The 57,671-nt window shown below is 66.9% G+C and carries 48 protein-coding genes (1 of these 48 running past the window's edge); 42 read left to right on the top strand and 6 right to left on the bottom strand.

Annotated elements, in window-relative coordinates:
* The 14 genes from NLI84_RS13340 to NLI84_RS13275 form a co-directional block, all read left to right on the top strand.
* Positions 1–2,146 carry the 3' portion of a DUF2169 family type VI secretion system accessory protein gene (locus NLI84_RS13340; protein WP_255990972.1) on the top strand. Its footprint begins 515 nt before the window's first position, so 2,146 of the gene's 2,661 nt are visible here — the last part of the coding sequence; its start codon lies beyond the left edge, outside the window; its stop codon occupies positions 2,144–2,146.
* A complete protein-coding gene (locus NLI84_RS13335) occupies positions 2,143–3,210 on the top strand; it encodes a pentapeptide repeat-containing protein (protein ID WP_255990971.1) in 1,068 nt (355 codons plus the stop codon). The genes NLI84_RS13340 and NLI84_RS13335 overlap by 4 nt, the downstream gene beginning before the upstream one ends.
* Positions 3,207–3,752: a DUF3540 domain-containing protein gene (locus NLI84_RS13330; RefSeq protein WP_255990970.1), complete on the top strand. Its 546-nt coding sequence runs from the start codon at positions 3,207–3,209 to the stop codon at positions 3,750–3,752. Before NLI84_RS13335 ends, NLI84_RS13330 begins: the two co-directional genes overlap by 4 nt.
* Before the next feature lie 12 nt (positions 3,753–3,764).
* A complete protein-coding gene (locus NLI84_RS13325; RefSeq protein WP_255990968.1) occupies positions 3,765–4,163 on the top strand; it encodes a DUF4150 domain-containing protein in 399 nt (132 codons plus the stop codon).
* Positions 4,164–4,167: 4 nt separating this feature from the next.
* Complete coding sequence (locus NLI84_RS13320) at positions 4,168–4,632, top strand: hypothetical protein (RefSeq protein WP_255990967.1); 465 nt, start codon at positions 4,168–4,170, stop codon at positions 4,630–4,632.
* Between the two features lie 11 nt (positions 4,633–4,643).
* Positions 4,644–6,050, top strand: coding sequence for a type VI secretion system baseplate subunit TssK (tssK, locus tag NLI84_RS13315; protein WP_255990966.1), 1,407 nt, complete (start codon positions 4,644–4,646; stop codon positions 6,048–6,050).
* Entirely contained in the window at positions 6,043–6,828 is a 786-nt protein-coding gene (locus tag NLI84_RS13310) for a DotU family type IV/VI secretion system protein (protein ID WP_255990965.1), read from the top strand. The genes tssK and NLI84_RS13310 overlap by 8 nt, the downstream gene beginning before the upstream one ends.
* Entirely contained in the window at positions 6,825–10,730 is a 3,906-nt protein-coding gene (locus NLI84_RS13305; protein ID WP_255990964.1) for a type VI secretion protein IcmF/TssM N-terminal domain-containing protein, read from the top strand. The genes NLI84_RS13310 and NLI84_RS13305 overlap by 4 nt, the downstream gene beginning before the upstream one ends.
* Before the next feature lie 19 nt (positions 10,731–10,749).
* On the top strand, positions 10,750–11,109 hold the full coding sequence (locus tag NLI84_RS13300) for a hypothetical protein (RefSeq protein ID WP_255990961.1): 360 nt from the start codon (positions 10,750–10,752) through the stop codon (positions 11,107–11,109).
* Positions 11,110–11,129: 20 nt separating this feature from the next.
* Entirely contained in the window at positions 11,130–12,269 is a 1,140-nt protein-coding gene (gene tssA / locus NLI84_RS13295; protein ID WP_255990959.1) for a type VI secretion system protein TssA, read from the top strand.
* Between the two features lie 481 nt (positions 12,270–12,750).
* Positions 12,751–13,509 carry a hypothetical protein gene (locus NLI84_RS13290; protein WP_255990954.1) on the top strand — a complete coding sequence of 253 codons (759 nt, stop codon included), beginning with the start codon at positions 12,751–12,753 and terminating at the stop codon, positions 13,507–13,509.
* Between the two features lie 129 nt (positions 13,510–13,638).
* Complete coding sequence (locus NLI84_RS13285) at positions 13,639–14,175, top strand: hypothetical protein (protein ID WP_255990952.1); 537 nt, start codon at positions 13,639–13,641, stop codon at positions 14,173–14,175.
* A gap of 90 nt (positions 14,176–14,265) precedes the next feature.
* A complete protein-coding gene (locus NLI84_RS19160) occupies positions 14,266–16,182 on the top strand; it encodes a GNAT family N-acetyltransferase (RefSeq protein WP_255990950.1) in 1,917 nt (638 codons plus the stop codon).
* Between the two features lie 16 nt (positions 16,183–16,198).
* Positions 16,199–16,960 carry a hypothetical protein gene (locus NLI84_RS13275; protein ID WP_255990948.1) on the top strand — a complete coding sequence of 254 codons (762 nt, stop codon included), beginning with the start codon at positions 16,199–16,201 and terminating at the stop codon, positions 16,958–16,960.
* Positions 16,961–16,988: 28 nt separating this feature from the next.
* Here the strand turns inward: NLI84_RS13275 and NLI84_RS13270 are convergent, their stop codons facing one another.
* Positions 16,989–17,405 (bottom strand): hypothetical protein, encoded by a 417-nt coding sequence (locus NLI84_RS13270; protein WP_255990947.1) that lies wholly within the window; start codon positions 17,403–17,405, stop codon positions 16,989–16,991.
* A gap of 62 nt (positions 17,406–17,467) precedes the next feature.
* Here NLI84_RS13270 and NLI84_RS13265 point away from each other — a divergent pair, with 62 nt between their 5' ends.
* Entirely contained in the window at positions 17,468–18,601 is a 1,134-nt protein-coding gene (locus NLI84_RS13265; RefSeq protein WP_255990942.1) for a hypothetical protein, read from the top strand.
* Positions 18,602–18,680: 79 nt separating this feature from the next.
* Here the strand turns inward: NLI84_RS13265 and nfi are convergent, their stop codons facing one another.
* The 4 genes from nfi to NLI84_RS13245 all read right to left on the bottom strand — a co-directional run bounded on the left by nfi (position 18,681) and on the right by NLI84_RS13245 (position 20,925).
* Positions 18,681–19,403 carry a deoxyribonuclease V gene (gene nfi, locus NLI84_RS13260; protein WP_255990940.1) on the bottom strand — a complete coding sequence of 241 codons (723 nt, stop codon included), beginning with the start codon at positions 19,401–19,403 and terminating at the stop codon, positions 18,681–18,683.
* A gap of 66 nt (positions 19,404–19,469) precedes the next feature.
* Positions 19,470–19,811 (bottom strand): FKBP-type peptidyl-prolyl cis-trans isomerase, encoded by a 342-nt coding sequence (locus tag NLI84_RS13255; protein WP_255990939.1) that lies wholly within the window; start codon positions 19,809–19,811, stop codon positions 19,470–19,472.
* Positions 19,812–19,887: 76 nt separating this feature from the next.
* Positions 19,888–20,469 carry a hypothetical protein gene (locus NLI84_RS13250; protein WP_255990934.1) on the bottom strand — a complete coding sequence of 194 codons (582 nt, stop codon included), beginning with the start codon at positions 20,467–20,469 and terminating at the stop codon, positions 19,888–19,890.
* Positions 20,470–20,499: 30 nt separating this feature from the next.
* Positions 20,500–20,925 (bottom strand): site-specific integrase, encoded by a 426-nt coding sequence (locus NLI84_RS13245; RefSeq protein ID WP_255991008.1) that lies wholly within the window; start codon positions 20,923–20,925, stop codon positions 20,500–20,502.
* A 267-nt stretch (positions 20,926–21,192) separates the two neighbouring features.
* Between NLI84_RS13245 and NLI84_RS13240 the strand changes: the two genes are divergently transcribed.
* The 4 genes from NLI84_RS13240 (at position 21,193) to NLI84_RS13225 (ending at position 23,244) form a co-directional block, all read left to right on the top strand.
* Positions 21,193–21,624, top strand: a complete 432-nt coding sequence (locus tag NLI84_RS13240) for a hypothetical protein (RefSeq protein WP_255990933.1) — start codon at positions 21,193–21,195, stop codon at positions 21,622–21,624.
* A 153-nt stretch (positions 21,625–21,777) separates the two neighbouring features.
* A complete protein-coding gene (locus tag NLI84_RS13235) occupies positions 21,778–22,113 on the top strand; it encodes a HEAT repeat domain-containing protein (protein ID WP_255990932.1) in 336 nt (111 codons plus the stop codon).
* Between the two features lie 104 nt (positions 22,114–22,217).
* The gene (locus tag NLI84_RS13230) at positions 22,218–22,865 is read left to right on the top strand and encodes a DUF4272 domain-containing protein (RefSeq protein ID WP_255990930.1); all 648 of its coding nucleotides are present in this window, start codon (positions 22,218–22,220) and stop codon (positions 22,863–22,865) included.
* Between the two features lie 103 nt (positions 22,866–22,968).
* On the top strand, positions 22,969–23,244 hold the full coding sequence (locus tag NLI84_RS13225; RefSeq protein ID WP_255990929.1) for a hypothetical protein: 276 nt from the start codon (positions 22,969–22,971) through the stop codon (positions 23,242–23,244).
* Between the two features lie 505 nt (positions 23,245–23,749).
* On the opposite strand, the gene NLI84_RS13220 is transcribed toward NLI84_RS13225, so the two are convergent.
* Positions 23,750–24,265 carry an SPOR domain-containing protein gene (locus NLI84_RS13220; RefSeq protein WP_255990928.1) on the bottom strand — a complete coding sequence of 172 codons (516 nt, stop codon included), beginning with the start codon at positions 24,263–24,265 and terminating at the stop codon, positions 23,750–23,752.
* 365 nt (positions 24,266–24,630) lie between these two features.
* Here NLI84_RS13220 and NLI84_RS13215 point away from each other — a divergent pair, with 365 nt between their 5' ends.
* The 23 genes from NLI84_RS13215 to NLI84_RS13105 all read left to right on the top strand — a co-directional run.
* Entirely contained in the window at positions 24,631–25,224 is a 594-nt protein-coding gene (locus tag NLI84_RS13215) for a Pvc16 family protein (RefSeq protein ID WP_255990917.1), read from the top strand.
* Entirely contained in the window at positions 25,221–26,060 is an 840-nt protein-coding gene (locus NLI84_RS13210; RefSeq protein ID WP_255990914.1) for a hypothetical protein, read from the top strand. Before NLI84_RS13215 ends, NLI84_RS13210 begins: the two co-directional genes overlap by 4 nt.
* A 19-nt stretch (positions 26,061–26,079) precedes the next feature.
* Positions 26,080–26,790, top strand: a complete 711-nt coding sequence (locus NLI84_RS13205; protein ID WP_255990910.1) for a hypothetical protein — start codon at positions 26,080–26,082, stop codon at positions 26,788–26,790.
* A gap of 66 nt (positions 26,791–26,856) precedes the next feature.
* Positions 26,857–28,725 carry a phage tail sheath family protein gene (locus tag NLI84_RS13200; protein ID WP_255990902.1) on the top strand — a complete coding sequence of 623 codons (1,869 nt, stop codon included), beginning with the start codon at positions 26,857–26,859 and terminating at the stop codon, positions 28,723–28,725.
* Between the two features lie 12 nt (positions 28,726–28,737).
* On the top strand, positions 28,738–29,187 hold the full coding sequence (locus NLI84_RS13195; protein ID WP_255990901.1) for a phage tail protein: 450 nt from the start codon (positions 28,738–28,740) through the stop codon (positions 29,185–29,187).
* A gap of 229 nt (positions 29,188–29,416) precedes the next feature.
* Positions 29,417–29,806: a hypothetical protein gene (locus NLI84_RS13190; protein WP_255990900.1), complete on the top strand. Its 390-nt coding sequence runs from the start codon at positions 29,417–29,419 to the stop codon at positions 29,804–29,806.
* Positions 29,793–31,820, top strand: coding sequence for a phage tail sheath C-terminal domain-containing protein (locus NLI84_RS13185; RefSeq protein WP_255990898.1), 2,028 nt, complete (start codon positions 29,793–29,795; stop codon positions 31,818–31,820). Before NLI84_RS13190 ends, NLI84_RS13185 begins: the two co-directional genes overlap by 14 nt.
* A 4-nt stretch (positions 31,821–31,824) precedes the next feature.
* Positions 31,825–32,382: a phage tail protein gene (locus NLI84_RS13180; protein ID WP_255990896.1), complete on the top strand. Its 558-nt coding sequence runs from the start codon at positions 31,825–31,827 to the stop codon at positions 32,380–32,382.
* A 4-nt stretch (positions 32,383–32,386) separates the two neighbouring features.
* Positions 32,387–33,709 (top strand): CIS tube protein, encoded by a 1,323-nt coding sequence (locus NLI84_RS13175; RefSeq protein ID WP_255990894.1) that lies wholly within the window; start codon positions 32,387–32,389, stop codon positions 33,707–33,709.
* A 12-nt stretch (positions 33,710–33,721) separates the two neighbouring features.
* A complete protein-coding gene (locus NLI84_RS13170; protein ID WP_255990892.1) occupies positions 33,722–33,886 on the top strand; it encodes a hypothetical protein in 165 nt (54 codons plus the stop codon).
* A 15-nt stretch (positions 33,887–33,901) separates the two neighbouring features.
* Positions 33,902–34,981, top strand: a complete 1,080-nt coding sequence (locus tag NLI84_RS13165; RefSeq protein ID WP_255990891.1) for a phage late control D family protein — start codon at positions 33,902–33,904, stop codon at positions 34,979–34,981.
* Positions 34,978–35,646: a phage baseplate assembly protein V gene (locus NLI84_RS13160; RefSeq protein WP_255990889.1), complete on the top strand. Its 669-nt coding sequence runs from the start codon at positions 34,978–34,980 to the stop codon at positions 35,644–35,646. The genes NLI84_RS13165 and NLI84_RS13160 overlap by 4 nt, the downstream gene beginning before the upstream one ends.
* A complete protein-coding gene (locus NLI84_RS13155) occupies positions 35,640–37,520 on the top strand; it encodes a hypothetical protein (protein WP_255990888.1) in 1,881 nt (626 codons plus the stop codon). The genes NLI84_RS13160 and NLI84_RS13155 overlap by 7 nt, the downstream gene beginning before the upstream one ends.
* Positions 37,517–37,906: a GPW/gp25 family protein gene (locus NLI84_RS13150; protein ID WP_255990887.1), complete on the top strand. Its 390-nt coding sequence runs from the start codon at positions 37,517–37,519 to the stop codon at positions 37,904–37,906. Before NLI84_RS13155 ends, NLI84_RS13150 begins: the two co-directional genes overlap by 4 nt.
* Positions 37,907–37,917: 11 nt before the next feature.
* Positions 37,918–40,068, top strand: coding sequence for a putative baseplate assembly protein (locus tag NLI84_RS13145; protein ID WP_255990885.1), 2,151 nt, complete (start codon positions 37,918–37,920; stop codon positions 40,066–40,068).
* Between the two features lies 1 nt (position 40,069).
* The gene (locus tag NLI84_RS13140) at positions 40,070–42,280 is read left to right on the top strand and encodes a phage tail protein (RefSeq protein WP_255990884.1); all 2,211 of its coding nucleotides are present in this window, start codon (positions 40,070–40,072) and stop codon (positions 42,278–42,280) included.
* Positions 42,277–43,845 (top strand): hypothetical protein, encoded by a 1,569-nt coding sequence (locus tag NLI84_RS13135; RefSeq protein WP_255990876.1) that lies wholly within the window; start codon positions 42,277–42,279, stop codon positions 43,843–43,845. The genes NLI84_RS13140 and NLI84_RS13135 overlap by 4 nt, the downstream gene beginning before the upstream one ends.
* Positions 43,838–45,751: an ATP-binding protein gene (locus tag NLI84_RS13130; protein WP_255990875.1), complete on the top strand. Its 1,914-nt coding sequence runs from the start codon at positions 43,838–43,840 to the stop codon at positions 45,749–45,751. The genes NLI84_RS13135 and NLI84_RS13130 overlap by 8 nt, the downstream gene beginning before the upstream one ends.
* 34 nt (positions 45,752–45,785) lie before the next feature.
* A complete protein-coding gene (locus NLI84_RS13125; protein WP_255990874.1) occupies positions 45,786–47,195 on the top strand; it encodes a hypothetical protein in 1,410 nt (469 codons plus the stop codon).
* Between the two features lie 11 nt (positions 47,196–47,206).
* Entirely contained in the window at positions 47,207–48,472 is a 1,266-nt protein-coding gene (locus tag NLI84_RS13120; RefSeq protein ID WP_255990873.1) for a hypothetical protein, read from the top strand.
* A 10-nt stretch (positions 48,473–48,482) separates the two neighbouring features.
* Complete coding sequence (locus NLI84_RS13115; protein WP_255990872.1) at positions 48,483–52,397, top strand: hypothetical protein; 3,915 nt, start codon at positions 48,483–48,485, stop codon at positions 52,395–52,397.
* 10 nt (positions 52,398–52,407) lie between these two features.
* Entirely contained in the window at positions 52,408–56,526 is a 4,119-nt protein-coding gene (locus NLI84_RS13110; RefSeq protein ID WP_255990870.1) for an eCIS core domain-containing protein, read from the top strand.
* 14 nt (positions 56,527–56,540) lie between these two features.
* A partial coding sequence (locus NLI84_RS13105) for a hypothetical protein (RefSeq protein ID WP_255990869.1) occupies positions 56,541–57,671 on the top strand: 1,131 nt, incomplete at its 3' end.

Below are 57,671 nucleotides of genomic sequence, written 5' to 3'. Positions count from 1 at the left end.
GCCCCATGCGCCGGTGCGCGGTCACCTGCACCGGTTGGCGCCGCAGGGCTATGGTCCCATCGACCTGCGCTGGGCGCCGCGCAAGCACCATGTCGGCAGCTACAAGGCGCATTGGCTGGCGCACGAGGCACCGGGCCTCGCCGGCGACACCGGCCACGATTTCTTCCAGCGCGCGCCCGAGGACCAGCGCCTGTCGGGTTTCTTCGCCGGTGGCGAGACCTACCGCATCGAGGGCATGCACCCGGAACTGCCGCGGATCGAGGGCACACTGCCCACGCTGGCCGCGCGCGCCTTCGTGCAGCGGCAGGGCCAGCCCTTGTCGGCGCTGGAGGCGGTGCCGCTGTGCTGCGATACCGTGTGGTTCTTCCCCGGCGAGCGGCTGGGACTGATGGTGTGGCACGGCGAAACGGCGATCGACACCGCCGAAGGGCTGGACATCGCCACCGTCATCGTCGGTTACGAGGCCGCGCACGACGCGCGCTCGCTGGCGTATTACCGCGACGTGCTGGCGTTGCGGCTCGACCCGGAAACCGCGGCGCAGCACGCCTTCAACGAATCGCAGATCGCGGCGAGTTTCACACCGGCGCAGGCGACCGATCGTGCGGCGCGCAAGGCGCTGGCGCAGGCCAGCGAGCAGGCGCAGCGCCAGGCGCAGCTCGACGAGCTCGATGCCGAGTTCTGGCGCGAGGCCGGCATCGCGCCACCGACCGACCACCAGCCGCCGCGCGCCGAAGAGGCCGACTTCCCCACGCTGAGCGCCGAGCAGGTGGCCGAGAGCGATTTCGACCTGACTGAGATGGTGGCCAGCGCCAAGGCGCTCGTCGACGCCGCCAAAACCAAGGCCGAAGCACAGCAAGCCGAGCTGGCCGCCATGCCGCAGGTGCAGCCGCAAGCCAAGGAAATGCGGGTGCAGCAACAGGAAGCGTATGCACGCGCCAGCCTGCCGGCGTTCGATCTGCTGCCGCCGGACGCGGCGCAAGCGCAGGTCGACGCCGAGGCCGAGGCACTATCGGCCGCGCTCGACAATGCCATCGCCAACGGCGCGCCGATTTCGCCGGAACAACTGGCGCAAGCCCGCGCTGGCCTTGCCGAACGGGCCGCGCGCGAGCGTGCCGCCCGCCGCGCCGCGCCCAGGCCCGGCGTCGAGTCCTTGCCGCCTGAACTGGCGCGCTGGCTGGGCGAGTTGGCGCTGCAATGGCTGCGTGGCGGCGCTTCGCTTGCCGGGCGCGACCTGGCGGGCGCCGATCTGTCCGGACTCGATTTCTCCGGTGCCGACCTGCGCGAGGTGATGCTGGAGCACGCCAATCTAAGCGGCACGCGCCTGGCAGGCGCCAACCTCGCCGGCGCCGTGCTGAGCGCCACGCGGCTCGATAACGCCGATTTCACCGCGTGCCGGCTCGCCGGCGCCAATCTGTGCGGCAGCCGTGGCACGGCGACGGATTTTTCCGGCGCCGATCTCACCGGGGTGATGGCGCTGGAGGCCGCCTGGCCGCAGGCCAGACTGATCGGCTGCCAGCTCAAGGACTGGGTGGCCCCCGAGATCGTGCTCGATGGAGCGGACCTGTCAGGAGCTCGGCTGGAAACGGCGCTGCTGCTCGGCGCCCAGGCGTCCAGCAGTCGCTGGCTGGGCGCGCTGCTCGACAAGAGCGTGCTGCTCAATGCCGTGCTCGCCGACGCCGATTTCAGCGGCGCGCAACTGGTGCGGACCACCTTGCTCGACGCCAGCCTGCCTCGCAGCCGCTGGGATGGTGCGAGCTGGACCTCGTGTCCGCTGGGCGGCAAGGCCGACTGGCAAGGCGCTTCGCTGCGTGGCGCCTCGGCCTCGGCCAGTTCCTGGCGTGGCGCCGCCATGCAGGGCGCGGATCTGGGCGCGTCCCGCCTGATCGGCTGCGACTTCGGCGAGGCCGATCTGCGCGGTGCGGATCTCGCAGCCGGCGTCTTTGCGCGCTCGCTGTTCATGCAGGCGACGCTCGCCGGCGCCGACGCGCGTGGCGCCGATTTCTACCAGGCGCTGTTGCGGCAAAGCGATTGCCGTGGCGCCGATTTCACCGAGGCCAACCTGGTGCAAGCCGATTTCTCGAGCGCCGACATCGGCGATGCGATCTGGGCCAGGGTCAGGCTGGAACCGAACCGGAGTGTGGCATGAGCGATGAGCGCTGGGTGGACATCGACAAGGCGATAAGGCTGGGCCGGCCGCTGGCGAAGGCGAACCTCGCCGGCCTTGACGCGCGCGGCCGCTCGCTGGCGGGCCTCGTGTTGCAACAATGCGTGCTGGTCGGCGCGGAGCTTGCCGGGGCCGATCTGACCGGCACCACCTTTATCGAGTGCGATCTGACCGGCGTCGATTTCTCCCAAGGCAGGCTCTACACCACGCATTTCGTCCAGTGCATGCTGGCCGGATCGCGCTGGGCGGGCGGGCACTACGAGCTGCTGTCGCTGATTGAATCGGACCTGAGTGCCAGCGACTGGCGCGGGGCCACGCTGGCGCTGTCGTCGCTGGTGCGTTGCAAGCTGAGCGGCATGGACGGCTCGCGGCTCACCTTGCTGCGCTCGGCGGTGCTCGAAGGGGAAGCCGCCGGATTGCGGCTCGACGGCGCGCGGCTCGACCAGGGCGTGCTGCAGGATATCGACCTCGCCCATGTCTCGCTGGCCGGCATCAGCGCCGACGTCGCGGTGCTGCTCAACGCCAATCTGGCCGGCAAGTCGCTGGCCGGCGCCACGCTGACCCGCTGCACGCTGATGGGCGCCGACCTGACGGGCACCGATCTCACCGGCGCCACGCTGACCGGCTCCAATTTGCGCCAGGCAAGGCTATGCGGCACCCGGCTCGTCGACGCCAGTGCCGCCAACCTGCTGCTGCTCGGCGCCGAACTCGTCGACGCCGATTGCCGCGGCGCCGATCTCTCGGGCGCCATCTTCCAGGAGGCGCGCCTGACCGGTTGCCGGTTCGATGGCGCGCAACTGGCCAAGAGCGTGTGGACCGGCGCGCGCCTGGAGCGCGTGTCGCTCGCCGGCGCCGACTGCACCTTCGCCCGCTTCGAGCATGCACGTGGGCAATACCTCGACTGCACGCGCGCCCGGTTCGATCACGCTAGCCTGCACGACGCCGATTTCAGCCACTGCGACTGGAGCGGCGCACGCCGCCGCGGCACGCGGGGCACCGATTCTTTCCTGCTGGCCGCCCAGGCTGGCCTTTTGGAGGCCGCATGATGCAAATCCACGACCGCTCGACCACCACCGTCATCCCGGCGCTGGCCGATGCGCTGCTCGTCGTCGCCCTCGACGACGGCCGCTTCCTGCTCGATGACGGCCGCATCGCTTGCCAGGCGGCCTCCTGCCTGTTGACGCCGCAATCGGGGGACCGTGCCCTCGTTGCCGCCTGCGCCGGCGGCGAATGCTTTGTCGTGCACCTGTTGACGCGCTCGGGCGACGAGGCGGTGCTGTCGGTACCCGGCGCCCGGCAACTGGCGATCAACCAGCCAGCCATTGCCTTCAACGCCGCCGAGACGATCACGCTGCGCGCGCTGGGTGATATGTCGCTGGCCTCGGCCACCGGCACGCTGACGCTGAACGCCCGCAATCTCTTCACCACGGTGACCGACACCCTGGTCGAGCAGACCCGCCACTACGTCGGCCGTGCCGAGCAATACCTGCTCGATGCGCGCCAGCTACTGCGCCTGCACGGCAAGCAGGCGCTGATGACGGCGGAGAAGGACGTGAAGGTCGATGCCGACCGGATTTCGATGGGTTGAGGGAGGAGTTCCATGTTCGCCAACGTCAATCTCGGGGTGATGAATTTCGCGTTCCCCGACGTGTGCAAGGTGCCGACGCCGGCAGGGCCGATTCCGCTGCCGTTTCCCAATATCGCGATGTCGTTCAGCCATATCCCGTCGGTGTTCAACATCCTGTTCGGTGGCGGGCTCGCCGAGAACATGCTGACGCAGGGCACGGTCAGCAACGGCGACGAGCCAGGCGTTGCCACGGGATTGATCTCCAACGTGGTGATCGGGCCGGATCGCCAGGTGCTGGGCAGTTTCAAGGTGCTGGTGTCGGCGGTGTTCGCGATGCGGCTCACCTCGCTGTCGCTGCAGAACGGCATGCTGCCCAACACCGTGGGCGCTTCGCTCACGCCGGCGCAGTTCCGCGTGATCCTGTTGGGATGAGCTGATGAAACGCGTTTTCCTCCTTGCGCTGATCGCACTGCTGGCCGGTTGCACCACGGTGAAGAAATGGGTGTACGGCGATCCCTTGCCCGCCGAGGTGAAATCGGTACGCGTGGTGGCCGAGATCGGCGCCAATGGCGACAACGCGACGGCGCTCGATCTGGTGTTCGTCTACGACGTGAACGCGCTGGCGCTGCTGCCCAAGACCGGCCCCGAATGGTTTGCGCAAAAGCGCGCGCTGCAGGCGAGCCTGGCGACCGGCATCGACGTGGTGCCGCTGGAAGTGCCACCGGCCACGGTGATCGCGGCCGCGCCCATGCCCCGCCGCCACGGCAAGGCCATCGGCGTGTACGCCTTTCCCAATTACGTCGCCGCGGCGGGTCAAGCCGTCGGCAAGCTCACCCCGTTCAAGCGACCGACCGTGCGGCTGATGCCGGACACCGTCGAATACCGCGACGACGCCAACTGAAGGGACAGATCATGGAGCAATACACCACCCTGCCGGATCCGCTGCAATGGTCGGAAGGATTGATGCTGTCGCCGCAGCATCTGCAGCAGCACGATATCTACCTGCACGCACAGCTCACCCACCGCTTGATGAGCCTGACGCCGCATTTCTGGGGCGTGCGTCGGTTGGAGATCGATACCTTGCGCGTGGCGAGCGGTACGCTGCGCGTCACCGAGCTCGAATGTATCCTGCCCGATGGCCTCGCCGTGCTGTTCCCCGGCCACTACGGCCACGTCTCGCTGGAAGTGGATATCGCCAAGCCCTTGTCCGAGCGTGCCGGGTCGCAACGCGTGTGGCTGGTGGTGCCGGCCCGCGGTACCACGGCGGCGACGCTCGGCAGCGCGGTGCAGCGCTTCGATCCGGTCTCGGGCGAGCTTGCCGCTGACGAGAACACCGGCGACGGCCAGGTGCCGATCGAGCGGCTGCGCGCGCGCATCAGCCTCTATGTCGGCAACGATGTGCCGGCACGCTATACCGCCTGCCCGATCGCCGAGGTCGAGCGTGATGACAAGGGCCTGTTGCGGCTCACCCGCTACCACCCGCCGATGATGCGCATGGATGTTTCGGCCTTCCTCAAGGAGCAGGGGCTGTCATGGCAGCTGCGCCTTATGATGCAGGAGTTGTGGAGCAAGGCGCGCACGCTGGCGGGCGATCGCCAGGATGGCCAGCACGACGATCTGCCCAGCGAGCAGCATCGCGCGCTAGCGGCGGCGCGTCACCTGGCGCTGGGCCTGCCCTCGCTGGAAGTGGCGGTGTCGGCGGGCGACATCCATCCGGTGCTGCTCTATCGCGCGCTGATGCAGATGGTCGGTGCGGTGGCGTCGATCGGCGCCAATCCGATTCCGCCGATTCCGGATGCGTATCGCCACGACGACTGCGTGGCGCAGTTTGACATGGCGATGGGCTACATCCGCGACAAGCTGGCGCTTGTCGATACCGCCTACGATAGCCAGCCGTTCGCGCGGGTGGGCGATTCGGGCTTTGCACGCCGCCTGCCCGACGATGTGGGCGAGGTGCTGATCGAACTCAAGCCACGCGCCGGGCAGACGCTGTCCGAGATCGCGCACTGGCTGGGCGAATGCCGCATCGGCAGCGACGAGCTGATGCCGGTGCTGCAGACGCGCCGCCTGCCCGGTGCCACCGTGCGCGCGCTCAGCCCCACCGAAATCAACGCCCGCAAGCTCAAGCCCGGTAGCGCCTTCTTCATCGTGCAGAACGAGCAGCTGGAGATCAACGGCGATCTGGCCCATGCCTACCGGCCGGGCCGCTCGCTGCTGATCCAGGGCGTGGCCAACCTGCATATGCCGGCGGCCATCCTGCTGTATCGCAGCAAGATGTCGATTCCGGCGCAGCGCGTGGCGGAGCCGACTCATGGCTGATGTCGCGCGCGCCTCCCATTTCCTGCTCGGATGCTTCGCCGAATTCTACGAAGAGGTGGCGAGCATCAAGCTTGCCAACGAGCAGGGGAGGCTGCCCGCCTATCTCGCCATCGGCGAGGAGGCGCCGTCGATGCGCGGCGCCGATCTGGCCGCGCGCGTCAGCGCCCGGCTGATGGAGGTGCTGGGCCGCCAGACCCGCCGCGTGCGCGAGAACGGCTCGGATGCTGATGGCCGCGCCTATGCCATCGCCCAGTATGTGATGGCGGCGCTGGCCGACGAGATCTTCATCCTGGAGCTCGACTGGCCCGGGCGCGATCCCTGGCTGCACGTGATGCTGGAGTACCGGCTGTTTCACACCCACAACGCCGGGCGCCGTTTCTTCGAGCTGGCGAGCAAGCTGCTGCAGACGCGCGCCGGTGCGCGCAACCCGCTGCATATCGATCTGGCCGCCGTATTCCTCTTGGCGCTGCAGCTCGGGTTCAAGGGGCAGTATCGCGGCCGGCACTGGGATGCGGCGCTCAAGGCGTTGCGGCAGAAGCTGCACCGTTTCGTCGAGGGCCGCGCGCAAGAGCGCGACGACGGCCACCTGTTCTGGCAGGCCTACGAACACACCCGGCGTGGCGAGGACAAGCGTCTGGCGCCATTACGGCCTTGGCTGATCGCGCTGGCGATCGCCGCCGGCATTTATCTCGTCGCCTCGAAGGCGCTGTGGTTCTGGTCGCTGCAGCCCATCGAAGTGCTGTTGCAGCAAAAGAGTGAACAAGGGGCTGACAGGTGAGCACGCTTTTCATTGGCCTACTGGTAGCCGCCTTCGTCGTTGCGCTGATCGCCCTGTGGCTGATCTGGCGGGCACGCAAGCCCATGCCCATCTCCGCGGTGAATACGTCGGCAGGATCGTACAAAACGCTGAAAGAGCGCGGACTGGGCCTGCTGCAGACGCTCGACTACATCGGCACGCGGCGCGAATGGCGCTATCGCGAACCCTGGGTGCTGTTGCTGGGCGAGCAGGGTGCCGGCAAGTCCAGTCTGATCGCTTCGCTGTCGTCGCACCTGCGTCGCGATATCGGCGAGCGCGAACAGAAGCTGCGGGCCAAGAGCTGCGAATGGCATTTCCTGCACCACGGCGTGCTGATCGACGCCGACGGCAAGCTCGCCAACGCGCCCGCCGACAGCAAGGAGGGGCGCGACTGGAGCTCGGTGCTCACCGAGATTTGCGATCAGCGGCCCGAGCGCGCCATCGACAGCATCGTGGTGGTGGTCGCAGCGCCGGCGCTGGCGCGTAGCAGCGCTGAAGTCCGCGACGAGATGGCGGACCGGGTCTACCGCCAGCTCTACCAGGTGCAGGAGCGGTTCGAGTTCCTGCTGCCGGTCTATGTGGTGGTCAGCCAGTGCGACGGCATCGATGGCTACGCCGCCTACTGGCAGGCGCTGGGCGCGCGCGACGATGCGACATCGCGCGACCGCAAGCAGCTGATCGGCTGGTCGGCGCCCGCCGTCGCCGAGGGCGCCACGCCCAAGGAATGGGCCGAGGACGCGATGGACGTGATGTACGAGCGGCTGAAGACGCTGCAGCTCGACGCCGCCGCCGAGAACGACCAGATCGCCGATGCCGATCGTTTTTTCCTGTTTCCGCGCCACTTCCAGCAATTGCGCGAGCCACTGGGCCAGTGGCTGTCGGTGGTGTTCCGCGGCTCGGCCTGGCATCCGGGCTTCTATTTCCGCGGCGTGTACTTCACTGGCAGCAGCGAGGCGAACGGCCTGCCGTCGAGCACCGGCGCGCGTTGCACCAGCGTCGAATTCGTCGACGCGCTGATCGAGGACAAGGTACTGGCCGAGCCCATGCTGGCGCGGCCGGCGCGCACGGGGGTGTGGTCGCGCAACCGCGTGATCCGCAAGCTGCAGGTGGGGGGCATCGTCGGTTTTCTGCTGCTGTGCGTGGCACTGGTGTGGTCCACGGTGCGATTGCAGCACCAGGTGCAGACCCTCAAGCATTCGCTGGAAATCGTCGAGCGGGTGAGTAGCGATTGCGCCAGCGCCGAGCAGGTGTACGGGCTGATCCGGCAGATGACGCACATCGATACCGACCTCACCTATCTCGCCATTCCGGTGTCGTGGTTCGACGGCCATGCCACCAGCGAGAGCGCGCACTATATCGCCGAGGAAGGCTTCAACCAGGTGATCATGCCCAGCATCAGCTGCTACCTGGGCAAGCGGGCGCAACACCTGTTCGAGGACAGCCAGAAATCCATCCTCGGCAACGGCAACCTGGCGTATTTCGACGCACGCGAACGGCTGCAGAGCAACCTCAAGCGCCTGATCGAGCTGGAAACCAATCTGTCGCGTTTCGAATACATCGAAAAGGCGAGCACGCCGGCCGACAGCCCGCGCGTGATGAAGGAGTTCGCCGAGCTGGCGCGCTACGCGTACGGTAAGCCGCTGCCCGACGAGGTAAGCAGGGAAAACGGCGCGTTCTCGGACGCGCTGGCCGCGGTGCAGGGTAATCTGCACCCGAACCTGCCGCAGGCGATGCGCACCCAGCTCACCCGGCAGTACGGGTTGCAGGCGACGCAAGTCCAGCAAGCGCTGCAAAAATCGGTGCAGGCGGGGAACAAGCTGCTGGCGGCCTTGCAGGCGCAGCAGGAACCCATCTTGCAGAACACGCGCGATTTCACCCAATGGCTGACCTGGGTGCGCAGCGAATGGCTGCGGCCGGGCAAGGGTAGCGATCCGTGCTCGCGCATCCAGACGCAGCTACGCGCCGATTTCGTCGCGCTGGAGCAGCGCAACCACGATTACGCGCAGCTGTTCTCCTACCTTGCGCAGTTCGATGAAACCAGCTGCACCCGTCCCGCGCAAACCGTGCTGGCCAATCTGCAGCTGCCGCCCTACGGCCTGCTGTTCGCGCAGAAGGACGGTGGCCTGGAGCTGAACCAGGCGCTGGAGGACGAACTGCAGGGCCTTGCCACCCTCGTCAACCTCGATTACATGCAGGTGGCCAGCCCCCGGCGCTTCCAGTGCCTGTCGGCCAGCGTGGGCTGGCGGCCGGCCATGGTGAACACGGCCGCCAACTACGTGGCCGAATACCAGCGCTTCAAGGCCAAGCTGCCCAAGGACGACACGCTGCCGGACTACACGCGGCCGATGTATGACCGGCTGGCGCGCCGCGCGCTGCAGAACGTGCTCGACGACACGATGCGCCAGGCCCAGATGCCCGCCGACAACGGCACCGTGCTGACGCGGGTTTCCACCGACGCGCTGTCGCAGGCCGATGAGCAACTAGCGCGCGAGAGCGAGGATATGGCGCGGGTGGTCGACCCGCTGCTGGGCGTGCTGCGGCTCTACGATCAGCTGGGTTTCACCGCCAGCGGCGCGCAAGTGACGCAGTGCACCCGGGATTACGCAGCCGACAGCCTGGCACGCGTCGATGCGCTCGCGAGCCAGAGCCGGCTGTACGACCCCACCCAGGGCCCGCTCGATGGCCAGTTCTTCGCGCTGGGTTCCACCCCAGTGGTCAAGGACTATCTGGCGCGGCAGGTTTCGCGCGGCGGCGTGCTGGCAGGCTACGCCCAGCCTTTCGTGGAGCTGCTGCAGAACGCCGGCGTGATCGACGAATCGCAGCGCGCCAATCCGCAAACGGCCGAGTACTGGACCAATACCATCGGCGAGCTCAATCGCTACGTGCAGTTCAAGGAGCCCAGCGGCCAGGTCGCCAAGCTCGACGATCTCTTTCTCAAGCAGTTCGAGACGCTGAGCTACGAGAACTGCAGTAAGACCTTGGCCGACTACAAGGCGCCCGGCTACGGCAACGACCTGTTCTCGATCCGCCGCCAGGCGCTGGAGCAGAAGGTGGCGCTGCGCTGCAAGGATCAGCGCCAGGCAGCGGCGGCGGAAAGCTGGCGCGAGTTCGCCGATCGCTTCAATCGCGAACTGGCCGGGCGCTACCCGTTCGGCCCGCTCACCGCGCGTGATGCCTCGCTCGCGACGGTGAAGCGCTTCTTCGCCGATTACGACGCCGAGCGCGCCCGGCTGGAAAAGGTGCTCGACGACGTGCCGGTGGAGTACCTGCAATCGGCCGACGATTTCCTCGACGGGCTCGACGCGGCCAACGCCTTCTTCAAGAGCACGCTCACCGCCGGCGACATCAGCCTGCCGGTGCAGCTCGACCTGACCTTCCGCGCGCAGACGGCCGACGCCGCCGGCAGCGAGCAGCTCTTGAACTGGACGCTCACCAGCGGCGAGCGCCAGGCGGGCTTTCCCAACCGCAGCAGCACGCTGCCCTGGCCATGGGGCCAGGTGCTGGTGCTCGATCTGCAATGGGCCGATCGCTCGGTGTGGCGACCGTTCGCCGACGCGCGCCAGAGCGATCTGACGGTGGACGGCCAGGTGGCAAGCTTTGTCGCCACCGGTGAATGGGCGCTGTTGCGGCTGATCCGCAGCCACGGACCGCGCGGCGTACAGACGCGCGATCCGGCCGACCCGACCCGGCTGTTGCTGGAGTTCAACGTACCCACGGCCAATCCCGGCCAGCCCGACGGCCGTACCGAGCAGCGCCCCATGCGCGCCTATCTCGGCATGAAGCTCTCGGGCGTCGACCCCAAAACGAAAGCCGTGCAGCCGCTGACGCTGCCGGCGAGTTTCCCGCAACGCGCGCCGCTGCTCTGGCCGAGCGGCGGTTCATGACCAAGATCAGGAGCTGAATATGTCCACATCTGGAAGCGGGAGCGGCAAGTCGTTCGCGTTCAACCCCAATGCGCCGGCCTTTACACCCAAGACCCCGTCGCCGCCGCCGCCGCCGCCGCCGCCACCGCCACCGCCACCGCCACCGCCACCGCCGGCTCCGTTCCCCTATGTCCGGGAGTTCACGACCGTGGCGCAACAGCAGACTGGTCGCGGGCGCTCGTACTCGGTTGGTATGTATGACCCGGTCTCGGATATGCGTACCCAGCGCTTTCACAGCCATGTCGATGATTTTCGACCCGACAGCGGACGGTGGACAGCCAAGCCCGATGCCCCCGGTTCGCGCGGCGGCGTTGGCAAGATCACGTTCCCCAAAATTTGATCGGGACTAGGAGTGCGGTCATGACTACGAACCAGCAGCAAGAACGTATCGCCCAATATGCCCGTGACCAATGGGGCACGGATCTGGAGCAGATGCTCGCTCCCATCGCAGGAAGCACCCCTACGGGAGCCGCCTTGCGCAATGGGCCTGTCTACCGTCAGATCGAGGAAGCACGCCGCGCCGACGACGCCACGCTGCCGCAGGGCACCTGGGAGCACGAGCTCAAGCGTGCCGACTGGGATCGCGTGTCCACGCTGGCCGCGCAGGCCATTGCCGGCGAAAGCAAGGATCTGCAGCTCGCCGCCTGGCTGCTCGAAGCCGAGCTCAACCGCAACGGCTTTGCCGGCATCGCCTGCTGCCTCGCGCTGATCGATGGCCTGTGCCAGCGCTTCTGGGATGGCCTGTATCCGGCCGCGCCCGATGGCGATCTGGACTACCGCGCCAATGTGCTGCGCTGGCTGAACGATAAGCTCTTGCCCGCCCTGCGCCGCATTCCACTCACCGCCACCGGGCGCGACCGGGACTACACCTGGGCCGACTGGGACCAGGCGCGGCGCAACGAGCAACTCAAGGCCTCGGGCGGGCGCAATGCGCCTCCAGCGGAAGGGGCCGTCCAGGCGGAGGTATCAGCCGCGGTATCGGCCACCGGCAGCGATGCGTATGGCTGGCTCTTTTGTACGCTGAGCGATGCGCTTGCGGCCGCCGAAGCGCTGTCCGCCACGCTCGACGAGCGCTTCGGCGACGACGCACCCAGCCTGCGCACCTTCACCGGCCTTATGGAACAGATCCAGGGCGTGATCGCTGCCGAGTTGAAGAAGCGCGGTATCGATGCGGGCGCCTTGCGCTTTACCGAAGCGGCGCCCGAGCCACACCACCACGCTGAGACGCCGCGGATCGAGGAGGACGACTTCTACCCGCCGGTGGGCGGCGCACTGGGCCCGATTTCCGGGCGCAATGAGGCCTACGCACGCCTTGCCGAGGCGGCCGACTACTTGATGCATATCGAGCCGCACAGCCCCGTGCCCTATCTGATCCGCCGTGCGATCGAGTGGGGCAACCTCAACACGGTCGAGCTCTACCAGGAGGTGTTCCTGCGCCTCGGAGGGCAGCTGAGCGTGTTCGAGATGCTGGGGCTGGAAGTGCAGCAGCAGGGTAAGTGAGCGGCGTTACCCCGCCATGGCTTCGGAAAGCTCATCCAAGCGTTTGCGCATCGAACCGGTGCAGACAACGGAAAGCACCCTCAAGCGTCCGCGTAGCGCGCTCGCGCCGATGCTGCGCCCTCAGGCGCCAAGCGGCAGCACCGCGCCGCATCCCGGCCTGCAGCAATCCATGATGCAGGTTCATGGCGCGGAGAGCCCCAAAACACTGGTGCGAGATGAGGGGTTTCGCGCACAGGTCACGCACTGGGCGGAGCAGCAGCGCGCCGCCAGCACGACGGCAGCACCGACACAACCCGCTGAACTGCAGATAGACCTTCGCCGTTTCAGTGGAACCTCAAAAGACGTGAAAGCCGATGCAGTAAAGCAACTTGGCGGGCCGTACTCCGGTGGCAATCAGGGGGGCATGTTTCCGTCGACGCCCAGCCACACGCTTCGCCAGTTGCCGGATCATGTCGATGAAACCTATAGCCGACCACGGCAAATGCTCTCGCAACTGAGCGACATGATGTACCACTCGGCCACGCACGCTGGCAAAGCCGATACCCACTCGGCGATGGAGCCGGTCGAAATCCAGTTCGGCTATGGCATCAAGGACGGCCGGCTCGATCTGTTTGCCAGCGGCAACACCAAGGAAAGCCAGCAGTGGCTGTTGCAACAGCGCGGCAAGTCGCCGCACGAGCATATTGCCAAGGCGGCACTGGCCGAGAATGCCGATCTGGCCGCATCCGCAACCAAGCTGATGTTCCACAAGGAAAACCAGGCACGGCGTGCGCGGCAGATCGATGAGGCGGCGCCGCCGGAGGATAGGGCCGGCTTGCACGCGGGGCTGGGCACCGCCGATGTGATCCACGCCAAGTTCATGACCGGCGACTACACCGTGGTGACCAATACCGCTCCGGGCAAGGACCCGCGCCATGCCGAGCAGAACATCGGTGAGGCGCTGCATCAGGAGCAGTATCAGCACGGCGATATGGACGGCACCAAGATCCGCTGCGGATCGTGCGCCGCCTCGCTGGGCGCCAACCTGAGCAGCCCCGGGGGCACGCACTACAGCGGCAAGTTCTACACCAGCCAGGCTGCTCCAGAGCATTGGCAGACCTTGCATGGACAGATCGCCAGCGGCACGCACCAGGTGGTGACCAGTTTGCCCAGCCGGCCTCGCGCCAACAGCTATCCATCGTTGCCCGCGGTATCGCTGCCGGTGGCCACGACCAGCAGCGGCGAAGGCGGCACGCATTGAGCGGGGTACGAGATCGCAGACCCATACCCGCCTTCGGCCGGGGCGTTCAGACCGCCGCTGGTCAAAAGCGGGAAGCAGGAAAACGCGGTAGGCAGTGAATCGAAGTGTTTATTACTTAAGGAGCGCCGTATGGCCAGCAGTAGCAAGAAACGCAAGGACAACAGCAAGCCCCTGCCCAGCGTGGGCGCATTCCACGAACGCGAGCTGGTGCGCAACGACATCTATACCGCGCCCAAATCGGATTTCCCGCCTATCCAGCCCGGTGTGGGCGGCGACGGCCTGAGCAGCTATCCGCACCTGACCCACAAGAGCAAGGAGCGCGCGGAGCATCTGACCGACGTGCGCCTGGTGGGCACGGTGGATGCGCATGGCTCCCGGTTCAACATCCACGAACGTTTCCATCGGGACAACACGCCTGGCAGCCAGCCGATCCATGACCGCTTTCTCGCGACCACGGCCACCGGTGTCGTGCATACGGCGACCAGTGCGCTCGATAGCACCCAGCACCAGCCCAAGGGGGCGAAAACGCCATCGCGTGGCGATGAAGTCTTCGACAAGACCCGGCTCAAGACGCACCTGACGTTCAACGTATCGCCGACGGCGGCTACCAACCATCCGCCGCTCAGCCCGCGCACGCAGCGGCGCACGCTGGATGGCAATGGCTGACACCGCGTGCCGGCCGACCCGGGCAAGCCAGGAAGCTCGCCATGCAGCCAGCAGATGTCACCAGATCCAGCCCGGAACCAGGAGAATGCCGTGACCCTTGCCGAAACTGATGTGCGCGCCGATTCCGGCGAGACTGGTGAGCAATTTCTCGCCGAACAGTCCTCGTTGCATCCTGAGCTCGCCGACTGGCTGGTCACGCCGCTGCTGGCGCAGGCCTGGTCCGACGCCATCGTCGACTACTGGTTGATCGCGCAGGCGGCAGGGCGTGTCGATCCACGCCTGCCATTCGCAGTGTTCGATCTGGCGGGGGCGGGCAGCCCTTGGCTTGTGCCGTTGCTGGCACGCGTCCAGGCACGGCTGCAGATGCTGGGTCGGGGCGACTGGCAAGTCGTGGCGGCCGAGCCCGGATGCGTCAGCGCCAACCCGGCCGTGATCTTGGCGCTGGGCGTGTTCGGCCGGGAGGCAGCCGGCATCTACGGGGTGCATTACGGTCGCCTGATGTGCGGGCAGCACCGCTGGTGCGATGATGGCTGGCAGCTCGATTGGCACGACGGCAGCCCAGAATCCGACGCCGGGATGGTGCAATGCTATCTGCGGCAGCTCAATAGCGCGGCGTTCTCGATTCCGCACCAGGTGTTGCGCCGGATCGATGCGCTGGAACAGGTCGCACCAGCCGGTTATTTGCTGCTGGCGCTCGATCCGGGCGTGATTGCGCTCTGCGACATACGGCTTGGCGCGCTGGCGCCGCCTGCCCAGCCGGGGGCGGCGCCGGTCAATTTCGAGCTGCTGGCGCGTTACCAGCGGCAGCGCGGTGCGCGGGTGCACGATCGGCAGGACAAGGTGGGCGGCTGGACCCTGCACTTGGCCTGGCAAGGGGCCTGGGCGGAGGACGCCGTGATTGATGCATTGTTCGAGCGGCTGGGCGCCGTGTTGCCCACCGACGGCGCCGGCCTGGTCGAACTGGCCGAGCAGACCGCACCCAGCCTCGCGCTGTTGCGGCTGGGGGGGCACGATCCACGGCTGCTGGCGCGCATGTTGCCCCGTCTGATCGAAGCGCCCCCCGAGGGCGACGAGGCGCTGCGTGGCGCGTGGCGCGAGGCGCTGTGCCATGTAGGGCGGCAACTGGCCGGCTGGTGCCTCGAGGCCGGCTTTGCCGTCGAAATGGCCTATGTCGCAGCGCATTTCGGCGATTTCGCCCTGGCGCGCGCGCTGCTGCTGGCGGCGTTGGAGGCCGACCCTGACCACCCCGGCGCCCACTACTACCTGGCCGAGCTCGACGCGCTGACCGGCGCCATGCCGGATGCGCTGGCCCGGCTGCGGCACCTGCTGGCCATGCAGCCGGAACTCGCGGCGGCCCGCGAACTGCATGACAGGCTGGGCGAGACGCTGGCGCGCCGCGCCGCGCTGCCGTGGTGGGCGGCGGACGGCCTGCGCGATGCCGAGCTGAGCCTTGAGCCGCTCGGGGCCGAGCATGCCGTCGCGCTGCATTATCAGTACCGCGATCCGCAGATCGGCATGATGACGCGCCTGCCCGAGTTTGAGGCAGCGGCCGAATTTGTCGCTTGGCTGGCCGATCAAGCGGCCGATCCCGCACGCCAGGGCTACGCCATCGTGCTCGATCATGCCGGTGCGGTCGGTGTGATTTCCAGCCATTGGCGTGGCGATGCGGGCTACCTGCATTTCTGGCTGGGGCCGGATTGGCAGGGGCAGGGCCTGGCGCAGCGGGCCGTGCAACTGGTCCTGCGCAGCCTGCCAGCCGGCAAGGCGTTCTACACCTCGGCCTATCAGGACAACTACCGCTCGCTGCAGGTGCTGCAGCGCAGCGGCTTTGTGCCACTCGATTGCAGCGCCCAGGAACCGGACGAGGATCTGCGCTTCTACTGCTACCCCCATGGGGACGAACGGAGCCTGGCTTGCCTGCTCACCGGGCTAGATAGCCCGATCCAGCTCGATGACGCACAGATGCGTTCGAGCGAGATGGCAACCCGCACTTATGCAATGACGTAACGAGAGGAGATGGATCGTGGATAGCGAAAGCGGCAACAAGCGCGTTACCCGGCATCAGGAAAAGCTGAAAGTGCTGGAGGAGACCAATCGCGCCAAACTGCAAAGCACCAGTTTCAGCCACCAGGGCTTTGATACCACGTCGCTGATGCAAACGGCGCATCAGTCCAGCAAGCAAGGCAGCCTCGAGGATACGGTGCGCTGGCAGATGCACGGCCAGATCGCGTTGGGCGCGGTGCGTAGCGACCATGGTATTGGCAATGTCACGCCGAGCTTCACGCAGGATGCGCTCAATGCGCTGCGCAACAAGAAGGTGAGCGGCAACATCGTGCAGCAGGACTTGCGCATCAATCCGCAAAAAGGGGGTAGCTACGATGGCCACATGGTCACGGTATCGCGGGTGGTGAATCACGGCGATATCGCGGACGACAAGGAAATCGGCAACCCCAAGAGCCCCAACCCCTATAGCAGCGATGTCCAGTATGACCGGGCGCACCGGGCGCCTTTCAGCCTGACTGGCGCCGAGAGCAATACCTACAACACGGTCTGGGCGCCGCACTACCCCAATATCGCGGTCGATAGCCATATGGAGCGCAAGGCGCTCGACAAATTCAAGAAATATGGCGACAACAAGGTGTTCTACGTGGCGGCCGATTCCCACGATCGCTCGACCGTTGGCGTGGTGTACGACCGTGGCGATAATCCGGGAAAAAGCAAGAAAACGGGCTTGCAAAAAGAGCGCTTCAAGAGCGTGTTCGCCCAGTACGAACGCAAGTTCTAGGCGGCGGCGGTTACGCCCGGCAGCGTGTTCAGCGTCGCAACCGCACTGAAATGCTCGGCCCGTACACGGTGACATCGGTGAGCGGTGCTTCGCCCGGCTGGCCCAGCGGTTCGGTGCGCGGCAGCGGATCAGCTGCGCCCGGCTGGTTGTTGGGCGAAGTGGCGCCGCCGACCAGCTCGGCACGGGTCAGTTCGGATACCTGGTGGTAGAGGATGGTCTGGCTGCGCTGCGGTAGCGGCACGGTCTTGGCTGGTAGCGGCGGCTGGCGTGGCGAGCGCTCGGGCATGCCCCACTGCCGGTAGACCACGGCGCGGCGATCGTCCTCCAGCGGCTCGCTGCGTGCCAGCGCCGGCCGCCCGGCGCCATCGGGCCGGGTGACATGGACCTCATGGCTGCGATTGCGCAGGCCCAAGGGGTAGGGAAGGAAGAGGGAGCGTTGGCGCATAGCGCAGTATTTCTGTTCTGGCCTGCGAAGTGCAAGTCAGAAATCCGATTGGAGAAGCGAGGATGGATGCAAGCAAGAAAGCACCAGATGGCCCGAGAGGGGGTCGCGATGCGTCACCGATCGCGAAGCGTTTCAAGCGCATCGAGTTTGCCGGGCCCAACGTATCCCCGGTGACGCAGACCATTCCGGTCGTGGGCAAGGCATTGCGCGAGCAACTGGAGGAGGTGAGCGGCAAAACCCGCACCGGGACGCAACTGGCCACCATCTTTCCGGTCAAGTTCAGGAACGAAGGCACGCCGCAGGCGGAGATCTACCCGGTCAACGCGGTGTACCAGCTGAAAGAGCAGGTCCGCACCAACGACCAGCAGAAGTGGACCCAAGGCATGATGACCGGCTTCGGGCACGGCACCACGTGGGGGGAGATCCTGCCCACGACGCTGACGCCGGACTCCGCCACCAAGTACGGCCGTGCCATCAAGTCGGTCATGGGGGGGCCGGTCAAGACGTCCGATCTGGGTGACTACGTGGCGCCCGATACCCGAGAAGTCCATAAACGCAGTGGCGAAGTGGTCATCGAAAGGAATGCCCCGGGCAAGAAGCGTGAGTTGAACGAAGGGGCGGCCAAGAGCGAGGCTTTCCGTTTCATGTCGCCCGCGGTCACGTCTTTCGTCGAGGATCTCACCGGACGGCACGCCGCCAATACCCTCCACACCGGCTCCGCCGTGCGAGCAACATTCTTGCGGGCCAAGCTGGCACTGGGCAACGATGCATCCACCCGTACCGCCGACGACAATGCGATGCTGAGCGATTTCAAGGGCTATCTCAGCGGCCATCTGACCCAGTTGAAGAAGGACGGCGCCGCCAACCTCGCCGATATGGTCAGCGATGAGCACAAGCGCACGGGGGGGAGCGCCACTGCGGATAATTATCAGCAGACCACCGCCAACCTGCATCAAGAGCTGTTTCGCACCATCGACAATACCTTCGAGCGCAAGAAGGCCAAATTCGAGGCGAAGTGGCAGAAGTACACCGATGACAAGAAGATGGACCATGGTGCTGCCAGCGCCAGGATCGAGCAGAAGCTCGGGAAGTGGTGGGGCGAGCAGGCACGCACCAAAGCCGCAGTAGGTAATGCCGACCTGGATGCGTATCACGAGCACAAGTACGCGCGATATGGCATTGGACCGATAAAGTGAAGCGCAATGACCGCGTGCCCTTCAAGCTTCGCTTGAGGGGCGTGGAGATGGACGCAGGCCCCCCTTGGCACCCGGTTGATCACGTTGCAGCCTCGGGGCCTTCAGTTGCAGTGCCCGTCCGCTTGCATTCGCGCCGATACGCATTCACCGCGTCGTGCGCGGCCCGCGTGGTGATCGGCAGCCGGTAGCCTTGCAGCATCGATTGCACCAGCGTCAGCGCCTCCTGGTGCGTGATCAGGTGGCCTGCCGAGATCAGGATGGGCAGCGAGCGCGCCTTGCTCTTGAGCGCGGCGCCCAGCGTTTCGCCGGTTTTCGGGTCGAGGATGGGCGTGTGTTCGCCCGGTCGCTGCGGCGTTTGCCAGCGGCCATACAGATTGGACTTGGCCACGCCGACAGCAGGCAGATCCAATAGCACGCCCAGGTGCGCGGCGATGCCGAGCCGGCGTGGGTGGGTGATGCCCTGGCCGTCGACGAACAGCACGTCCGGCACCTGCCGCAGTTGCGCAAAGGCCTTGAGCAGCGCGGGGATCTCGCGGAACGACAAAAAGCCGGGCACATAGGGGAAGGCGGACTCGTGCACGGCGTACGCCGTTTCGAGCACGGTCAGCTCGGGGTAGCGGAACACCACCACGGCGGCGGAAAGCAGTGAGCCGTGCCATTCGGACGAGACATCGACTCCGGCCACATGGCGTACCGGGCCCGCCAGCGGCTGCAGCAACACCTGTTCGGCCAGGCGCCGTTGCAGCGCCGCGGCCTGTGCCAGCGGCATCACATAATCGTCTTCGAGCTGCGGCACATGCATGCGGGGCACTCCTGTGCGGGCCGGGTTCGCACCCTGGCCGGATGCGGTTGCAACCGGCGTGCCCGCTCAGTCGTCGCGCGTCAGCACGTCCAGCAGCTCGATCTCGAACACCAGGTTGGAGTGGGGCTTGATGTGGGCGCCGATCTGGCGCTCGCCGTAGGCAAGGTGGGCGGGAACGAACAGGCGGCGCTTGCCGCCCGCCTTCATGCCCAAGAGGCCGATATCCCAGCCCTTGATCACGCGGCCGGTGCCGATCACGCACTGGAACGGCTTGCCGCGGTGGTGCGAGGAATCGAACTCGGTGCCATCTTCCAGCGTACCGGTGTAGTGCGCGGTAATCAGCGCACCCTTGGCGATTTCTTTGCCCTCGCCAACGACGAGATCAGTGATTTGCAGCTCTTGACTCATGGCATTTCCCGTGCGGATAGGGTCGCGTCGGCGCTTTGCTAACAGCCGACAGGGGCGACAGTGTAGCCGAGGCGCTTCAGGCCCGGAATGACGAGGCACGTAGCTCGGCGAGCAGCCGTTCGATCTCGGCTTGTTTCTCGCCCAGCGCAGCCAGCCGCTCCGTCAATGCCGCCGAGACGGCGGCTGGACTGAGCAAGGCAGGATCCGCAGCGGCGGCCACCAGATCGACATCGCGTGCATGGGCAAGAAATTCGAGGATGGCGTTGACGAAGGCCGACTCGCGCGCCTCCATATCATCGGCGAGCTGGCGCAGCGCGACGAGCTCGTCGCTGCTGTGCAATGGCTTGATCTGCAGCAACGCGTCTTGCGCCAGGTGCAGTTCTTCGCAGATGCCCGATTCGTTGCAGGCGCGGCGCAGGAAATCGGTGTCGAGCAATCGCTGCAGCTCGGTGAAATAGGCGTTGCCATCGTGTTCCAGCCGACGCAGCCGATGCACGCCGGTTTCCAGCTGCAAGGTGATTTCGCGCAGCGACGAAGCCAGCGCGCGCATGGCGGTGCGGATGCCGCGCAGCGCCGTGTCGTGGTTGTCGCGCCCCGCTTGTACCCGCTTGAAGCAATAGGCGATCGCTTCCTTCCAAACATCGTCGATGAGGAACATGTGGCACTCCTTCTGCGGGTGATACGCCCTTCAGGCAAACAGGGCCGAACGCTGGCTGGATGGGGGCAGGCGCAGCGCTGCTGCGCGCCTTGACCAAGCCGGGTGCGAGCACCCGGCGAGCGATCCGTACAGATTGGCATGGCGAATGAACTCACGCTCGAAGAGGGCGGCCCGATGGCTGACCAGCGTTGGCGCGGCCATGGTGCCCAATGGCTGATCGAGCACTTGCCCATAGAGAAAAGCCAACGTGTTCAACGCCTGGGACTGCGTCGACGCTGACACCCGACGAGCCACTGCCAAGTGGTTCAAGAACACTTCGACTTCGGTGGTGCCCAGCGTGGCGGGATGCTGCTTGCCGTGGAAGTCGATGAACTGACGAATCGAGTATCGGTACGCCTGCTCAGTCTTGCGACTGAAATGCCTGCGTCGGCATACAGTGTAGACCTGATCGAGCAGACGAGGCTTAGTCGGAAGTACTCCCCATAACGTTACTCCTTAGCAACATGAAAAAAGCGAACAGTATGCACATGGTGCGTAAGGTACGTCATGCTCGTATGATTGACGCGCATATACGGACGGAGTTGGTATGAATTTAATATATATCAGGGACTTGTGCTGAATTTTAGGCGTCCGTATTATTGATAATGTACTGACGGAGCTGTCAGCCTATTAACTGTTAGGCACAATTAGCCAAGCACCTTTTCATCGGAATTGGAGTGACTCTTGAAGGCTGGGATTGCAATCACGCTTGAGTATCGACATGACCACATCGAAGATGCCGTATTGCGCTATTCGAGTCGAGAATGCAGCGTCTTTCTGGTGGTCGATGGACAAGAAGACGTCTGGTCTTTTGTCAAAATCACTTTCGATGGTGCTCTTTGCGCAAGAAGCGCCCGAACTGATTGCAGTCCCGCGATTGGCATCTATCCCCAGGAATCAGGAAAGAGTTTTATTGTTGAGCTCACAGATTCTTCGTGGCCGGTTGAGGCTAACAAAATGTATGTCTACCAAGATTCGCCTCTGAAGCCGCTCGGCAGGCACTTTGTGGTTTCCAATCACGATGTCTTCTACGAAATTCTTGCCGATTCATTTCAAGAGCAACTCATAGAGCCGGCGCATCCAGAGTACGGTCATGTCAAAAGCTATTTCCAATAGTTCATCAGTGCCTAACAACTCCGTCGAGAGGGACCGCCTGCAAGCTGTGCTTGCAGGTTCCCTTCGCGGCTTCGCCGCTACGGCGGCCCCTCACGTCAAACGTTGGGCCTCAAGAGACATACTGTGGGCGAACTAACCAATCTTAAATCCGCAATGGCAGCAAGAGATCCCGTAGCCCTTAATAGGCTGCTGCTCGATGATTCCCACGAGTTTCACGAAGACATAGTCTTCGCGCTCGGCCTGATTGGTGATCCCCGCTCAGTTGACGCCATAGCTCAAGCGGTGCTCGTTCCATTTGACCATTTGGTCGAATGGGGCAATCTGCATGAGTTTCAGCGCAAATGTGCCTATGCACTAGCCCGCATCGGTACTCCAGAAGCACGTACTGCGCATGAGTCGCTTGCTAAAAAGTCGGGCCCATTTCTAAAGGAATATGGAGAAGAGGGACTACAGCATTGGCCACTTAAGTTTGGAGGCGGGAAGAATTGAGGCCCAACCCTTCGGTCAACGTGACGGCCCAAAGCTGCGCTTTGGGTTCCCTCCATGCCTGCGGTATTCCGGCCGCACGTTACCTCCAACATTAAGTGTCTCACATGAGTCCAGAGTCGCGAAAAGCCTCCTCAGAATCGAAACTTCGAGCGCTCGGAATTCCGATCAACGAACACCTTCCGCTTATTGAAACGGAGGAAGAGACAAAGGTTCGCTCAAGAGATGAAGTTTTTCATAGGCTGCTCGCACTATGGGCGGTAGTAGGCAAGGCATTTCTTGGTTCAGGGTCGCACTTCGCCGGCTACATCGCCGAACAAGGCATGCAGGATTGGCTGTCCGGTCAAGAACGCGACTTTCTTTTTTCCAAAGAAGCTTCCGAGAGAGATCAGATTCATTTCTCTTGGCAACTTGAAGCCTTCTTCTTCATCGCTTGGGCGGCCGGGCTAGTTGAGGCAAGCGAGATACCGACAGAAGAGTCAAGCGTCCAGTCAATTCTTGGTCTTTTTCCTCAAGAGAATGAGGCTCCAGACATCCTAAGAGGCTCAATTTGTATTCGTTCGAAATCCGATATTCTTGATCGTGCAGACCTGATGTATAGGCTTCATTGGGCGGTAAGAAACGCGCATCTCACTGGGTCAGCAACACCAAAAGGCATCAACGGGGGTGTCGTCCAAGAGTGGCATCGTGCAGTCAATTGGATGACCTGCTACGGAGAAGAGAATGACTGGGATCAAGTTGGCACAGACACCTAACCCTTTCATCGAGAGGACGCTGCCCGGCAAGCCGGCCAGCGCCTCTCATATCAAACGTTAGGTAGCACGAATTCTGCCAGCGAGCGCATATGGGGAGAGTTTGATGAAGCGCGTTTTCTTTGGAGTGATTTGTTTCGTTGTGTTCGCCTTCGGTGGCTTGGTTGTAGGAGGAGCAATAGCTGGAGCTATTGCTGGTTCCAAGGTAAAGGCCGTGGGCTTGGCGGACGGTTTCGCAAAGGGCGAGCAAGTTGGTTATGCGGCAGGAGCAGAGTTCGGCCAGAAGTACGGAGGTATCGTGCTAATCGGTGCGCTTGTCCTGTCGGTTATTGGTACTGCCACAGGCTTCCTGCCGGGAACCAAGAGGAAGCCGTCGAAGTAGAGTGGCTAACGGCTCTTTCTCCAGCATGGCGTGTGACGCGCCGCTTAACCCCTCCATCGAGCGACCCCACAACAGCGGGGTGCGGTGGTGCGCTTCGGCAACACAGAGAGCGCCGTTGCGGTCCGCTCATTTCGAACGTTAGAGCCTGCAATACGACGCTAAGCCGACATTGATTAGCCGGACAAGAGCTTCTGCTTTGGCCGAGTTACCGAAGTAGCGCAACGGCCGATTTTGGAGCGAAATTGCCGTTCAAGTGACGGCAGTTTATGAAGTCGAGTTTCCGTTCTTGGCCGAAACGAGCTGGTCGCCAGATCACACGCCAGCCAGTCCGGTTCACGGTGGGCAATACGCCCGCCCGCCAGACCGGCGCTGGAGGCGCGCGCTGACCCAAGCCTTGGGTGGCACCGCGCTCCGGCTGATATCGGCCGACAGGATTTCGCGGCCCTGCAGTTGAGTGGTGCAGGGCAACCGCCCGGTTCATGCTCGGCTCTGGAGCGCGAGCGGATCAGGCTTTCTTGGCGGGGGCCGGCAGCATGATCACCGGTAGCGCGCCATCCAGGTTCAGCGTGCGTGCGATGGGTTGTCGCGCGGTGCGCGCGGCATCGACATCGCCGTACTTGCCGACGGCGACGACAAACCAGCGGGTGCCGTCTGTTTCCACCGATTCGAACAGCGCCACCGCCAGTCGGGCATCGCGCGCAGCGGCGGCCAGCGCCTGTGCTGGGTCGGCGGTACTGAATTGCCCCGCGAGCAGCGCGTAGTCGGCCTTGTCCGGCAGCGGTGCCGGCAGGTTCAGCGCCTGCGCATCCACTTCGGGGATGTCGCTCGCCGCCTTGGCGGCAGGAGCTGCGGCTTGGCCGCTTAACGGGGCGGCAGCCTTGGTCGCGCTGGGGGCCACACCCGGAATGCGGTTGGCCGCGCGTTCCACACCCGCCTTGATCGACGTCGGCGCCAGCGTTCCGGCGGCGAACATCAGCGCGCCAAACAGCAGCACGAGTACGACGAACAGCAACTTCTTCATGGCGAGTGTTTCGCAAGGATCGTGGCGAGAACCCGTTTATAGCACGGCGTCATGGCGCGGCGGAGGGCGGACATCGTGTGACACTGCTGATACGCGTTCAGTGCACGGTTTTGCATGTTTTCACCCTGGCCTGACTCCGCCTGGAACCAGGCGAGTGTCACATTGGCAGCACGAGTTGTCACAGGCGATACGACTCATGTCGCAAGCATTGTCACATCCGCCGTTGATCGCGCCTGGAAGCTTTGCATGACGCTTGCAAAATCCTTGTAAAACAAAAGGAAAAAGTCAGTTTTTGCAAGTTGGCACGAGGGTTGCTGTAAACCGCTGACGGTCAGCCTCAGGGCTGTCCATCACCGGGAGCGGACATGGGCGGATTTGCCAGCATATCGGCGGCGGGGCGCAGCATCCAGCGGCTGCTGCAGATTCGCTTTGCCGAGCAGCAACCACTGGCCACGGCCACCAGCGTGGCGATCGCGCGCACCGAGGATCTGGACAGCAACAACATCGGCAACCTGGTGCAACGGCCCGCGCTGACGCTGTTCCTGTATCGGGTGGACTTCAACAAGACCATGCGTGCCGCGTGGTCCGCCGTCGGCGCCGCCGATGGCCGCTCGCACCTGGCGCTGGATCTGCATTTCCTGCTGACTGCCTGGGCCGATGCCGCCGAGAACGAGCATCGCATCCTGGGCCGCGCCATGCAGGTGATCGAGGATACCCCTATCGTTTCCGGGCCCTTGCTGGCTGGCGCCGGCGACTGGTCGCCCACCGAGGCGTTGCACCTGTTGCTGGAGGAGGTCGATACCGAGTCGTTGATGCGCATCTTCGATTCGCTGCCCATCGATTACCGGCTGTCCGTGCCCTATATCGCCCGCGTGGTCTGCATCGATGGCGCGCCCGCCACGCGCGAACCCGATGTCGTCACCGCCACCATCGGCGCGAAGCCGGAGCTGGCGACATGAACGCGCCCGCCGGTTTCGTCGCCCAGACCCGGCGCCTTGCCGTCGGCATCGAGCTGATGGATGCGGCCAGCGCGCAGCCGGTGCTGATGCCCATCCACATTGGCCTGGACGAAGTGACGGCGCCGCGTCGACCGCCGCTACGCCGCCTGCCCAGCAATCGCTATGCGCTGCTCTACCGCGACGATCTAGCTAGCGCCCCGCAGCCCTTGGTGCTGCGGGTGTCGGCCACGCCGGATGGCCGTTACTCGCTGCCCTACGCGCACCGCGGTTTCGTGCCGCGGCGGCTGGCGCTGACACTGCCCACGCTCGCCAACGCCGAGGCGGCACCGCCGGCCGATCGCACATTGCGGCCCTGGTTGTTTCCGGCTGCGGCCTATCCGCTTTCCAACACCGCCACGGGCCTTAGGGCGCACGTATTCCGCAACGCGGCGGGTGATGTGCCGCGCCGCGCCGCGCGCTGGGTACGGGTAATCGCCAGCATTCCGGCGGCGCAGGCCGATCTGGACCTGGCCAACATCATTGCGCGCGGCGCGGGCGACGATCGCGGTGAGTTTCTGCTGCTGCTGCCGCCCGCCGCATCGCAGCCGGGCACGCAGCCCACGATGCAGGTGCGTATCACCGTGTTCGCGGGGGCCGAGGCCGATCCGCCCGATCCGGATCTGCCGGCGCGCGATCCGCTGTGGGATGTGCCGCTGGAAACGCCGGCAAGCTGGGCGGCGAGCGATGGGGTGCTGACGGGCGCGACGCTGCCGGTGGGTTATGCCGCGGTAGCCAGCCGCGTGGTGGCGTTGCGCCTGGGCCTGTTGGCCCGGGGCATTGCCGATTTCGAGTTCTAGCGGGCAGGGGAGCGACATCATGATAGGGCTGGCTGGGCGTTTTACCGATGCGGACGGGGTGACGCGCGACAAGAAGGGGTGCTGGGTGTTTCGCAACACCACCGGTATCACGATCGCCGACATGCAGATCTCGACCGACCTGCACACCGGCAACGTACCCGACATCCGCCGGCTGGTGGTTCAGCAATTAAATCCCCAGGGCCAGCCGACCACGCGGGTGGCCGACGCCTCGTTCAGCGACCAGACCACCGTTCATTTCGATTTCAACCCGCCGCTGGCCAAGGGCGCACCGTTCACCGTGGCGATCGAATTCGACGAGGATTTTGCCGCCAACCAGAAGATCGAGTTCCGGCCGACCATGGCCGGCGGCGGCGCCATCAATGGGGGCGCCACCGACCCGAAGGCCGCCAGCGGCCTTGCCGTCGCCGAGAGCGGCGAGGGGGGCGGGGCACTCGACGAGTCCGGCATCGATGCGGCCGGGCTCGATCGCGAGAAGGTGCTGCGCATCCTCTACATCATCGCCCGCATCCTCACCCTCATCCTGCGACCCCGTCCGCCAGCGCCCACACCGGCGCCCGTACCGGTTCCCAGCCCCAAACCGACGTCTACCGGCTCGACCGAGCTCGACGAGCTGTTACGTGAACTGCGCGAACTGGTGCCCGCGCAAATGCAGCCCAAGACCGATTCCCTGCTCGATGCACTGGGCGGCCTGCTGTTCCATCCGCGTTAGAGCCTAGGGCTCTTAAAGTCCCACCCGTGACGGCCGCAAGCCGTGTTGTGCGTAAAGGAGAAAGCGATGCCTGAATATCTTGCCCCCGGCGTCTACGTCGAAGAGGTCAGCTTCCGCGCCAAGTCGCTGGAAGGCGTGCCGACGTCCACCACCGGTTTCGCTGGCTACACCCGCTATGGGCCGGTGTACTACCCCGGCGCCCCCAAAGCGAGCGACCCCCGCCTCATTACCAGCTTTACCGAGTTCGAGCGCGTGTATGGCGGGCTGGAAGATGTCGCGCCCGGGGGGGACGAGCGCACCAACTACCTCGCGCATGCGGCGCGGGCCTTCTTCCAGAACGGTGGCCGGCGGCTCTATATCTCGCGCGTCTACGTGCAGAGCAATGACGGCATCGATGTCGGCGGTGAGTTCACCTACGACGGCTGTGCCAGCCGCGACGTGACGGTCCTGGCCGGCGTGGTCACCACCTGGCGCGCCCGCTGGCCGGGCCGTGCGGGCGAAGTGCATGTACGGACCGAGATCGCGCGCAGCAAGAACCTCGCCTTCGTCGACGGCGATGGTGACGTGCAGGTCAAACGTGCCAAGGCCGGCGCCGTGATCGAGATCGTGCTGGCGGGCGATCCCATCCCGGTGGGCAATGCGCCGCTGGTCGATACCGCGCTGCGCGTGGTGTCGGTCGATCTGGAGGGCAAGCAGACCTTTACCGATCGCGACGGCAACGTGGTCGATATTCCGGCGGGCGCCGCTGCGCAGCTCATCGAAGGCCGCGTCATCGTGGCGGTGGACGACGAGCGCCTCGATGTGGCCAACGAACTGGGCTTCTCGCCGCTGCAAAAACGCTACATCGGCAAGATCCTGCAAAAGGACGATCCCGAGGACGAGAACAGCACCGTCTGGCTGGAGTGGGATCCGGAGCAGGGCGGCATCGCCGTGCCCGGTTTCGTCGCGGCGCGCCTTGCTATCGCGCTGCAGGCCAATGCCACGCCGCGTCTCGATGGCGGCACCGAGGGTGACACCTTGGTGGCCAGCGATCTGGCTGGCGAGCCGGCCGATCCGGACAACGTCGAGGTCAAGGCGACCGGCCTTGAGGCGCTGGCCGAGATCGACGACATCGCCATCGTTGCGCTGCCCGATGCGATTGCACTCGGCACCGCGGACGACGTGGCCGCAGGCGCCGACGCGCTGATCGCCCACGCCACCAACTGCCGCTACCGCATCGCCGTGGTCGATGCGCCCGAAGGCTCGTCGCTGAACGAGGTGCGCGACTTCCGCGGCCGCTTCGACAGCAAGTACGCCGCGCTCTACCACCCGTGGATCGAGATCCTCGATCCGAACGAGCGGCCCAGCCAGGGCGCGCCGCAGCGCCGGCTGCTGTTGCCGCCGTCGGGCTTCGTCACCGGCATCTACGCGCGTAGCGACATCGAGCGTGGCGTGCACAAGGCGCCGGCTAACGAGGTGGTGCTGGGCCTGACGCGCTTCGAGGCCAACATCAACAAGCCACGCCAGGACGTGCTCAACCCCGAGGGCATCAACGCGCTGCGCTTCTTCGAGGGCCGCGGCAGCCGGGTATGGGGCGCGCGCACCATGAGCTCGGACCCGGAATGGAAATACGTCAACGTGCGCCGGCTCTTCATCTACCTGGAGCACAGCATCGACAAGGGCAGCCAGTGGGCGGTGTTCGAGCCCAACAACGAGCGGCTGTGGGCCAACGTGCGGCGCATGGTCGAGGACTTCCTCTACATCATGTGGCGCGATGGCGCGCTGCTTGGCGCCAAGCCCGAGGAGGCCTACTTCGTGCGCTGCGATCGCACCACGATGGCGCAGAACGACCTCGATAACGGTCGGTTGATCTGCCTTGTCGGCGTCGCGCCAGTGAAGCCCGCCGAGTTCGTCATCTTCCGCGTCGGCCAGTGGACCGCGGACGCGAAGCAATAGGAGACCTGAGTCATGGCTACGTTCCGCAACAACCCCTACGGCGCCTTCAACTACCTGGTCTCGCTCGGCGGCAGCGACGAGGCCAGCGTGGTCGGCGGCTTTTCCGATGTCAGCGGTCTTGGCTCCGAGATCAATTATTCGGAATACCGCAACGGCAACGAGCCGGTGAACACGGTGCGCAAGATCGCCAACACCTTTAAGAACGACGACGTGACCTTGAAGCGTGGCCTCTTGGGCTCGCTCGATTTGTTCGAGTGGTACAAGCGCGTGCGCGAGGGCGAGTACGAGCCGCGCACGGTGACGATTACGCTGCTCGACGAGGCGCGCCAGCCGGTGGCCACCTTCTCGCTACGCAATGCCCAGATCAAGAAGTGGACCGGCCCGACGCTGGCTGCCAAGGGCGGCGGCGAGGTGGCCATGGAAGAAATCCAGCTGGCGCACGAGGGCATCGAGTACGCCTAACGCGGTGGGCCGGCGGTGAGCGCAGGTGTTGCATGTTGCGCCGTTCCTGGCGGGATTGGGTTCCGACTCGACCCCGTCTGGAATGGGGCGCTGCCGGCCCGGCCCCACATTGTCTTAGGCGGCGGGATATCGCGCCGGCGGGTGCCTGGCATCTGCCTTGGCGCGTGGGCGGGGCGTGTCGCCCGGTGAGGGCGGGTGCCGCAGGTCTGCAACAGCAAGGGGTGATGAGGTGAAGCGCATTCTGAGCATCGACGGTGGCGGCATCCGCAGTTTGATCCCGGCGCTGGTGCTGGCCGAGATCGAAACCCATACCGGCAAGTCGGCCGCGCAAGCGTTCGATCTGATCGCCGGCACTTCCACCTGCGGCACTCTGGCGCCTGGATTCGCCATCGGCGATGGCAATTGCTGGTCGCGCAACATCGCCCCCGCGCTCGCCGACGGCGGCTACGTCAGGCTGCAAACCAGCCTCACCGAAGCGTCAGGCGATATGGACAACGCCAGCAACGGCAATATCCAGCCGCTGCGCGGCGAGGCGAAGAAACTGATCTGCACGCACGAGCCCGAGCTAGAGGCCGCGTGTGTGGCTGGTTTTCGGAGTAAGCACCATGCCAGCGCTTGACGCCGTCCTCGATCGCATTGCCCGTGGCGCCCCCGGGGTCTACACGCTGCCGGCCGAACCGGTGCGCCGGCTCACCGGCGAGCGGCTCGATGTATGCGCCTTCGTCGGCGTGGCGCCGCGCGGGCCATGCCGGGTGCCATTGACCGACGAATCTGCCGCGCACGCCGCAGACTGGACCATGTGCGATCCGGATCGGCCCCGCCTGCGCAGCGTGGCCGTGCCGGTCGAGCGCTTTGACGAGTACCGTGCGCTGTTCGGCGGCTTCGAAGGCCCGGGACTGTTGCCCTACGCGGTGGCGAGCTTCTTCGAGCAGGGCGGGGCGCGCGCCTACATCGTGCGCGTGGTGCACGACTATGCCGGCCCCGATGATGCGGGTGGCGTGGCCACCGGCGAGCTCGTCGGCCTTGCCGCGCCGCTCACGTTTGCCGCGCGCAACGAAGGCGGCTGGGGCAATGCGCTTGCGCTGGAACTCACGTTCCGCACGTCCCCCTTCCAGGCGACGGCGCTGAGCGACAGCACGCTGCGTCTGGCGAGCGGCAGCGATACCGTCGCCGGCACCTTGCTGCGCCTGCGATTGTCCGACGGCACCCGCCACCTGCGCTGGGTGAATGAAGTCGCCACCGTGGGTGATGCGCAGCAGCCGCGCCGCTACCGGGTCGCGACCTTGTCCGCGGCCTTGCCGGGCGCCGATGGCGATCCTTTCCTGCCGGCACATCTCGTGGGCATCGAGCGGGTGGAGGGCGAGCTTGCCATCACCGACGGTGCAGGCCGCAGCGAGCGCCTGGTGGCGCTCGGCCTGTCGGTCGCGCATCCGCGCTGGCTGGCCACCATCGTTGCCCAGCAATCGACGCTGGTCTGGCCCGGCTGGGATTGGGCTGGCGGCCAGATCATGCCGGCGGATACCACGCTGCCGCCGGGCACGAGCGAGGCGTTCAGCGGCGGAGAGGATAGATGGGCCGATCTGGTTCATGCCGATTTCTTCGATCCGGCGTGGGATCCGCTCGCCGACGAGGCACGCTTTGCCGGCCTCTACGCGCTGTACCGCATCGCCGATGTCACCCAGGTCTGCGTACCCGATCTTTACCAGCCGCGCGCCTTGCCGCCGGTCGATACCGTGTTCGAGGAATCGCTCGCCGGCCCCGAGTTCGCCGATTGCCTGGTGTTGCCCCCACCGCCCGAGCAGGATGACCTGACCGATGCGCTGGCGGGCCTCGTGCTCGATCCCGCCCTGCCGGGCGATCTGGCCCAGATCATCGTGCTGCAGCAGCAACTCGTCGAGTTTGCGATGACCACGCGCGAGCATATCGCCCTCATCGACGTGCCGCCGGGGCTGACGCCGCCGCAAATCCTGGTGTGGCGCAGCCATTTCGATACCGCCTACGCCGCCGCCTATCACCCGTGGCTGTCGGTGGCGCGCAGCGACGATGCGCGCGACGCGCTGGTGCGGGTGCCGCCCTCGGCCGCGGCCGCTGGCGTGATCGCCGCGCGCGAGCTGCGTTTCGGCGTGCAGGTAGGGCCGGCGAACGAGGTGGTCTTGCAAGCCGTCAAGGTCGATACCCGCGTCGTGCCGCAGGACCACGCCACGCTGCATCAGGCGCATATCAACGTATTTCTGCAGGAGCCGGCCGGGATCACGCTGGCGGCGGCGCGCACGCTTTCCACCGAGGCGGAGTGGCGTCAGCTGTCGGTGCGGCGGCTGATGCTGATGTTGCGCCGGGTACTCGACCGCCAGATGCAGTGGGCGGTGTTCGAACCCAATGGCGCCGCCTTGCGCGCCGAGCTGATCCACCTCGTCACCACCTTGCTGCGCCGGCTCTACCGGCTGGGGGCATTGCGCGGCGCGACCGAGGCGCAGGCCTTCTTCGTGCATTGCGACGATGTGCTCAACCCGCCTTATCGCGTCGACAACGGCGAGCTCCTGATGGAGATCGGCGTGTGCCCGGCCGAGCCGCTGGAATTCATCGTGCTGCGGCTCACGCGCGACGGCGACGGCACGCTGACCCTGGAGGATTGAGCAGATGGCCGACGATCTGCTGTTCATGCGCACCTACCGCTTCCGCGTGCGCTTCTCGCCCAGCCCCGAGGTGGCAGCTGGCGCCGTGCCTGCGCCGGACAGCGGCGGGCTTGAGCCCGCGCTCGATACGCCGCCCGAGGACACGGGTGGCGATGAAATCCGCGCCCCCGACGGCGCCTTCCAGGAAATCAGCGGGCTCGAAGTCAGCATGGATGTCGCCGACTACAACGAGGGCGGCCGCAACGACGGCGTGATCCGCCGCGCCGGGCGCGCGCGCTACAGCCCCATCACGATGAAGCGCGGCATGTTCCACCCCGACGGTGACGAGCTGCAGAAGGAGTTGTGGCAGTGGTTGCAGGCGGTGGTGTCCGGCCGGCGCCCCATTCCGCGCTTTGACGGCGTGATCGAGGTGCTGGCGGCCAACGGTGACGACGTGGTCGCCACCTGGAGCTTCGAGCGCGCGCTGCCGCTCAAGGTGCGCGGCCCCGAACTCAACGCCAAGACCGGCGAAATCGCGATCGAAGAGCTGCAGATCGCCCACGAAGGCCTGAGGCTGGAGTAGCGCCATGGAACTGAAGAAGGCCTTTCTCGTCGAGATTTCCACCGGTGAAAACGCCCGCGAAATGGGCGATCGCATCCCGGTGCAGTTCAACCCGACCTCGATGCGCATGGCGATCGCCAACCGCAGCGAAGGCGGCCAGCAGAGCGGGCGCCAGTCGCGCCAGTATGTCGGTACCGGCTCGACCACACTGACGCTGGAACTGGTGTTCGACAGTGCCGACGAAGGCGACAGCGACAACCCGGTGCCGGTGTTCGAGCGCACCCGCAAGATCGAATACTTCATCAAGCCCAAGGAAGGCGAGGAGTTGCCGCCGCGCGTGCGCTTCGAATGGGCGCAGTTGCAGATCGATGGCGTGGTCGAGAGCTTCAACCTCGATCTTGATCACTTCGCTGCCGACGGCACGCCACTGCGCGCCAAGGTCGGGCTGACCATCAAGGCGCAGGACCCCACCTACCAGTTCCGTCGCAGCGGCCCCGGTGCTACCGATACCGCCGGCGCACCGGCACCGGGCGCCGCCACCCCCGATCTGCCGGGCTTGGGTGGCTTGGGCGCGCTGAATGACGCGCTGGGCCGGCTCGCCAACAACCCGATCGCCAATGCATTGTCCGCCGCCAATGCGGCCATCTCGGACGTGAACGCCACCATCGCCCGCGCGCTCGATGGCGAGAGCCTGGCGCAGTTCGCGCAGCGGCAGGGGCTTGATCCCACCGCATGGCGCGCGCTGGCGGCCGGCGTCGCTGATCCGCTACGGCTGACCGCCGGCGCCGAGATTGGCCTTGCTGCCGTCGCCGGCCCCGGTCTTGCCGCGCAAGGCGTTGCCACGGCGGCCACCGATACCGTCGCGCGGCTGGGGCTTTCCGCCACCGGCAACGACGTGCGCGCCGTACTGGCGCAGGGTACGGCGCTGGCGCAGGCGGGCGGCGTCGGCGCCGGGCTGGAAACGCTGAAGACCGATGTCGCGGGGCAGGGCAACCGCTCGGCCCGGCAGGCGTTCGCCGGCACCGCGGTGCAGCTGCCGCCGCAGGGCAATGCCATCGCTGAGCTGGCTGCCAGCAGCGGCCAGCGCAACCAGGTGTTCAGCCAGCGCGCCGATCCGCGCGCGACCACGTTCGGTGCCAACGTACCGCTGCGTGACCGGGTGGGCGGGGCGGTTGAAACGCGCGCCAACCTTTTGACCGGTCAGGCTGCACAGCGCAGCGACAGCCTGCCGCCTGTTTCGACCAACCCCACCCAGCCCGCATGGCAGGCGTTGCCGCAGGGCGCGCCAGCCGGCAGTGGTGCGCATCGCCCCGGTCAGCCCGGCGATTGCGGCTGCGGCTGCCATTGAAAGGAGAGCGTCATGCCGGTCTACATCGATGAAGTCGATAGCCAGGTCTCGGTGCAGGGGGGCTCAGGCAACGCCAAGCCCGTGCAGTCGTGGCAACAGACGGAAGCCTGGCGCCGCGAGGCCGAATGCGCCGCCGAGGACGCTGCGCGCACGGCGGCCTGGGGCAGCGACGACTAGCGAGCGAAACCGATCATGCCCCTCGTCCTCTTCCAGGCCAACACGCCCACCTTCACCGTCGATGGCTCGCGCCAGGCGGCGCTGTCGCTCGATCTCAAGCGCCTCGAGATCGACGAGGACGGGCAGGGCATGAAGCGGCTGGTCGCGCGTTTCAATGCCTGGGGGCCGCAGGAGGGCGAGGACGGCGAGACGCTGCTCTATCTCGACGGTCGCGTCTTCGATTTCGGCAAGCGGCTGGAGGTGGCGCTGGGCCCCGAGGGCAGCGCCTGCACGGTGTTCGACGGCAAGATCAGCGCGATCGAAGCCTGCTACCGCGAAGGCGTGGAACCCGAGGCACTGATCTATGCCGAGGATGCGCTGGCCGTGCTGCGCTTCACCCATCGCAGCAAGACTTGGGAAAACGTCTCCGACGCCGATATCGCCCGCGCCATCGCCGGCGAGCATAGCCTCACCCCGGATGTCGATTGCGACGGCCCGACCTACGCCGTGGTGCAGCAGTTCAACCAGAGCGATCTGGCGTTCCTGCGCGAGCGTGCCCGGCTGGTGGCCGCCGACGTGTGGGTGGCGGACGGCAAGCTCGGTTTCAAGACGCGCGACAAGCGCGATGGCACCGAGGTCGAGCTGGTGAATGGCGCCGACATCCTGCAACTCGATATCCGCGCCGATCTCGCGCACCAGCGTGCCAGCGTGCATGTGACCGGTTACGACGTCACCGCGCGTGACGGGATCGACGAGGAAGCCTCCGACACCGCCGTGCGCGGCGAGTCCCCGCAAGGGCGGCTCGGTAGCGAGGCGCTGGCCGGGCTGGGCGACTACCCAAGCACCCGCACCCGCGAGGTACCGCTCGATGCCGAAGCGGCACGCGCCTGGAGCCGCGCCGAAATGCTACGCCGCGCGCGGCGTTTCGTGCACGTGCGCGGAGTGACCAACGGCACGCCGCAACTGGCGGTGGGCAGCAAGGTGAACCTGCAACGCGTGGCGCCGCCGTTTGCCGGTGCCGGTTACTACGTGACGCGGGTGCGTCACAGCTACGACCTCGTCGACGGCCATCGCACGCTGTTCGAGGCCGAACGCGCCACGCTGGAGGCCGCATGATCGATTTCGATCGCTACGACGGCGGCTTTCCCGGCAGGCGGCTATTCGGGCTCTATCCGGCCATCGTTCTCGACATCGTCGACCCGGACAACGTCGGCCGCATCCAGGTCAGCTTCCCCTGGCTGGGCGACGCTGGCGCCGACGTGAAGGCCTGGGCGCGACTGGTCACGCTGTATGCCGACGACGATCAGGGCTGGGAAATCCTGCCCTCGGTCGATACCGAGGTCATCGTGGCCTTCGAGGCCGGCGTGCTGGAGCGGCCATATATCGTTGGCGCGGTGTGGAACGGCAAGGAGGCGCTGCCCGAGGCGGCGCAGGCGGCCAACAACAAGCGGCTCTTGAAGACGCGCAGCGGCAGCCTGCTGGAGTTCGACGACACCGACGGCGCGGCCAAGGTGACCGTGTCGATGCAAAGCGGCCACCAGCTGGTGCTGGACGATGCGGCGCAGCAGGTGACGCTGCAGCACTCGAACGGCTGCAAGATCGAGATGAATATCGCCGGCCAGGTGACGATCACCGCCAATGCCACGGTCGAGGTCAACGCCAGTGCGGTGAACGTGCATGCGCCGATGGTGACCTGCGACGGCACCGTGGTGTGCCAGACGCTGATCACCCAATCGGTCGTCTCGCCGAGCTATACCCCGGGAGCGGGCAACGTATGGTAGCCGCCGCCCACCACCCCTGGCTGATCACCGCGCCCTGGTACCGCTGGGACAAGGCGGGTGTGCCCGCGTCCGGCAAGCAGCACCTGCAGCCGACCATCCAGAAGTTCGCCTCCGACGATTTCGTCAACGAATTCATTGGCGATCCGCAGCACTCGCTGGTGTTCGACAATGACGATGTCGTTTACAACATCGACTACGTCGCCGTGACCCAGGGCCGCTTGCCCGGCCGGCTGGCCGCCTTCTTTCCCACTCGCGCCGATGGCTCGCCGGCACAGCCGGGCGACGCGCCGACCGACCTGCGCCAGACCAAGCTCGTGCCGACCAGCACGCGCAAGCTGTTCCTGCCTGCGCATGCGCGGCATTACCTGGTGGTGTGCGAGCTGCATTGCGATACGCACGGCCTGCCCTCCGTCCCCGCGGGCGAAATCTGCCAGGCCGGCTTCGTGGTGCGGCGGCGGCGCCTCGCCGTGCCGCAGGCGCTCTCCAGCGAGGGCACGCGACTGTTGCGCGATCTGATCGCGGCGCAGGCGGTGCTGGCCGATCTCGATGAAACCATTCCGGTGCGGCCGGGTGCCGCCAAGCAGCGCGCGGCGCGCAACGCGCGGCTGAAGGCACGCGGCGAGTTCGATGCCAAGCGTCAGGCCGCCTTCGACAAGGTGGGTGAGCAACGCCAGGCGATCGCCGATTGGCAGCTGGCGCACGGCATCGAGAATTACGTCGAGGGCTGGATCCCCGGCACACACAAGGGCGTGGGCAACTGGCGCGTCGTCGAGGAGGCGCCACAGCAGCTCGAGGAGGCGTGGTTCCCGCTGTACCGGGTGTTTGCCGATCCCAAGATCGCCGACCATTCGGCACGGGGCCGGGCGCTGTTTTTCGGCGTGATCCCGACCTCGGCGTTCGAGACCACCAATGCAGGCGACGCGCGCTTCGACGATCGCAGCCTGTATGAGATCCGCACCTTCTTCCGCCGCCACGATTGCTGCTGCCCGATGGCCGGGCTCAATGCGCGCGCGCCCGATTGCGACGGGCTGCTGACCTGGAGCGAGGCGACGCAGCCCTACCGGCTGGCGCCGCAGTTCGATACCGTCGGCAGCGCCAACCGGCCGGTCACCATCCAGATGCCCAACCTCGCCGAGCTCGCGGCACAGGCGCTGGCGCGGCCGATCGGCCAGCTCTCGCCGATCAAGTTCGTGCAGCCGCAGGCGCTGACGCCGCAGGTGGAAGCGGGCGCCGTCACCGGCGGCAGCATGGGGCCGGGGCAGATCTGCCATTTCTCGATCCCACTGATCACCATCATCGCGCTGTTCGTGCTCAGCATCTTCCTGCCCATCGTGATGTTCATCTTTCAGCTGTGGTTCCTCCTGGCATTCAAGTTCTGCATCTTGCCCAGCTTCAAGTTCGAGGGCGGCATGATGGCCGAGCTGTCGGCGATCCCGCCTGCCATAGGCATCGACGGCCAGCTCTCGATCGACGTCGAGGCGGCGACCTTCGATTTCGACGGCGTCACCTACGACGGCGACGACGTGCGCGCCGAGCTCCTGACCGTTGCCAACACCAACCTGCCGCAATCGCTGCCGCACGCCATTGCGGAGGCCGCCGGCCACCCGCGCGAGCTGTTTCCCGGCGTGGCCAACCCGGTGCACACCGCCGAGGCGATCAAGGTGCGCGACGACCTCGACGCCAAGCTGGCGATGGGTCCGCTGATCGGCATCGCCGGCGTGATGCATGAACAGGCCGCGCTCGAACCCGAGCCTGGGGACGCGAGCGAGAACGGCAGTCGGCTCGATCTCACCGGGCGGCTGCAGTTCGAGCCGCGGCGTATTTCGCAGTGGAAGCACGAACAGCATCTGCCGACCACCGGAGAGTTCCTATGAGCACAAGCCGCATGGTGCTGGGCGCGGGCCTGGCCTTTCCGATCGCCCCGGATGAGACGGGCCGGCTGCCGGTGGCCGACGGCCCGGAAAAAGTTCGTCAGTCCATTGCCATCCTGCTCGATACCGAACCGGGCGAGCGGCTGATGCTGCCCGACTACGGCTGCGGGCTGCGGCGCTTTCTGATGCAGACCAACAGCGCCGTCACCCGCGCGCAGATCCAGCGCGAGGTCGAGCGCAGCCTCAAGCGTTGGGAGCCGCGCATCACGGTGTCGGATGTCGCCGTCACCCCCGGGCGCGATCCATCGCTGGTGCTGGTGCAGGTGAACTACACGCATGTACGTGACGGTCGTCGCGACAACCTCGTCTACCCGTTCTACCTCAACTGAAGGGTCAGGACATGCCACTCCCCAGCCCCATACTCGACGATCGCAGCTACGCGCAGCTCGCCAGCGAGCTCAAGGCGCGCATCCCCGTCTACAACCCGGCGTGGACCGATCACAACGAGAGTGATCCGGGCATCACGCTGCTCGAACTGTTCGCTTTCCAGGCCGAGAACCTGCTGTACCGCTTCAACCAGATCCCCGAGGCGACCTATCTCGAATTCCTGCGCCTGCTGCAGATCCCGCTGCGTCCGGCGCAGGCCGCGCGTGCGCTGCTGGCGCTGACCACCGACAAGCCCGCCGGCGTGCTGGTGCCGCAAAAGACGCTGGCGCGTGCCGGCAAGCTCGAGTTCCAGACGCTGACCGAAGTCACGGCCTGGCCGCTGTCGGTACAGGCCGTGGCCCGTATCGCCACCAGCGCGCCCGATCCGGAAGTGGATCCGGAAGCGCACGCGTATGCCGAGCGCACGCTCGATGCGCTGCCCGAGGCGCTGGCGGAGCGGCCACGCAGCTATTTCGAGACGCGGCTGCTGGTCGAGAACGAAGCACTCGATTTTGGCGAGACGGTGGACGGCATGATCTGGCTGGCGGTGCTGGCCGAGGATGGGCTCGATGCCACCCGGCTGCCCGGTGCCATCGTCAATCTCGGCTTCGAAGCCGAGTTGCCCGCGGGCGGGATGGCCGAGATCGATCCCTGCCCGGGGCTGGGCTTCGTTGCCAGCCCGCCGCAGCTGCAATGGCAGTCGCTGACGGACAGGCCGCTCTCGAATGACGAGCCGCAATACGTGTCGTTATCGGTGGTCGGCGACAGCACGCGCGGGCTCACGCAATCGGGCGTATTGCGGCTGCAACTGCCGCGTGTCGCCAGCGACTTCGCCATGCCCGACATCGATCCTGATCTGGCCGGTGCCGGCAACTACCCACCGGCCTTGCCCGATGAACTCGCCGAGAAGCTGGTGGGCTGGCTGCGCGTGTTCCGCCGCGACGGCAGCAGCTTTGGTCGGTTCAAGCTCGTGACCATCAACACCACTGAAGCCGAGCACGCGCGCACCGCTGCGCCGCAGTTCCTGGGCAACGGCAACGGCCAGCCGGTGCAGGTGTTCCGCCTGGCGCATGCGCCGGTGCTGCCCGACAACGACCTTGACGCCATCGTGCTGGAGGTCGAGGAAGGCGGGCAGTGGTTGCGCTATACGCGCGTCGATGATTTCTTCGCCAGTACGCGCGAGTCGCGCCATTTCATGCTCGATGCCGAATCGGGGCTGGTGCGCTTTGGCGACGGCTTGCGTGGTCGCATGCCGCAGTGGGGCGAGCGCATCCGCAGCTGGGGCTACCGCTGGGGCGGCGGTGTGGCCGGCAATGTCGCCAAAGAGGCGATCAACAAGATGGATCTGGCCGGCATCAAGGCCAGGAACCCGCTGCCGGCACAGGGCGGCTCGGACGCCGAGGCGCTGGAAGCCGCGCTGACGCGCATTCCGGGCGAGTTGCGCCGGCGCGGCCGCGCGGTGACGGCGGACGATTTCAAGGAAATTGCCGCCGCCACGCCCGGCGCCTTGATCGCCCGCACCGAATGCCTGCCGCGCTTTGCGCCCAAGACGCCGCAGATCGAAGCCGCCGGCGTCGTCAGCGTGATGGTCTGGCCGCTGGCCGATGCGCTGCATCCGAACGCGCCCATGCCCGATGCCGCGCTGCTGCGCGCCGTGTGCCAGTGGCTGGACGCGCACCGGCTGGTGACTACCGAGCTCTATGTGATCCCGCCGACCTATCGCCAGGTGGCGGTGTCGGTGGCGCTCAAGGTCAAGCCGGGCTACGGCATCGAGGCGGTACGGCGCTGGGTCGAACTGGTATTGCGGCAATACCTTGCTCCACTGCCGCCTTACGGCCCGGAAGGCCAGGGCTGGCCGCTGGGGCGGCGTGTCTACGGCCCCGAGCTCGAAGCCGCCGCGCTGCAGGTCGAGGGTGTCGAATACCTGGAAGCGCTGGAAGTCGCCGGCTGGGATGGCGATAGCTGGGTGCCTGGCACCGTGGTGCTGGAGCGCTACGAAGTGGTCGAGCTCACCGCCATCACCGTGGTCGATGGCTTGCCGCTGCCGCCGGCAGGCGAAGGTGTGGTGCCGGTCGAGCCCGACGGCCTGCCGCTACCGCTGCCCGTCATTCGCGAGGAGTGCTGACATGAGCGACGCGCGCTTCGCCATCATCACCGGCGCCAGCCAGTGGTTGCGCTGCGGCTTCGAGGACGCGGCGCTGGTCGACGGCGCCGTGCAGCTGGCGTGGGAGGGTGATGCCACGCCGGGTGATCCGCAGCCAGTGACGGACACGCGTGGCGCCGGCCTCGCCTTCGGCCCGGCCTGCCGGCTGTACCACAGCATCCCGATGGAGGCGCGCATCGAATGCCTGTACTGGGGCGGCTTTGATCCTGCCCATCCGCAGCGCGCGCTCGAGCGCTTTGACGTGATCGGCATCGAGGCGCCGCCGCCATCCGGCGATTTCGTCCCGGCTGCGACGCTGACGGCGGGTTTCACGCCGCGCGCATTGGCGTGCGACGACGCCGACCACCTGTTTGTGCTCGATGCTGCCACGCAGCGCATCGACGTGTTCGATCTGCCGGCGCGGCGGCTGTTGCGCACGGTCGCGGTGCCGGCCGATCCGCAGGACATCGTCTGGTTTGACGGCTGGCTGTATGGGCTGTCTGCCGGCGCGTTGTGGCGCATGGGGGCGGAGCGCGGCGTGCGGGTGCTCGATGCCGACGTGTCGCAGATCGTGCAGCCTGCGCGGCTGGATTTCCTCGATGGCGGCCGCTGCGTGATCCTGTCCGCCGCGCATGGCGTCAACGCCGCGCTGTGGCGCTATACCCGGCGCGCCGGCGGTGCCTGGCAAGCCGACGAAATCGAGCTCGCGGCCGAGGTGATCGACTTCGCTTCCGATCTGGCCATCCAGCCCGATGCCGACACCGATGCGGAGAATGGCGCTGCCGCCATCGTGGTCGCGCGGCGACCGGGAGAGGACTTCGTCCGCATCGACACGGTGACCGCTCTGCCCGGTGTGCCCCTGACTGCGCGTGGCTACGACGGCATGGGCATCGTTGCCACCCCCGACAACCGCATTGCCTACTGGACCGAACGCGGGCTGCGCCACGCCGTCGTCGCGCGCCGTCACTACCGGCCGCAGGGGCGGGTGATCGCGTTCCGGCTCGACGCCGGCGACTACCAGACGGTGTGGGGCAGGGTGTTGCTCGACGCCTGCGTGCCGCACGGCACCGCGCTGGCGCTGCACGCAGAGGCCAGCGACGACGACGAGGAGGTGCCGCGCATCGTGCGCACGCCGCCCGCCGGTGGGGTGCTTGCCGATATCGCCGAACCCGATGCCACGCCCTTGCCGCCGCAGCACTGGCTGCCGCCGGCCGATCTGCGCGGCGCGGCGGTGTTCCGCCGCAGCGATGGCAGCGAGCAACCGTGGCCGGCGCCTGATGATTTCGCCACCTTCGAGGCCAGCGCGGGGGCGAGCGCCGGCCGCTATCTGTGGCTGGTGCTGCAACTGATCGGCAGCTCGCAGGCTACGCCGCGCGTGCGCACCTTGCGTGCCGAGCATCCGGGTCACGACTGGTTGCGCCGCTTGCCGCAACTCTACCGGCGCGATGAGGCAACGCGCGATTTCCTTACCCGCTACCTCACGCCGCTGGCTGCGCTGCACGACGAGCTGATCGTGCAGAGCAGCACGCGCCACGCACTGCTCAAGCCCTCGGCCGCGCCTGCGGCGATGTTGCCGTGGCTGGCGATGTGGGTGGGGCTGGCGCTCGATGAGCGCATGAGCGAGGCCGCGCGGCGCACCTTGCTGGCCGAGGCCATCCCGTTCTTCTACCAGCGTGGTACGCCAGCCAGCCTGATCCGGCTGCTGGAAATCGTCACCGGTGCGCCGGTACAGATCATCGAGCGCTGGCGCTTCCGTGGCCTCGGGCAGGTTGGCGCGAGCGAGGATGGCGTGCGCGAGCGCGCCGTGGTCGGTTTCGGCTGGCGAGTCGGCGGCAAGGCCGGGGCCGAGGCTGGGCTGGAAGACGCCGATGCGGCGACGCAGGCCTATGCGGCGTACGCCCATCGCTTTGCCGTGGTGGTGCAGGGGAACCTGCCGGGCGAGCTGGAGGCGCTGGTGCGCCACTTGCTGGAAGTGCATCGCCCGGCGCATACGTTGTACGAGTTGTGCACGGTGGGCGCCGGCATGCGCATAGGCCTTGGCCTGCATCTGGGCATGACCAGCGTGATCGGCCGTAGCGCCGGGTTCAGGCCCTTCGCCATCGGTGGCGCGGTCGGGCGTGGCAGCACGCTGGGCCGGCCCACGGCGGCGCTCAAGCCCGGCCTCGCCCGGCTGGGGCTGGGGAGGCTGCAATGAACGTCAACGTCGCCCGCTGGCGCAGTCGCTGGTCCGTGCCGCCGGACGTATTGCCGCGCGTGCCGCAGATCGAGACCGCACTGCTGGATGGCGAGCTGGAGCTCGGCCTCGCCGAATGCACGGCACGTCACGTCGGCGCCGACGAAGTGGTATTGGTACGCCGGCTCAGCCTGCCGGTGTCGCTGTCCGTCGGGCAGAGCGATGCCGGCGTGGCCAGACAATGGGGCGAGGCTTTGGCGCGCGAGCTGGAACGGCAGCTGATCGCCGGTGGCACCGAGATCCTGCGTTACCCGCATCGGCTGGCGGCGTGGCTCGCCTGTACGCAGGACGTACTGACGGGTGTATCGACGCGCAGCTGGGCCTGGCAACGACTGGGTTGGCTGCCGCGTGACGCGGCACCGACGCTCGCCACCGTCGTACAGGCGCTGCGCGACGAGCCTGAGCTGGTGCAGCCCTGGCTCACTGCGCTCTTCGCCGCGCCGCGCCTGCCGCTGCTGTATGCACGACTCGATGCCACGTCGCTGGCGTTGACGCTCGCCATGATCGCGCGCGCGCAGGGTCTGCCTAACGATCCCTTGTTCAGCGGGGTGCTGGCGATCATCCGCGGGACCGATCCGGACATGGCGAGTACGGCGATGATGCCATCGCTGCCGCCGCGCTGGCAGCGCCGGTGGCTGGCGCTGCCCGAGCTCGCGCGCGCCGAACGCGTGCTCTGGGCCGTGCTGATCTGGCTGCTGGCCGAACCCGGCCTGGCCTTGCGTGGCGCCAGCGTGCTGCTGGGGCGCGCTGCCGCGCTCGTCGATGTCGCGCCGGGTGTAGTGATCGCCGAACGTGCGCTGCCTGATGCCGATGGCAATGGTGATGGTGATGGTGATGGTGATGGTGATCTTGCCGCGGCGCGCGGCGCGCGTGCGCCCGTGCTGGAATCCGTACACCCTGATGGCGTGACCGCCGGGCATGACGATACGGCGGTGGCGCGTGCGGTGGCGGACAGCGAAATCGCGGTGCAACGGCACGCTGAGGCTGCCGCTGCCGGCGCCGTGGATGACATCGCGCCCACGCCCGCGGCCGAGCGTCTCGGGGTGCTCACCGAATGGGGAGGGCTGCTGTTCCTGGTGCCGCTGGTGGCGAGCTGCGGCGCGCTGACGAAGCTGCTCGGCGCAGCAAGCCTCGCGGAGCGGCCGCTGGGTCACGTGTTGCACCGGCTGGCGTTGCAGCTGTTGCCGGGGCTGCGCGCGCACGATGCCGCGGCGCTCGCCTTTGCCGGCTGGACGCCCGATTTCAGACCGCTGGATGAACCCTGGCCGCAGGAGGCCGAGCTGGTCCTGGCGCATGCGGCCAACTTGGTGCGGGACAGCCTTGCCGAGCGCCTGCCGGGCTGGGCGGGGCCGGGATTGATGGCGCGGGTCTGCGCGCGCCGCGCTACCGTGGTGGCCGATCCAGGCTGGTTCGAGGTGCGTTTTTCCCTGTCCGAGGTGTCGCTCGATCTGCGCCGCGCGGCACTCGATCTCGATCCGGGGTTCGTGCCCTGGCTGGGCGTGGTGCTGAGGTATGTCTATGAATGACCGCATCCAGCCCCTGAGCCATCCCGAGGCGGTCGGCCAGCCCTTGTGGTACGCGGCCGCGGAAGTGGGGTCGCGCCTGGCCGAGTTGCTGCGCGACGCTGGCGAGACCGGCGCGTCATCGGGTTTCCTCGATACGCAGTGGCGCAATGCGCAGCAGCAGTCGCCACCGCCGACGCCGCAACGGCTGGCCTTGCTGGGCCACCGGCTGGCGCTGTCCGATGACGAGCGGCTCTTGCTGCTGCTGGCTGGCATGGCCGACGAGCACGAAGGCTATGGCGCCGTGTTCGCGAGCCTGCATCCCAAGGGCGAGCCTCGGGCCACCATCAGCCTGTTCGCGCGGCTGGCCGGCCATGCCGGATCACGCCTGCCGGCCTGGCAGATGCTGGCGGGCAGCGTGCTGTTCCGCTTTGGCCTCGTCACGCTGCACGGCGACGGGCCCTTGCCCGAGCGCAGCCTGGTGCTGGCCGAAGGATTGTGGCCGGTGCTCGCCGGCATCAACTACTGGCCGGCCGCCATTGCGCCACTGCCCAGCGAGGAATGGGTGGTCGACGATGGCTGGTTTGCTTCGGTTGCGCCGGCCCTGGAGCGCGATGCCGAGCCGCTGGTGTGGCTGCATGGCCCCGCCGCCGCGTTGCGCGCGCGCCAGTTGACCAGCTGGCTGTCCTTGCGCGGAGTGCCCGCGCATAGCTTCGACGCGGGCGGCATGGAAGCGCCGCGGCTCACGCTGCTGCTGGCGCACTGCCTTGCGCGCGGCGCCTTGCCGGTGCTGTGGCAGGAAAACGGCCCGGGTGCGGATGCGGAAATGTTGCTGACCGATTACCCGGGCCCCCTGGTGCTGGCCGGCGCCGGCAACGCGGTGCTGGCCCGGTTGCGTCGCCCCTTGCAACCGGTGGCGGCACCGGCGCTGGCGCGCGCCGCGCACCCGCAGCTATGGCGCGACGGCGTGCCGCAGCTGGCCTTGCATGCCGCCGAACTCGCTGCGCGCTTTCCGTTGGCGCCGGACGTGCTGGCGCGCATCGAGGACGATGTCAGCCTGATGGTGGGCGAGGCGCAGGCTCCGCTCGATCTTGATATGGGCCTCTCCGCTCTCAAGGCGAGATTGCCGGGCCTGGGCCAGCACAGCCTGCGCCGCGTGACGCCGCGTGCCAGCTGGGACGACCTGGTGTTGGCAGAGCAGCCGCGCCGCCAGCTTTCCGACGTGATCGCGCGACTGAAGCTGCAATGGCAGGTGCTCGATGCCTGGGGCTTCGATCGCGGCGAAGTGGGCCGCCGCGGCGTGCGCATGCTGTTCTGCGGCCTGCCCGGCACCGGCAAGACGCTGGCGGCCGAAGTGGTGGCGCACGAGCTCGCCAGCGATCTCGTCGTCGTCGACTTGGCGCGCGTGCTCTCCAAGTGGATAGGCGAAACCGAGAAAAACCTCGGTGCGGTGTTCGACGAAGCCGAATCGTGCCGCGCTGTACTGTTCTTCGACGAGGCCGACGCGCTGTTTACCCGGCGCACCGAGGTGGGCGACGCCAACGATCGCTACGCCAATATCGAAACAGCCTACCTGCTGACGCGGCTGGAGCGCTTCGACGGCGTGGCCGTGCTCGCCACCAACCTGCGGCAGCAGCTCGATCGCGCCTTTTTGCGCCGCTTCGAGGCCGTCGTCGACTTTCCCGAGCCCGGAGAGCCCGAACGCGCCGCGATCTGGCGCCGCCATTTGCCGGCGAGCGCACCGCTTGCCGCCGATGTCGATTTCGATCTGTTGGCGGCCGTGTATCCGATGTCGGGCGCCATGATCCGCAATGCCTTGCTGGCCGCGGCTTACCTTGCCGCCGCGGACAACGAGCCCATAGGGCGCGCTGCGCTGCAGCGCGCCATCGTGCAGGAGTTCGAGAAATCCGGCCGGCCGTGCCCGCAGTAGCGCGCATTGCATCGGTCCAAACAGGAGAAGCAAGATGGCAGACCCCAAAACGCTGATCGAACTCGCCACGTTCGAACGCCAGAACCGGCGTGATGTCGAGGCGGCGACCGCCACCCAGCTGGCCGACGCGCGCGAAGCATTGCGCCAGGCCCGCGAAGCGGTGGCCGACGCGGTCGAGGCGCGCACCGCCGCCAGTGCCGATGCGGCCAGGCTGCGACGGCTGCTGGGCAATATCCCCATGCCGGCCGATGGCGAGCCGCTGCTGGAGGAACTGGCCGACGCCATCGCCGAGGAGCGCGCCGCCGCGGCCGCATTGACCGAAGCGGAGCTGGAACGCACCGAGGCGAGCACGGCGCTGGCGCGGCTGACCGAGGCCGTCGAGCACGCGGGCGCGCTGCGGCTGGCCGCGGATGCCGATCTCGTTGCGACACAGACACGGATCGCCGCCCGCGATGCGGCGATCGATTCGGCCAAGACCGGCGCCGCTTCCGGCGCGAAGCAGGCGGCGACCAACGCGCTGGCTGGCGCCGACTACACCGCCGCCAAGGCGCGGGTGGAGAGCTATCTGCCACCGGTGCTCTACAACCGGGCGCGGGCGCGCTTCGCTCTGGCGGCCACCGCTGCGACCCGTGCCGCGCAGATCGCCGATGCGACAGCCGCCGAGTTCGCCACCGCGCTGCAACAGTCTGGGCTGCCCGAGGACAAACTGCCGGCGCTGGAACGTGCCTACAACCTGGCCGAAGGCAAGCTGCTCGACTACGCATCGCAAGCGGTCTCCGCGGTGGCGTCGGCCTCGGCGACGCTGGTGCGGCTGGCGCAGCCTACGCTGCCCCCCGCGCTGACCGCCGATCAGCGTGCCGAGATCGAGGATGCGGCGGCGCTGGGTGACCGCCAGGCCGCGGTGGCGGCGGAAGCGGCACGCGATACCGCGCTGCAAACGCTGGCCGACAAGGAGGCGTTGCTGGAGATCGAGCGCATCAAGGTGCTGGCGGCGAACCCCGAGGCGGATCTGGATACGCTCGATGACGATCCCAACACGCCGCTCGGTGCCGCTACGGTGGCCTGGCAACAGGCGCATGCCGCCTACACCACGGCCGAGGATGACTTCACCACCAAGCCGGCGCTGCCCAAGTCCACGCATGCCGTCACGCTGCTGGCGTGGCAGACGGCGGTTCCCGAGTCGGTGTGGAGCGAGCTCGAATCGTTCTGGCGCGCCGAGGATGTGCTTAACCGCTACAAGGTGCTCGTGGTCAACCCCATGGTGACGGCGGCCAAGGCTGCGGAACTGGCCTGGGTGACCGAGGCGCTGGCTGATATCGCTCGTCAACGCCGGCTCGATTGGCTGGGCGAGCGGTTGACGGCGGAATCGACAGCGGCGGCGGAGCTCGCCGCCAAGATGGCCGACCGTAGCGCGCACGCGCTGCGCGGCTACCTGACGCTTTGAGGGAGGCAATCATGGCTGAACAGACCGCGACACTGCCCAACCGTCCTTACCAGGCGGTGCGCTACCACTACGGCATGCTGCTGGGCGTCGACGATTTCGAGACCGACCAGAGCTATCACCGCGGCAAGATGCGGCTGCATCAGGGCTGGCTGCACGGGTTTGGTACCGTGTGGGGATTGGGCGTGAGCCTAGCGCTGGACGCCGGAGAAGTCCGCGTCGCGCCCGGCCTTGCGCTCGACGGCTTCGGCCGTGAGCTGCATGTCGACGTGCTGCAATGCCTCAACCTGCCGGCCTGGTACGCCGAGCACCAGGACGACGCCGAGCTCGCGCCAGAGGTCGGCGAGGACGGCAGCATCACCTTCACCGTCCATGTGGTGATCCGCCACCTGGCTTGCCTCGCGCGCCCGGTGCCGGCGCTGATCGATACCTGTGCCGGCGGCAGCAGCGAGACCGCGTATTCGCGCGTGCTCGAAACGGTGGAGCTGCTGCTGGTGCCGGGCCCCGCGCCGGACTGGCCGCGGGCCAACCATCTGTGGCGACTGGCGCAGGGGCTCGACGCTGCCCGCGTCGACGACGAAGGCGATCCGCTGCCCGATGATCAGGCGGTGCTCGATGCACTGGCCGCGCTCGCCGGCCTGCCGCCGGAGCAGGCGGCCACTGCGCGCGAGGAGCTGCTGCGCCACGCCGCGATCCGCGATGCACTCGCGGTGGTGGTCGGTAGCGACGAGGACGATGTCGAGGCGCAACTGTTTACCGACGGCGCGCCGCGCGACATCGTGCTGGCGCAATTGAACGATGTGGTGCTGAACGCCGCCGCCGACACGGTGACCGGCGGCGAGGTCGACAACCTGGTACGCCCGGTGCTCGTGGCCACGCAGTCACTGCAATCGGGCGGCACGGTGGCGGCCAGCACCACGAGCGGGCCGCAAGTGGATACGGCGGGTGTCACGCTGGCCGGCACCACGCTCACGCTGCCACTCACCCGCGCACTGCTACTCGATACGGTCAAACCCGCGGTCCTGTCGTCGACGCGCTTTGTCGCCGGCAGTGGCTGGGAGGATTTCGCCGCCACGTTGACGGCGGCGGCCGACGGCCTGTCGCTCACCGTCGAGTTCGCGGCCGATCCGGCCGGAAACCGCGTGCGCGTGCTGCTGGTTGGCACGGGCGGCAAGCCCATCCTGGGCGACAACTTCCTGCCGCTCTATGGCGGCACCGGCAGCACGCCGGGCAATGACGTCGACGCGGCCGCCGGCCGTGACTACGTCTGGACCAACTGAGGGCATAGCGATGGCGACCAATCAAACCTCCACCCTCGTCCTCGTCGGCACCAATCGTGGGATCACGCTGATTCCCGAGCATACCGACCTGACCCGCATCAACTACTTCGACGGCCGCTACCTCGGCGCCGAGGACCTGACCCGCGAGCAGGATTACCTGCGCGCGCTGGTGCGAGAGAGCAACCGCGCCAGTGGCGCCGGCGTGGTGCATGGCTTCAACCTCTCCACCTTGTCGGGCGGGCGCCTGCAGCTGTCATCGGGTCTGGCCATCGACAACGAGGGGCGCGTGCTGCTGCTCCCCGACGCGGCCGAGGTCGGCATCGCCGACCTGATCGCGCGCTCGCAAGGACAGGCCAATGCGCCGGCCACAGCGGGGGGCGATGGCCATTTCGGCGCGTGCGAGCCTGCAGTCAGCGCGCCGACCGCGACGCCGGTCGCCGGAAGCACGCTCTACCTGATCGGTATCGTTCACGCCGAGGCACTGTGCGGCCGGGCCGAGGTCTGGGGCAAGGCGTGCGAATCGGCGTGCGCGCAGAGCGCCGATTTCGATGCGCGGCGCGAAGGCGTGGTGCTACTGGCATTGCCGCTCAACCTTGCCACGCCCTTGCCAACCAGCAGCGCGGTGCAATTCACCGCCGAGCACCTGCGCTCGCGTGTGGCGTCGAGCTACTACGCCGATGAGCAGGCGCGCTACGGCAAGATCATGAGTGCGGCGCTGCTCGAATCGTCGGTCTGGTGCCGCGGCGCGCTCGCGGCATCGGGCAACTTCGTGCCGCTGGGGGTGCTCGCGTATTCCGGTGGCAACGTGCAGTTCCTCGACGGCTGGATCGCGCGGCGCGAACACGTCGATGGTCACCCCAAGCGCTACTGGCAGTGGCAGATGATGATGCGGCCGTGGGACGTGTTCCTGGCGCAGGTGCTGCAATTCCAGTGCCAGCTGGTGCATGTGCTCGAACATGGGCCCACGCCAGGCGACGATGATGATCCGTGCAACCGGATGCGCCGGCTGGTGGTCGAGGCCAGTGATGTGATGGTCGAGCTGCAGCGCTACTACACCGAGACCGCGCGCAGCTTCACCGACCAGAAAATGCGCTTTGTCGGCGGCCACAGCCAGATCGCCGATCTCGTCGGCAAGCTGCAACTGGCCAAGCAGCAGGTGAAGCTCACCGCCACCGACCGGGTGCTGATCAATGGTGGCATCGTCGAGCTGCCCAGCGCCGGTTACCTGCCGGTGGTGGCTGGCAGTACGCTCAGCGTGAACCAGCAGGTACGCGCCTTGCTGGGCGATGGCGTCGACCTGCGCTTTTGCGTGGTCCGGCCCGATTACGTGGCCGAATCGTGGCAGGAAGCGCAGCACATGGAGCGCATCTCGCTCACCCGCGGGCTCGATGACCCGCAGCACAAGGACGAGGTCGACATCCTGGTGCCCGATGGCGAGATTGTCGGTGCCCAGGCCAGCAAGGGCATCGGTTGGGCGGTGCGGGTGCGGGGCGGGAACGATAACCCCGAGGTGGTCATTATCGGCGACGGGCCGCGCTATGGCGTGCGGCAATTCGAAACCGGCTTGTACCGGCAGACCTATGAGCAGGATGTGCTGGCGGGGGCCGGGCGCAGCGCGCAAGAGGGCGACGGCAGCCTGGCGTTCCATTTCGCCGGCATGATGGAAATGGCCAGCAAGCGCAAGGCGATCGCCGAGGCGCGCGATTGGGCCAAGGCAAACACCAACACCATGGAGCAGGCAGCGTGGTACACCCTCAGGGCGATTGCGCGCAACCAGCCGATCGAGGAGACCGAGGCGGACGCAGTCAAGGGAGCCCGCAACAAGTCCACCGCCAAGAAGGATGCTGCTGCCGATAGCACGGCCGGCATTGCCATGAATTACGCACGGATGCGCAGCGAGGCTGAACTGGTGCGCGCCGCCCAGTCGGCCAAGCGGGCAGAGTCCGGCAAGAAGGCGGGTGCCATCCGTTACGAGGGCCTCGCCGACGAATCGGTCGACCATGTGGCGCTGTGGGTCTCGGCCGGTGCGGCGAGCGATCCCTTCGCCGCGCCCGAAGGCAGCGTGGTCGTGGTCTCGCTCGATATCACCATGCTGATTCCGGGTGATGGCGCCGGTCAGTTTCTCGATGTGGAACTCACGGGCCGGCTGACCGTCGAGCAACGCACCGTGCGCAACAACGGCGTATCGGTGCGTGCCACCTTCAATGGCTCGGCCACTGTGTCCGGCAACTTTGCCGGCACCTCCGGCGCGCGGCGCATCATTCCGCTATCGGTGCCGGTGGCGCTGACCCAGACCGCGACCAGCGACGGTGGTCGGATAGGGGTGCATGTCGATTTGGCGGGCGCCAATGTCGGTGAGGAGCTGTTCGAGCTGTCCAGCGTGCGGGTGACGGCGTTGTGGCGCGACCAGCCGGCCGCGGCCAGCCTGAAGATCGCCTTTACCACGCGTGGCGACGATGGCGCGGAGGACCAGAGTCTACTGGGTGCCTCGCTGGTGCGCGACGACAATGTGCTCAGCCCCGGCAATCCGCTGCGCGTGGCGTCCGAGACCGCAATCCAGGTGCTGGCGACGCGCGAGGGCTCGCCGACTTTTGCCGCCGATGCGCTCGCCGACCTCTTTGGCGCGCCGCCACCCAGTGGCGAGTTACTGACCGTGCTCGCCAAGCGTGACTGGGTGCTGTTCCATCGCCGCCGCACCCGGCAATGCGGCATCGATGCGGTGGTGCCGCGCGTCGACGCCCGCCGCTACCAACTGTTCCACCTCAAGGTCAGTAGCGAGAAAAATCTGCAGACGGCGCGTGCCGCCGTACTGTCGGGCGACGCCGCACGCATCACCAAGCTCGGTTTTGCGCCGGTGGCGGTGGTCGAATTCGAGGGCGGTCGCTCCAGCATCGCCACGCCGGTGACCGAACTGTTGGCCGATTGGGCCGCCGCGCAGCCGGGCAACCGCGTGCGTTTTGGCGGCATCGGCTCGCAGGGCGCGGCGCAGGCCGAAGGCGAAGTACTGGCCAAGGCCCGTCTGGCCAGTCTGGAACTGGCGCTGACCGGCGCGCCCGACAATGCCATCGACAACGTGGTGCTGGCAGTGCTGCCGGCGCTGGGCCTATCGGGGCTCGACGGTGCCACCTTCCTGATCACGCAGCAGGTCAAGCCAGCCTGCCAGGATGTCTACATCATCGACGGTACGGCCAACTACGAAGCGTTCAAGCGCGTCTACGATGCGGCAGGCCTCGCCGCCGCTCTGGCGCAAAGCCAGGCCAGCGGCCCTACCCACGCCGAGTTCGACAGTGACGGCGAACTGACCCCGGCCAGCGCCACGGCCGTGGTTGCCGCATGGAACAACCCGGATACCAATCCGCACTTCTCGCTGGTGTTCCATGCCGAGGAGGCGGAACGCAGCGCGGTGATCGCCGATGCCAACGAAGTGATCAACGAACTGCGTGGTGGCGACAACCCGGTGGAAGCCACGCACGACCCCGCCGCGGCCCAGGTTGCGCAGTGCCGTAGCGTGGCTGTGCTGGTACGCGAGCTGGTCGCCAGTGGCCAGGTACTGCTGGTGCGGGCTGTTGACTACGGTGCTGGCCATCATTTTCTGAACGCCGACAGCGAAAAGCGCGTCGAGACCTGGAATGGCGGCACGCCGCAATCGGCCAGCCAGCTCGACAACGATCTGCGACAGCTGATGGTGAACCTCAAATCCGAGGTGGCCACAGTGTATGTGCATGCGCAAAGCCAGTTGCCGCTGGCGAAGCAGATGGCCGACAGCGAACTGCAGGCCGCCAATGTCCGCATCGATCCGGTGCGCTCATGGAAGCTGAGGAGTGATGTGCTGCCCACGGCTGAATATGCCGAGCTGCAGAACATCAACGAGAAGCCGGAGGACTACCAGGCAGTGATCTTCTTCTCGCCGATCGATTTCACCTGAGTGTGGTGCCATGCCCGCCGCCCATGCCACCGCTGCCCCGGAGCGCCGTTCGGCGCCTCGGGTGCAGCGTGCATGTGCAACTTGCGAGCAAAAGCGCTCGGACAGCGCGAACTGGCAGTCCTACGCCATGGCGGCCGTGGCCGTTGGCGCGCCCGACACGCCGCACGAACGCGAGGCCGAGCGAGTTGCCGACGAGGTGACGAGTGGGGCATCCGCCCCGAACCGCTCGCCACCGCGCATCACGCCACTGGATGATCATTGTGCCCAGGCTAGTTGCGCGTGCGAGGAGGTGGCGCAGCGCGCTGGCGCCGGCCCGCCGGGTGGCGAGTTGGTGCTGCCGGCGGGCGGCGGGGCACCGCTCGCCACGCCCGCGTTGCGGCGCATGTCGGGCCGCTTCGGCCACGATTTCGCCGGGGTGCGCATCCATCACGACGGCGAGGCCGACCGGCTGGCCGAGGGCATCGGCGCGCGTGCCTTCACCATCGGCAGCGACGTGTATTTCCGCACCGGCGAATACGCACCGGGCACACCGGCGGGCGATCACCTGCTGGCGCACGAGCTGACCCACGTCGTGCAGCAAGGGGGCTCGTCCCCCGCTGTCGTCCAGCGTGATCTGGCCGACGATATCGGCGCGGGATTCAACGCGGGCGTGAACTGGGTGGATGAAACCACGGCCCCGGCGCGCGAGCTGGTCGGCGAAGGCGTCGACTATGTGGCGGGTGAGGCGAGCGAGGCGCTTGCCGCCGCGCAGCAGGCGCTGGTCGACTATTTGCAGCAGCACGCGCCGCTGGTGCTGGCGCTGCTGAACGGCAGCATCGCCGAGCAGATCCGCGAACATGTGCTCAGCGCGCTCGATGCCTCGTTTGGCGGCCTGGGCGAGCGCATCCGCAGCGACGGCCTGCTGGCAACGCTGCAATCGCTGTTTCCCGAGATGGTGGCGGGCGCCAAGGACATCGCCGCCGACGTGGCTGGCGGCGACTGCGGCTCGCTGTTCGCGTTGGCGAGCCGCATCGGCGCTTTCATCAACCGCTTGCTCGGGCCCATCTTCGACGATGTTTCCGGCGTGATCGGTGACATCGCCGGTTTCTTCGGCGACCTGTGGACCCAGTTCGGCAAACCGGCGCTCGAAGCGGTCAAGAAGGTGGCTGGCGCCGCCTGGACCTTCGTCAGCGAGACGGCCGATGCGGCGTGGGAGCTGGTTTCGCCCATCGTCACCACCTTCGGCGAGCTGTGGGAGAGCTACGCCGCCGGTTTCGATCTGGTCTGGGATTCGGCGGCCAGCGTGCTCGGTACGGTGACCGGATTCCTCACCGATATCTGGGACGACATCGTCGCCGAGATCGAACCGTACAAGACCGAAATCCTGGCGGCGGTTGGCGTTGCGTTGCTGTTCACGCCGGCTGCGCCGGTGGTGATCGTCGCGGTCGGCGTGCCGCTGGCCTACCAGGGGATCAGCTATCTGATCGAGCACTGGAACGACATCGCCATCCTCGTCAGCGCTCGCGAATTCCTCAGCAGCACGCTGTACCCGATGCTGCAAGGTGGCTTGTCCTATCTCTCGGCGGCGATGGCGACGGCGGGGTCCATGCTGTCGTCGATGGCGCAGACGGCGATCGACGGCATCACCAGCTTGATCGAGGCATTGGGTGGCGCGCCGCTGCTGGCGGCATTGGCCACCGCATTCGATACGGTGGCGACCGGCATCAACGATGCCATCGCCTGGATCCAGAACGATTTCGTCGGCTACCTGCAGGAGATCGGCGCCAAGTGCGCGGCGGTGCTGGGCGAGCTGCAGCCCCTCATCGTGCTCGGTGCCGCCATTTTGCTGTTCCCGGTCAATCCCTTCCTGCTCTATGTGGTGATCGCCGGTTGGGCCTGGCGCGCGCTGCCCGAATGCTTCAAGCCGGCCATCATCGATTTCGCCATTGGCCTGATGATCACGCTGATCGAGGCGCTGCCCGACTTCGAGGCTCTGGGCGAGGCCTGGCCCCTGGCCAAGGCGCAGCTGATCGATGTGCTCAACCGGTCGCTGGCCTTGCCCAGCGACGAGAAGATCGCGATGTCCAACAAGGTGGCGCGCTTCATGACCGGCGAGGACTTCACCTGGGTGATCACCCTCGTCAACGCTGCGCGCCAGGTGCCCGATCATTTCGAAGGCCAGTTCGAGGAAGAGCTGATCGGCATCAACCTGACTACGCCGCTGGCGTTCGAGCGTGGCGCGCCCGGCGGTGCCGGGGAGGGTGCGCCATCCGCTTCTGCCACCTCGGCGATCAGCGCCGTCGGCGCCGATCCGGATAGCGCGCTGCTGCGCCAGGCCGGGCTCGCGCCCGAGCAGATCAGCGCCCGTTTCAGCTACTCGTCCATGGAAAGCTCGCTGATGGAGGAGCTGGCGCTGGCCGACGGCGCATCGCGCGAACTGTTCAGCGACGGCGAGGGCGGCTGGGATGCGCTGCGCGAGGGGCTCGCCGCTGCACCGACCGGCGAAGGCGCAGGGAGCGGGGCCGAGGGCGAAGTCGAGGACACCGAAGCCTTGCTGCAGCAGATGATGGACCAGCCATTCAAGACACCGTGCGGCGAAGCGCCGGCCGCGGCGCCGGCCGCCCCGGCCGTGGTGCCCGAGTCCGAGCGTATCGGCCCGCTGACCCGCGGCCAGCGGGCGCGCTACATGTGGGCCATGATGCGCAAGGGCCTGGGTCACTGGTTCGATTGCAACAAGCACTGGCTGGTGCCCGCCATCATCATTGCCGCCATCGCGCTCCTGGCGGTGATCCTGCTGACCGAGGGCGCGGCGCTGGGCGTGATCGTCGAGATCATGGAAGTGGTTGGCACCATCATGATCGGCGTCGCCGCCGTGCGCGTGGCGTATTACGTCGGCGAGTTCGTCGCCAAGGCCTTCTCCGACGATGCCGCCGGCGCGGCAATGGCGCTGGCACGTGGCCTGGCGGTGGCCGCGGTCGAGCTGATCTTTTTGCTGCTGTTCGAGCTGGGTGGACGGGCGATACGCGCGGTGCTGGGCTCCGGCGCCAAGGGCGGCGCCCGCGCCGGCGCCCGCGCGGTGGCCGAAGGCGCCGAGGATACGGCCAGGGTGGCGGGCGCGGCGGCACGCGGCAGCGACGATGCGGCCCGTGGCACCGCCCGCGCTGTGGCCGGGGCCGAGCGCAGCGCCGACGATGCGGCGCGGGCAGCGGCGGCGGAAGGTCGCACCGGCGCCGCGGCCGCAGACGATGCCGCGCGCGGCACCGGGCGCTCGGCCAGCGGTGCCACCGATGACGCGGCCCATGCCGGCGCGCGCGCGGTCAGCGCTGGTGACGAGGCGGCCGTCGGCGGCGTGCGGCGCTTTGGGCGCGTGGTGCTGCGCAATGGCCGCATCGTGCTCGACGCCATAGGCGATGGCTTTGCCCGCGGCGTGCGCCGCATCAGCGACCTGATCGAGCGCATACGCGGCTTCTTCAACGAGATCCGCGGTATGCGCATCGTGCGTGAGGGCCGCTGGTTCTTCATTGAGGTGCTGATCAACCCTTGGAGGCGCATCGCGGGAATGCGCATCGAAGAAGTGGATGAGGCGGCGCACGACGCCATTTTCCTCACCGACGACCAATTGCGCGCACTGGCGCACGGTGGCCAGACCCAGACCGGGCCGATCCGCTTGTTCGAAGTGGCCGAATACCTGATCACCACGTCCAAGGGGCGTGGCATCGTCCGCGACCTGTTGACCGGCGACCATATCCCATCGCGCGCAGCCATCCTGCTGGCCAAGATCGCCGAGCGCGAAAGAACGCTGGGGCGCGCGCTGACGACGACCGAATTCGAGGCGCTGGCGCGTGAGGCGCGCGACCTGGGCGTAACGGTGACGCTGACCGAAGACCTGCACAAACTCTTGAGCCGCACCTACGGCGGGCGCAATACCGCCAGCCAGATCGCGGGTGACGCCGCCGATCTGGTTGGCGCCTTCCGGCGCGATGCCGAAGCCATTCTGGGAGGTCTGCATGCCCAGGGCGTTCGGCGGCCGGATATCGTCGGCGCTTATTTGCGCGCCTACCAGGAGAACGTACGGCGCGGAGTATTCGCGGCGGACGCCTCGATCGATGCCATGCTGAACCGTTACCTGCGGCTGGCCGCAGGCCCGTGAGGATAAGACCCGATATGCATGACTCCCTGAACGCCATCATCGCCTCCTTGCACGACGGCAACCGGCAACGCGCCGAGGCCCTCGTCGTTCAGGCGTTGCTGGACGAAGCCGATCCGGTCGCCGCCGCCTGCGAGTGGGCGGCAAGGGCCGGTGAGCCGGCCTTGCAGACGCTGCTGTGCCGTTTTGTCGACGAGCAGCCTGCCGGCATCGTGGCCAAGCAGGAGCTCGCGCGACACTTGATGGCCACGGAACCCGTGCCGTGGGCTGCGCTGCGCGAGCTGGCGCCCTGGCTAGCTGACGCGGACGTTGCCACGTTGGCCGAACGGGCGGATGGAATCGCCGATCCGCGTGCGGCGGCGCTGGTGGCAAGGCTGGCGCTGTTCCATCCACAGGTGATGCGGTCGTGGCTCGATCGCTACCCGCAAATTGTCGTCAATGTGCTGCCAGGCGCGCCAGACGCCTGGGTGGCCGAACGACTGCAACGTTACCGGCAGCGCCATGACGTCGGCGCGCTGTTCCAGCTGGCGCAGATCCGCAGCAATGCCGCCGTCGAGGCGCTGCTGGGGCTCACCGAGCTGGCGGGGACCGAGCTGATGCAGATGTTGCTGGAGCAGGCCGGGCTGGTTCCGGCCAGCCGCCGTCCCAGTGCGCTGGGCGCTGGCTGGCGGGCGCACCTGCAGCCCGTTGGCGCCACCCCTCATGCCGTTGGCGCCACCCCTCATGCCGTTGGCGCCACTGATGCGGGTGAGGTGCCGGTCTGTCCGATTACCGGCACGCCGGCGCAGTGCGTGCTGCGCTTGCAGCGAACACAGTTGCCCTTAATCTTGCGCGCGAACTGCGATCCGGCCTTCTTCTGGTACGAGACGGCCTACGAGCCCGATGCGCTTTACATGCAATACACCGGCGAAGGCTGGCAAGGCCTGATGACACCGACGGCGCCGGGTGGGGCGGCGCCCGCTGTCTATCCTGCCGCTACGCTGGCGTTCAGCGCGCTACCGCCGCATGGCCTTGCCGGCGTCGCCGAAGCAGGGGAGGGCATCGATCAGCTTGGCGGCTATCCGCGCTGGGTTCACCCGGAGCCGCTGCCGTGCTGTGCCCGCTGCCAGCAGCCAATGCCGATGCTGGTGTCGCTGAATGCCGCCGGC

Origin of the sequence: Chitinolyticbacter albus (assembly GCF_024437655.1) — a bacterium.
Taxonomy (GTDB): domain Bacteria; phylum Pseudomonadota; class Gammaproteobacteria; order Burkholderiales; family Chitinibacteraceae; genus Chitinolyticbacter; species Chitinolyticbacter albus.
The sequence above is the reverse complement of the archived record's forward strand: the minus strand, read 5'-3'. Positions and strand labels throughout refer to the sequence as shown.

What these genes read in the sequence shown, in the direction of transcription:
- NLI84_RS13255 (WP_255990939.1), bottom strand. Translation starts at nt 19,811, where the DNA reads ATGAGTCAAGAGCTGCAAATCACTGATCTCGTCGTTGGCGAGGGCAAA.
- NLI84_RS13185 (WP_255990898.1), top strand. Translation starts at nt 29,793, where the DNA reads ATGCCAGCGCTTGACGCCGTCCTCGATCGCATTGCCCGTGGCGCCCCC.
- nfi (WP_255990940.1), bottom strand. Translation starts at nt 19,403, where the DNA reads ATGCATGTGCCGCAGCTCGAAGACGATTATGTGATGCCGCTGGCACAG.
- NLI84_RS13125 (WP_255990874.1), top strand. Translation starts at nt 45,786, where the DNA reads ATGGCAGACCCCAAAACGCTGATCGAACTCGCCACGTTCGAACGCCAG.
- NLI84_RS13215 (WP_255990917.1), top strand. Translation starts at nt 24,631, where the DNA reads ATGGGCGGATTTGCCAGCATATCGGCGGCGGGGCGCAGCATCCAGCGG.
- NLI84_RS13325 (WP_255990968.1), top strand. Translation starts at nt 3,765, where the DNA reads ATGTTCGCCAACGTCAATCTCGGGGTGATGAATTTCGCGTTCCCCGAC.
- NLI84_RS13265 (WP_255990942.1), top strand. Translation starts at nt 17,468, where the DNA reads ATGGATGCAAGCAAGAAAGCACCAGATGGCCCGAGAGGGGGTCGCGAT.
- NLI84_RS13210 (WP_255990914.1), top strand. Translation starts at nt 25,221, where the DNA reads ATGAACGCGCCCGCCGGTTTCGTCGCCCAGACCCGGCGCCTTGCCGTC.
- NLI84_RS13145 (WP_255990885.1), top strand. Translation starts at nt 37,918, where the DNA reads ATGCCACTCCCCAGCCCCATACTCGACGATCGCAGCTACGCGCAGCTC.
- NLI84_RS13175 (WP_255990894.1), top strand. Translation starts at nt 32,387, where the DNA reads ATGGAACTGAAGAAGGCCTTTCTCGTCGAGATTTCCACCGGTGAAAAC.
- NLI84_RS13270 (WP_255990947.1), bottom strand. Translation starts at nt 17,405, where the DNA reads ATGCGCCAACGCTCCCTCTTCCTTCCCTACCCCTTGGGCCTGCGCAAT.
- NLI84_RS13200 (WP_255990902.1), top strand. Translation starts at nt 26,857, where the DNA reads ATGCCTGAATATCTTGCCCCCGGCGTCTACGTCGAAGAGGTCAGCTTC.
- NLI84_RS13320 (WP_255990967.1), top strand. Translation starts at nt 4,168, where the DNA reads ATGAAACGCGTTTTCCTCCTTGCGCTGATCGCACTGCTGGCCGGTTGC.
- NLI84_RS13300 (WP_255990961.1), top strand. Translation starts at nt 10,750, where the DNA reads ATGTCCACATCTGGAAGCGGGAGCGGCAAGTCGTTCGCGTTCAACCCC.
- tssK (WP_255990966.1), top strand. Translation starts at nt 4,644, where the DNA reads ATGGAGCAATACACCACCCTGCCGGATCCGCTGCAATGGTCGGAAGGA.
- NLI84_RS13110 (WP_255990870.1), top strand. Translation starts at nt 52,408, where the DNA reads ATGCCCGCCGCCCATGCCACCGCTGCCCCGGAGCGCCGTTCGGCGCCT.
- NLI84_RS13310 (WP_255990965.1), top strand. Translation starts at nt 6,043, where the DNA reads ATGGCTGATGTCGCGCGCGCCTCCCATTTCCTGCTCGGATGCTTCGCC.
- NLI84_RS13250 (WP_255990934.1), bottom strand. Translation starts at nt 20,469, where the DNA reads ATGTTCCTCATCGACGATGTTTGGAAGGAAGCGATCGCCTATTGCTTC.
- NLI84_RS13195 (WP_255990901.1), top strand. Translation starts at nt 28,738, where the DNA reads ATGGCTACGTTCCGCAACAACCCCTACGGCGCCTTCAACTACCTGGTC.
- NLI84_RS13220 (WP_255990928.1), bottom strand. Translation starts at nt 24,265, where the DNA reads ATGAAGAAGTTGCTGTTCGTCGTACTCGTGCTGCTGTTTGGCGCGCTG.
- NLI84_RS13170 (WP_255990892.1), top strand. Translation starts at nt 33,722, where the DNA reads ATGCCGGTCTACATCGATGAAGTCGATAGCCAGGTCTCGGTGCAGGGG.
- tssA (WP_255990959.1), top strand. Translation starts at nt 11,130, where the DNA reads ATGACTACGAACCAGCAGCAAGAACGTATCGCCCAATATGCCCGTGAC.
- NLI84_RS13290 (WP_255990954.1), top strand. Translation starts at nt 12,751, where the DNA reads ATGCTCTCGCAACTGAGCGACATGATGTACCACTCGGCCACGCACGCT.
- NLI84_RS13285 (WP_255990952.1), top strand. Translation starts at nt 13,639, where the DNA reads ATGGCCAGCAGTAGCAAGAAACGCAAGGACAACAGCAAGCCCCTGCCC.
- NLI84_RS13330 (WP_255990970.1), top strand. Translation starts at nt 3,207, where the DNA reads ATGATGCAAATCCACGACCGCTCGACCACCACCGTCATCCCGGCGCTG.
- NLI84_RS13230 (WP_255990930.1), top strand. Translation starts at nt 22,218, where the DNA reads ATGAGTCCAGAGTCGCGAAAAGCCTCCTCAGAATCGAAACTTCGAGCG.
- NLI84_RS13335 (WP_255990971.1), top strand. Translation starts at nt 2,143, where the DNA reads ATGAGCGATGAGCGCTGGGTGGACATCGACAAGGCGATAAGGCTGGGC.
- NLI84_RS13155 (WP_255990888.1), top strand. Translation starts at nt 35,640, where the DNA reads ATGGTAGCCGCCGCCCACCACCCCTGGCTGATCACCGCGCCCTGGTAC.
- NLI84_RS13180 (WP_255990896.1), top strand. Translation starts at nt 31,825, where the DNA reads ATGGCCGACGATCTGCTGTTCATGCGCACCTACCGCTTCCGCGTGCGC.
- NLI84_RS13165 (WP_255990891.1), top strand. Translation starts at nt 33,902, where the DNA reads ATGCCCCTCGTCCTCTTCCAGGCCAACACGCCCACCTTCACCGTCGAT.
- NLI84_RS13205 (WP_255990910.1), top strand. Translation starts at nt 26,080, where the DNA reads ATGATAGGGCTGGCTGGGCGTTTTACCGATGCGGACGGGGTGACGCGC.
- NLI84_RS13135 (WP_255990876.1), top strand. Translation starts at nt 42,277, where the DNA reads ATGAACGTCAACGTCGCCCGCTGGCGCAGTCGCTGGTCCGTGCCGCCG.
- NLI84_RS13225 (WP_255990929.1), top strand. Translation starts at nt 22,969, where the DNA reads ATGAAGCGCGTTTTCTTTGGAGTGATTTGTTTCGTTGTGTTCGCCTTC.
- NLI84_RS13130 (WP_255990875.1), top strand. Translation starts at nt 43,838, where the DNA reads ATGAATGACCGCATCCAGCCCCTGAGCCATCCCGAGGCGGTCGGCCAG.
- NLI84_RS13140 (WP_255990884.1), top strand. Translation starts at nt 40,070, where the DNA reads ATGAGCGACGCGCGCTTCGCCATCATCACCGGCGCCAGCCAGTGGTTG.
- NLI84_RS13235 (WP_255990932.1), top strand. Translation starts at nt 21,778, where the DNA reads ATGGCAGCAAGAGATCCCGTAGCCCTTAATAGGCTGCTGCTCGATGAT.
- NLI84_RS13120 (WP_255990873.1), top strand. Translation starts at nt 47,207, where the DNA reads ATGGCTGAACAGACCGCGACACTGCCCAACCGTCCTTACCAGGCGGTG.
- NLI84_RS13115 (WP_255990872.1), top strand. Translation starts at nt 48,483, where the DNA reads ATGGCGACCAATCAAACCTCCACCCTCGTCCTCGTCGGCACCAATCGT.
- NLI84_RS13150 (WP_255990887.1), top strand. Translation starts at nt 37,517, where the DNA reads ATGAGCACAAGCCGCATGGTGCTGGGCGCGGGCCTGGCCTTTCCGATC.
- NLI84_RS13160 (WP_255990889.1), top strand. Translation starts at nt 34,978, where the DNA reads ATGATCGATTTCGATCGCTACGACGGCGGCTTTCCCGGCAGGCGGCTA.